This window comes from Novosphingobium olei (assembly GCF_012927405.1).
In the GTDB taxonomy this organism is placed as follows: Bacteria; Pseudomonadota; Alphaproteobacteria; order Sphingomonadales; family Sphingomonadaceae; genus Novosphingobium; species Novosphingobium olei.
The window spans coordinates 1-56,653 of the sequence record NZ_JABBGM010000010.1; the positions used below are offsets into that span (position 1 = coordinate 1).

At 65.9% G+C, this 56,653-nt stretch carries 49 protein-coding genes, 1 tRNA gene and 1 pseudogene (1 of these 51 cut by a window edge); 17 read left to right on the forward strand and 34 right to left on the reverse strand.

Annotated features, from left to right (window positions below; translation table 11 throughout):
- Nucleotides 1–128, forward strand: a pseudogene (locus tag HHL27_RS17385) (IS481 family transposase); the annotation flags it as partial.
- A 391-nt stretch (nt 129–519) separates the two neighbouring features.
- On the opposite strand, the gene HHL27_RS17390 reads toward HHL27_RS17385, so the two are convergent.
- From HHL27_RS17390 to HHL27_RS17400, 3 genes are all read right to left on the reverse strand, one after another.
- Entirely contained in the window at nt 520–1,329 is an 810-nt protein-coding gene (locus tag HHL27_RS17390; protein WP_169494665.1) for a COG4705 family protein, read from the reverse strand.
- A gap of 138 nt (nt 1,330–1,467) precedes the next feature.
- Entirely contained in the window at nt 1,468–1,656 is a 189-nt protein-coding gene (locus tag HHL27_RS17395) for a hypothetical protein (protein WP_169494666.1), read from the reverse strand.
- Nucleotides 1,657–1,982: 326 nt separating this feature from the next.
- Nucleotides 1,983–2,270, reverse strand: a complete 288-nt coding sequence (locus tag HHL27_RS17400) for a hypothetical protein (protein ID WP_169494667.1) — start codon at nt 2,268–2,270, stop codon at nt 1,983–1,985.
- Between the two features lie 890 nt (nt 2,271–3,160).
- Between HHL27_RS17400 and HHL27_RS17405 the strand changes: the two genes are divergently transcribed.
- Nucleotides 3,161–3,340 (forward strand): hypothetical protein, encoded by a 180-nt coding sequence (locus HHL27_RS17405; protein ID WP_169494668.1) that lies wholly within the window; start codon nt 3,161–3,163, stop codon nt 3,338–3,340.
- A 1,713-nt stretch (nt 3,341–5,053) separates the two neighbouring features.
- Here HHL27_RS17405 and HHL27_RS17410 read toward each other — a convergent pair.
- From HHL27_RS17410 to HHL27_RS17430, 5 genes are all read right to left on the reverse strand, one after another.
- A complete protein-coding gene (locus HHL27_RS17410) occupies nt 5,054–5,404 on the reverse strand; it encodes a hypothetical protein (RefSeq protein WP_169494663.1) in 351 nt (116 codons plus the stop codon).
- Between the two features lie 2 nt (nt 5,405–5,406).
- A complete protein-coding gene (locus tag HHL27_RS17415) occupies nt 5,407–6,285 on the reverse strand; it encodes an RNA-binding protein (protein WP_169494669.1) in 879 nt (292 codons plus the stop codon).
- 859 nt (nt 6,286–7,144) lie between these two features.
- Nucleotides 7,145–7,684 (reverse strand): hypothetical protein, encoded by a 540-nt coding sequence (locus tag HHL27_RS17420; RefSeq protein WP_169494670.1) that lies wholly within the window; start codon nt 7,682–7,684, stop codon nt 7,145–7,147.
- Nucleotides 7,685–7,778: 94 nt separating this feature from the next.
- Nucleotides 7,779–8,381, reverse strand: a complete 603-nt coding sequence (locus HHL27_RS17425; protein WP_169494671.1) for an SOS response-associated peptidase — start codon at nt 8,379–8,381, stop codon at nt 7,779–7,781.
- A 31-nt stretch (nt 8,382–8,412) separates the two neighbouring features.
- Entirely contained in the window at nt 8,413–8,649 is a 237-nt protein-coding gene (locus HHL27_RS17430; protein WP_169494672.1) for a hypothetical protein, read from the reverse strand.
- A gap of 387 nt (nt 8,650–9,036) precedes the next feature.
- Here HHL27_RS17430 and HHL27_RS17435 point away from each other — a divergent pair, with 387 nt between their 5' ends.
- Genes HHL27_RS17435 through HHL27_RS17445 form a run of 3 tightly spaced genes read left to right on the forward strand, consistent with a single transcriptional unit; the run spans nt 9,037 to nt 14,854 of the window.
- Entirely contained in the window at nt 9,037–9,447 is a 411-nt protein-coding gene (locus HHL27_RS17435) for a hypothetical protein (RefSeq protein WP_169494673.1), read from the forward strand.
- Nucleotides 9,444–10,415, forward strand: a complete 972-nt coding sequence (locus HHL27_RS17440; protein WP_169494674.1) for a hypothetical protein — start codon at nt 9,444–9,446, stop codon at nt 10,413–10,415. The genes HHL27_RS17435 and HHL27_RS17440 overlap by 4 nt, the downstream gene beginning before the upstream one ends.
- A complete protein-coding gene (locus tag HHL27_RS17445) occupies nt 10,397–14,854 on the forward strand; it encodes a thermonuclease family protein (RefSeq protein WP_240959959.1) in 4,458 nt (1,485 codons plus the stop codon). The genes HHL27_RS17440 and HHL27_RS17445 overlap by 19 nt, the downstream gene beginning before the upstream one ends.
- A 74-nt stretch (nt 14,855–14,928) precedes the next feature.
- Here HHL27_RS17445 and HHL27_RS17450 read toward each other — a convergent pair whose 3' ends face one another.
- The 5 genes from HHL27_RS17450 to HHL27_RS17470 form a co-directional block, all read right to left on the reverse strand.
- On the reverse strand, nt 14,929–15,522 hold the full coding sequence (locus HHL27_RS17450; protein WP_169494676.1) for a hypothetical protein: 594 nt from the start codon (nt 15,520–15,522) through the stop codon (nt 14,929–14,931).
- Nucleotides 15,523–15,690: 168 nt separating this feature from the next.
- Nucleotides 15,691–15,766: transfer RNA gene (locus tag HHL27_RS17455), tRNA-Lys, on the reverse strand.
- A gap of 17 nt (nt 15,767–15,783) precedes the next feature.
- Nucleotides 15,784–16,302 carry a 2-amino-4-hydroxy-6-hydroxymethyldihydropteridine diphosphokinase gene (folK, locus tag HHL27_RS17460; protein ID WP_169494777.1) on the reverse strand — a complete coding sequence of 173 codons (519 nt, stop codon included), beginning with the start codon at nt 16,300–16,302 and terminating at the stop codon, nt 15,784–15,786.
- 2 nt (nt 16,303–16,304) lie between these two features.
- The gene (gene aguB, locus HHL27_RS17465) at nt 16,305–17,156 is read right to left on the reverse strand and encodes an N-carbamoylputrescine amidase (protein ID WP_169494677.1); all 852 of its coding nucleotides are present in this window, start codon (nt 17,154–17,156) and stop codon (nt 16,305–16,307) included.
- A gap of 65 nt (nt 17,157–17,221) precedes the next feature.
- Nucleotides 17,222–18,073: a class I SAM-dependent methyltransferase gene (locus HHL27_RS17470; protein ID WP_169494778.1), complete on the reverse strand. Its 852-nt coding sequence runs from the start codon at nt 18,071–18,073 to the stop codon at nt 17,222–17,224.
- 79 nt (nt 18,074–18,152) lie between these two features.
- Between HHL27_RS17470 and msrA the strand changes: the two genes are divergently transcribed.
- The gene (gene msrA / locus HHL27_RS17475; RefSeq protein WP_169494678.1) at nt 18,153–18,689 is read left to right on the forward strand and encodes a peptide-methionine (S)-S-oxide reductase MsrA; all 537 of its coding nucleotides are present in this window, start codon (nt 18,153–18,155) and stop codon (nt 18,687–18,689) included.
- Nucleotides 18,690–18,745: 56 nt separating this feature from the next.
- Here the strand turns inward: msrA and HHL27_RS17480 are convergent, their stop codons facing one another.
- Complete coding sequence (locus HHL27_RS17480; RefSeq protein ID WP_169494679.1) at nt 18,746–20,014, reverse strand: RsmB/NOP family class I SAM-dependent RNA methyltransferase; 1,269 nt, start codon at nt 20,012–20,014, stop codon at nt 18,746–18,748.
- Nucleotides 20,015–20,121: 107 nt separating this feature from the next.
- On the opposite strand from HHL27_RS17480, the gene HHL27_RS17485 reads away from it, so the two are divergent.
- Complete coding sequence (locus HHL27_RS17485; protein ID WP_338114935.1) at nt 20,122–20,277, forward strand: DUF1674 domain-containing protein; 156 nt, start codon at nt 20,122–20,124, stop codon at nt 20,275–20,277.
- Nucleotides 20,278–20,348: 71 nt separating this feature from the next.
- Here HHL27_RS17485 and HHL27_RS17490 read toward each other — a convergent pair whose 3' ends face one another.
- From HHL27_RS17490 to dksA, 4 genes are all read right to left on the reverse strand, one after another.
- A complete protein-coding gene (locus HHL27_RS17490) occupies nt 20,349–20,786 on the reverse strand; it encodes a DUF4112 domain-containing protein (RefSeq protein ID WP_169494681.1) in 438 nt (145 codons plus the stop codon).
- Between the two features lie 5 nt (nt 20,787–20,791).
- Entirely contained in the window at nt 20,792–22,291 is a 1,500-nt protein-coding gene (locus HHL27_RS17495; protein ID WP_169494682.1) for an ABC transporter substrate-binding protein, read from the reverse strand.
- 105 nt (nt 22,292–22,396) lie between these two features.
- Complete coding sequence (locus HHL27_RS17500; protein ID WP_338114936.1) at nt 22,397–22,777, reverse strand: PilZ domain-containing protein; 381 nt, start codon at nt 22,775–22,777, stop codon at nt 22,397–22,399.
- Nucleotides 22,778–22,926: 149 nt separating this feature from the next.
- Nucleotides 22,927–23,385: an RNA polymerase-binding protein DksA gene (dksA, locus tag HHL27_RS17505; RefSeq protein ID WP_169494683.1), complete on the reverse strand. Its 459-nt coding sequence runs from the start codon at nt 23,383–23,385 to the stop codon at nt 22,927–22,929.
- A 331-nt stretch (nt 23,386–23,716) separates the two neighbouring features.
- On the opposite strand from dksA, the gene HHL27_RS17510 reads away from it, so the two are divergent.
- Complete coding sequence (locus HHL27_RS17510) at nt 23,717–24,067, forward strand: SEL1-like repeat protein (RefSeq protein ID WP_206069677.1); 351 nt, start codon at nt 23,717–23,719, stop codon at nt 24,065–24,067.
- Between the two features lies 1 nt (nt 24,068).
- Here the strand turns inward: HHL27_RS17510 and HHL27_RS17515 are convergent, their stop codons facing one another.
- Both HHL27_RS17515 and HHL27_RS17520 read right to left on the reverse strand, forming a co-directional pair.
- The gene (locus HHL27_RS17515) at nt 24,069–25,001 is read right to left on the reverse strand and encodes a cation diffusion facilitator family transporter (protein WP_169494684.1); all 933 of its coding nucleotides are present in this window, start codon (nt 24,999–25,001) and stop codon (nt 24,069–24,071) included.
- A gap of 34 nt (nt 25,002–25,035) precedes the next feature.
- The gene (locus HHL27_RS17520) at nt 25,036–26,007 is read right to left on the reverse strand and encodes a magnesium and cobalt transport protein CorA (RefSeq protein ID WP_169494685.1); all 972 of its coding nucleotides are present in this window, start codon (nt 26,005–26,007) and stop codon (nt 25,036–25,038) included.
- 101 nt (nt 26,008–26,108) lie between these two features.
- On the opposite strand from HHL27_RS17520, the gene HHL27_RS17525 reads away from it, so the two are divergent.
- The 5 genes from HHL27_RS17525 to HHL27_RS17545 all read left to right on the forward strand — a co-directional run bounded on the left by HHL27_RS17525 (nt 26,109) and on the right by HHL27_RS17545 (nt 30,828).
- Nucleotides 26,109–27,632, forward strand: coding sequence for a flavin-containing monooxygenase (locus HHL27_RS17525; protein ID WP_169494686.1), 1,524 nt, complete (start codon nt 26,109–26,111; stop codon nt 27,630–27,632).
- Between the two features lie 103 nt (nt 27,633–27,735).
- Nucleotides 27,736–28,497: a competence/damage-inducible protein A gene (locus HHL27_RS17530; protein WP_169494687.1), complete on the forward strand. Its 762-nt coding sequence runs from the start codon at nt 27,736–27,738 to the stop codon at nt 28,495–28,497.
- Between the two features lie 11 nt (nt 28,498–28,508).
- Nucleotides 28,509–29,072 carry a hypothetical protein gene (locus HHL27_RS17535; protein ID WP_169494688.1) on the forward strand — a complete coding sequence of 188 codons (564 nt, stop codon included), beginning with the start codon at nt 28,509–28,511 and terminating at the stop codon, nt 29,070–29,072.
- A gap of 4 nt (nt 29,073–29,076) precedes the next feature.
- Entirely contained in the window at nt 29,077–29,862 is a 786-nt protein-coding gene (locus tag HHL27_RS17540; RefSeq protein ID WP_206069678.1) for an enoyl-CoA hydratase, read from the forward strand.
- Nucleotides 29,863–29,877: 15 nt separating this feature from the next.
- On the forward strand, nt 29,878–30,828 hold the full coding sequence (locus tag HHL27_RS17545; protein ID WP_169494689.1) for an NAD-dependent epimerase/dehydratase family protein: 951 nt from the start codon (nt 29,878–29,880) through the stop codon (nt 30,826–30,828).
- Nucleotides 30,829–30,843: 15 nt separating this feature from the next.
- On the opposite strand, the gene HHL27_RS17550 is transcribed toward HHL27_RS17545, so the two are convergent.
- Nucleotides 30,844–32,817, reverse strand: coding sequence for a CocE/NonD family hydrolase (locus HHL27_RS17550; protein WP_169494690.1), 1,974 nt, complete (start codon nt 32,815–32,817; stop codon nt 30,844–30,846).
- A 130-nt stretch (nt 32,818–32,947) separates the two neighbouring features.
- Here HHL27_RS17550 and HHL27_RS17555 point away from each other — a divergent pair, with 130 nt between their 5' ends.
- Nucleotides 32,948–33,499: a lipocalin family protein gene (locus tag HHL27_RS17555; RefSeq protein WP_169494691.1), complete on the forward strand. Its 552-nt coding sequence runs from the start codon at nt 32,948–32,950 to the stop codon at nt 33,497–33,499.
- Between the two features lies 1 nt (nt 33,500).
- Here the strand turns inward: HHL27_RS17555 and HHL27_RS17560 are convergent, their stop codons facing one another.
- The 6 genes from HHL27_RS17560 to HHL27_RS17585 all read right to left on the reverse strand — a co-directional run bounded on the left by HHL27_RS17560 (nt 33,501) and on the right by HHL27_RS17585 (nt 40,761).
- Entirely contained in the window at nt 33,501–33,806 is a 306-nt protein-coding gene (locus HHL27_RS17560) for a hypothetical protein (RefSeq protein ID WP_169494664.1), read from the reverse strand.
- An 876-nt stretch (nt 33,807–34,682) separates the two neighbouring features.
- Nucleotides 34,683–36,080 (reverse strand): TolC family protein, encoded by a 1,398-nt coding sequence (locus tag HHL27_RS17565; protein WP_240959960.1) that lies wholly within the window; start codon nt 36,078–36,080, stop codon nt 34,683–34,685.
- On the reverse strand, nt 36,077–37,180 hold the full coding sequence (locus HHL27_RS17570; RefSeq protein WP_169494692.1) for an efflux RND transporter periplasmic adaptor subunit: 1,104 nt from the start codon (nt 37,178–37,180) through the stop codon (nt 36,077–36,079). The genes HHL27_RS17565 and HHL27_RS17570 overlap by 4 nt, the downstream gene beginning before the upstream one ends.
- A gap of 3 nt (nt 37,181–37,183) precedes the next feature.
- Complete coding sequence (locus tag HHL27_RS17575) at nt 37,184–38,887, reverse strand: ABC transporter transmembrane domain-containing protein (RefSeq protein WP_206069679.1); 1,704 nt, start codon at nt 38,885–38,887, stop codon at nt 37,184–37,186.
- Nucleotides 38,888–38,986: 99 nt separating this feature from the next.
- Nucleotides 38,987–39,898 carry a LysR substrate-binding domain-containing protein gene (locus HHL27_RS17580; protein WP_169494693.1) on the reverse strand — a complete coding sequence of 304 codons (912 nt, stop codon included), beginning with the start codon at nt 39,896–39,898 and terminating at the stop codon, nt 38,987–38,989.
- Nucleotides 39,895–40,761, reverse strand: coding sequence for a LysR substrate-binding domain-containing protein (locus HHL27_RS17585; RefSeq protein ID WP_169494694.1), 867 nt, complete (start codon nt 40,759–40,761; stop codon nt 39,895–39,897). The genes HHL27_RS17580 and HHL27_RS17585 overlap by 4 nt, the downstream gene beginning before the upstream one ends.
- Before the next feature lie 104 nt (nt 40,762–40,865).
- On the opposite strand from HHL27_RS17585, the gene HHL27_RS17590 reads away from it, so the two are divergent.
- Nucleotides 40,866–42,257 carry a proton-conducting transporter transmembrane domain-containing protein gene (locus HHL27_RS17590; RefSeq protein WP_169494695.1) on the forward strand — a complete coding sequence of 464 codons (1,392 nt, stop codon included), beginning with the start codon at nt 40,866–40,868 and terminating at the stop codon, nt 42,255–42,257.
- 29 nt (nt 42,258–42,286) lie between these two features.
- Nucleotides 42,287–44,821, forward strand: coding sequence for a DUF2309 domain-containing protein (locus HHL27_RS17595; protein WP_169494696.1), 2,535 nt, complete (start codon nt 42,287–42,289; stop codon nt 44,819–44,821).
- 54 nt (nt 44,822–44,875) lie between these two features.
- Here the strand turns inward: HHL27_RS17595 and HHL27_RS17600 are convergent, their stop codons facing one another.
- The 3 genes from HHL27_RS17600 to HHL27_RS17610 all read right to left on the reverse strand — a co-directional run bounded on the left by HHL27_RS17600 (nt 44,876) and on the right by HHL27_RS17610 (nt 49,547).
- Nucleotides 44,876–46,171 (reverse strand): spinster family MFS transporter, encoded by a 1,296-nt coding sequence (locus HHL27_RS17600; RefSeq protein WP_169494697.1) that lies wholly within the window; start codon nt 46,169–46,171, stop codon nt 44,876–44,878.
- Complete coding sequence (locus HHL27_RS17605; protein ID WP_169494698.1) at nt 46,171–47,043, reverse strand: alpha/beta fold hydrolase; 873 nt, start codon at nt 47,041–47,043, stop codon at nt 46,171–46,173. The genes HHL27_RS17600 and HHL27_RS17605 overlap by 1 nt, the downstream gene beginning before the upstream one ends.
- Before the next feature lie 140 nt (nt 47,044–47,183).
- Nucleotides 47,184–49,547, reverse strand: a complete 2,364-nt coding sequence (locus HHL27_RS17610; protein WP_169494699.1) for a TonB-dependent receptor — start codon at nt 49,545–49,547, stop codon at nt 47,184–47,186.
- 108 nt (nt 49,548–49,655) lie between these two features.
- Between HHL27_RS17610 and HHL27_RS17615 the strand changes: the two genes are divergently transcribed.
- A complete protein-coding gene (locus tag HHL27_RS17615; protein WP_169494700.1) occupies nt 49,656–50,273 on the forward strand; it encodes a TetR/AcrR family transcriptional regulator in 618 nt (205 codons plus the stop codon).
- Nucleotides 50,274–50,349: 76 nt separating this feature from the next.
- Here HHL27_RS17615 and HHL27_RS17620 read toward each other — a convergent pair whose 3' ends face one another.
- The 4 genes from HHL27_RS17620 to HHL27_RS17635 form a co-directional block, all read right to left on the reverse strand.
- Nucleotides 50,350–52,860, reverse strand: a complete 2,511-nt coding sequence (locus tag HHL27_RS17620) for a TonB-dependent receptor (protein WP_169494701.1) — start codon at nt 52,858–52,860, stop codon at nt 50,350–50,352.
- Between the two features lie 82 nt (nt 52,861–52,942).
- Entirely contained in the window at nt 52,943–54,202 is a 1,260-nt protein-coding gene (locus HHL27_RS17625) for a cytochrome P450 (RefSeq protein WP_169494702.1), read from the reverse strand.
- Nucleotides 54,203–54,446: 244 nt separating this feature from the next.
- Complete coding sequence (locus HHL27_RS17630; RefSeq protein ID WP_169494703.1) at nt 54,447–55,547, reverse strand: acyl-CoA dehydrogenase family protein; 1,101 nt, start codon at nt 55,545–55,547, stop codon at nt 54,447–54,449.
- Nucleotides 55,548–55,682: 135 nt separating this feature from the next.
- On the reverse strand, nt 55,683–56,653 hold the 3' portion of the coding sequence (locus HHL27_RS17635) for a thiolase family protein (RefSeq protein WP_169494704.1). It continues 172 nt past the right edge of the window; the window shows 971 of its 1,143 coding nt (coding positions 173–1,143); its start codon lies beyond the right edge, outside the window; it ends in the stop codon at nt 55,683–55,685.

Here is a 56,653-nt window from a genome sequence, read left to right on the forward strand (position 1 = left end):
ACTTTGCCCGCCGGCTCAAGACACTCAGCGGGCTCACGCCCTACGAATACATCGCAAAAATCTGGACCTCAGAGCCAGAACGCTTCATCGTCAATCCGATCCACCAAATGCCGGGACTGAACACCTAGGAACCAGCGGCGCAGACGCGAGTCTAATTAATATTCCCTGACTGGCGCTGGGCACGTCCCTCTCTGTAACCGAGGGGCGGGCCTTTTCTCTGTCCATACGGCTGTCTCAAAGCAATTCCGTTCAAGGGGACGCTGGCTCATTGATTTACTTTAAATGAATATTTTTAAGCGTCTGCGGCGAGCACCAGTCCGATGGCTGTCTTAGAACCAAGTTATTTGCAATTTGCGCTGCGGCACGAGCCGACAGCGCCGCGCCTCTTCTGCACAGCGATCAAGGCTGCTGGGCTGGAACTAATATAGCACGAGACAGCCTGGAAGGAGGCCTTTGTTCATGCTCGCCGCTAAAGGCTCGACTAGAACGAGACAGGCCTCGGTTAGGATTTCACTACAATCATCGTAGTTTATCTGGACCGACCGGATGCGTCCCCGCCCTTTGCGGCACACCGACGATGAGCAATAGGATCGCGCCCGCAAGAACCGCAGTTGCCAAGGGGCGGCTGAGATCGAGACCACCCTTGGCCAGCGGCTTGTCGAGGAAGTCGCCAACAGTCGCACCCAAGGGGCGGGTAAGGATGAATGCTGCCCAGAACAGCATGACGCGGGAGACTTTGGTCAGCCAGTAAAGTGCAGCGAGAACAGCGAGGGCTGCGCCAAAGAGCAATGCTGCGCCGGAGTAGCCAAGCGAGCCGTCAGCTACCCAATCGCCCAGCGCCGTTCCCAAGGTCTGCGAAAATGTAATCGTGATCCAGTAGAACGTCTCTGCCTGGGCGGTATCGATGCGGTTCACATCCACGGTGCCGAGCGCGCGATACCAACTGAACAGCGAAATCAGTACCAAGCTGAAGAGGAGCAGTGAGCCGCCGGGGTAGCCCAGACCGATAGAACGTGTGGCAAAGTCAGCGAGCGTGGTTCCGGCGGTCGTCGAGGCGATAATGGTTGCCCAGTACAACCAGGGATTGAAGCGTCGGGCGCGAATTTGCAGCCAAACAAGTCCCAGGAGCAGAAGGCCAAATATGGCCGTGCCGACAAGATACCCGTTCACGCCACTGGCTCCGGCGTCCGGAGTGGTTTCACCTAGCCAGCTCATGCTGACCGCATCGCCGCCCGTTTCGCCCAGCGTCGTCGCCAGAATCTTGATCACCCAAAACATGAGCGTCACGGCCGGAACCTTGCTCACGGCATCATCTACCCGAACCCTCATCTAAAATGCTCCTGATTCAGCGAGGTAACAGGGGGATGACAGGTCGAACGAAAGGCAGCAATCGGCTTTTGCTGCTTCACGATGATCTAGGGCAGTCAGAGCCTTGCCGACTACAATGAACCGGCAAGGCTCTGATAATCAGCACTTCTTGAAGCGGCCCTTCGCGTCGCGGCACTGCTTGGCCTTTGCTGGGGCGGCTGCCTTGGCAGCGGCTGGCGGGCACTTAGTGAACTTGCCCTTAGCGTCCTTGCAAGGCGCGGCCTCAGCAGTCATCGGGATTGCGGCGGCGGAAATCGCGAACAGTGCGACGGTCAGCAGCTTCTTCATCGGTCCATCCTCTCAGGCAGAATTGCCGCAGTGAGGATGCGCCTGGCTGAACGATGGGACGGTGAAAGGCGGATTAATTCGGGGAAAGGTTGACGGTCGCCAATGCCGCCAGCCCTGACGCAAAGCGCCGGCCCTTTCAGACCGGCGCCCGGCGCGCGTACGAAACACGTTCTCAGTGAGCCGATGGTCTCATGAACGGGGGTGAGTCGGCAAGGGGGTGTGGCTGTTTCAGCATCCCTGTGGTATTATGATACCGTCATGAAGAACCTACGTCTTCGCATCGTTTTGGCAATTGCGCGTGTACTTCGCGTCCCGATTGCCGTCCATCAGACATTCTTCATGAAAGGGATAATCTTGAAGATGTCCTGATCATCGCATTTTCCAATAATGCGACCAGATTTGAAATCGGGCATACCGAGGATAATTAGGTCGCGATCTGATCGAATTGCCGCCTTCAGCGTGGCGGCAAGATCGCTGATGCCCAATTCGCTTTCAAATGCGTAGAATGACGTTGGCTCATACCACCAGTTGCCCGCTACAGATTTTCTGACCGCAGCAATCAGTTTTTCGTAGGTGACGTTGTAGCCAGCATCCTCATGGATGCGAAAACTCATCCAATACGCCTTCATGTCTCAATCTCCGACTCACTTCACTGGGGAGACGGATCATCGTTCACGAAGCGTTCTTGAGTCGAGTCCGATTACCGGCGTCTATCCACAGACGCTGGAGATGGCCAGCGCACTCTCATTCATGGCGTGTTTGCAATCAATACAATCGCGGTATTTCTGCCCTGCTGCCCCCGCCAACCTCCATGAGGAACCGACCTGCCCACCACTCGCTGTCCTATGGGCACTCAGCGCGAAGGATCTGCCATGCAACGCCTTACTCTACCGGTCGCCATCGCTCTCGCCGTCTCAGCCTGCAACAGCAATGGTGGCGGCGGAACACAGCAGGAAGTACCGGAGAACCAGGGCATGGGCGGAGTTGGTGATGGTGCCCCGGGAGGTAGTCAGTCACCGACAGATGCCGCGAGCAGCCCAACGACGAGTGCCACTGGCGCCGGAGCTACAACGCCAGCTACGGCTCCCTCCTGACGGACGCCCCCCGCGTCGCTACTTCCGCCACTGGCTGCGCTTGACGAGAAGCCGGCAGAACCATTCCGAAATCGCGAACGCGACGACGTAGCCGACAAGCGCGATTCCGAGGACGATTAGGGTGGTCATTCACGCAGAATAGGCCGCACAACTTTCGATTGTCATTATAATTGATATAGTTAGCGCGAATTATCAGGCGCACTGCGCACTAACTCGCCGCGGCTGCCCGCGCGCGCCGGTCGTTCTTGCCGACGCGCATCGCATACACCGCGCCTGCCCCGTGTCACCCCCATCATGTACCCTGTCGCCCTGGTGATGAGGGTCTCTGTTGTCCGAGCAAAAATCCCCGCTCGACGGGAGCGCGCAGCCGACGCTACTCTCGGAGAATACACGCCCCAACAGAGGTGGATATGAGCGAAGAACACTCACGCTGGATCGTCGTGTCATTGGTCTTGCTCGTCGCGATCCCTTTGCAGGTGGTTATTATCAAGGCGCGTTGGGATTACGTGAATGGCTTCGATTGGCTGATGCTTGTCCTCCTAATCGTTTTAGGATGGGCGCATATCGAGGCCCCGACGCCGGATCCATAGCTCGTCAAGCCGCGAGCCAGTCCAATTCTGCGTCGTCCAGCGCCTCGAACGCATCAGGATCCGCGCTTAGATCGACCAAGCGCTTCCCAACCTCTCCAATGTCGCCGTCTCGCGCCGGTCCCCAATGGGCTGCAACGGTTCCTGACGAGCGGCAAGACACGGATCCAGCGGCTCGACACTGACCTGTACAGGCGCACGCTGGCGCGATCGTCAGTCGATGGCTTGGAGGTGGAGGCTTCCAGGGGCTAGCGAGGTGGTGGAGATAACAGCGCTCGTGGCTTCGAAAGTGCAATGGACTTGCCTAAGACTTTGCGTCGGCTTAGGCAGCAACATGCTCTCCCCCTCCAACCCAAGCATGAATAGATTCCGCATGGCCGGCCGAGTGAGCGCGCACCATTCTGCCGGGCAAAGTACACACACTGTCTGTTAGGGAATGTCGTTCAAGCCTTTTTCTCTCGGAGGGGTTGACTACCCTCTCGCACATCTGAGTGCGTTCGATGTGACCGTGCCTGCGAAGGATCCATTGGCCTTTCCAGCTAAGCTGCGCGTAACATTCAGCCACCACGTTTTCAGCGTCAAATGGGATGATCAGCATCACGACGCGGACCACGAGTACGTCGCGAACGGCGAACGGCGGGCGTTTTGCCCTGTCCGGTACGGTTGTTCGATCGATCTTCCGCAGATCGTTCAATATCACGTCGCTGGGAAGGCCTACAAAAGTAGGGACGGCAACGGCCTGTGGCGAGATATGTTTTACGCAGTGGCAGACGGGATTCACTATCCCGTCTTCTTCACTCTGAGCAAGGCACGAAGCATCCCAGGAGTGGATGGCTTGATGCACGTTATAAGCGCTTATCAAAAGCCTGACTTGCCTGCCAAGCACAAGCTCCAGTCGGTAAAATTCGCCCGCCTAGTGCACCAGAGTTGCCCACCAAAATCAAAATAGCCTCCCCGAGGTGGGGAGGCTATGAGTGCGAGACGGCCCTTACGTCCACATTTCGCGGAACCCTTGCGGGCGGTGCACCCCGAATCTCGCTTCGGATGCAGGGAGGTAACTACCGAGCAAGGGTTACGGTTTCAACAAAATATTGAATCGGTCTGCACGGATCGCTTTTGACCGTGCCTATTACGCGTCCATCAAGATCGGACCAACATCGCGTCCACCATAGCAGGCATCAGTGTCTCAATCGGCACCGGCACGCTTGCAGACACGTAATCCGGGTTCTTAGCGCGACGCTGTCCATACTCTCTGATCCATTGCCGCCCACGCTGCCTCCAAGCACGCTGTAAAGGCACCACAGGCAAGAGATAGCACTTGCGGGAGGGTGCAAACGCATAGGCGATGAAATCGCACGCCAGCGGCTTCTGGACCCAACCCGGTGAACGCCTTCCCTCGTCGCTCCACTGCTCAAGCAGAATGTCGGGCCAGTCATTGGTGCGGACTTTCTCGTCCACAGTGTAGGTACGGCCACAGGCAAGGGTCAGGACGCGATCAATTCCGCCTCGCTGGGCCCAACCGTCATCGCGCACGCTGACCGCACTTACGAGACTTGGGAAGGCCCTGCGGTATATGTCCAGCCACCACGGGGCGTCGGCGTAGGCATTCGACAAGGCGAGGCTTGTGGCGAAGTCGTGGACCTTCTCCGGCACAGGAAAACGCCCCGGCGGTGGGACCGGGGCGCTTTCGAGTTGCAGGGGTAGCTGTTGGCCCATTTAGGCGTGATGTCCGCGATAGGGGAGCGGTGGTTGCGTCTGATCCTCGCCATAGATCGGGGTTGGACCAAGTTCGACGCAGTCATCATCACTGAGGAGGCAACCAGACCCAGGGTAGGCGATACCGTGGCGATAGACGATTGCCTGTCCCGTATTAATTTCATCCTCGTCCATCTGGCCAGCCGGGTCGTCGTCCTCCAAGTCCGGATCGCCGTCTATCTCGTCCAGGCGGTCAATCAGTCGCTCGGTGAGGCTTTCAAGTTCATGCCGAGAAAGCATTGGGATTGCCTGCGCCAGCATGGCGAGGGGAAGGCCCGAAGGCCCTCCCAAGGCGTAGATGCGGGTGGCCATGGTCAGGCCTCCCCCACCAGATGCTTTGCTTGTTCCAGAAGCTTTCGCGTACGTTCAAACGAAGGTTGCCCGCCGTCCCGATAGAGGGCGACGAACTTGCGGGTAAAGTCGCGCGGCGTTGCCGGACACCAGTCGTCCAGTTTCCAAACCGCTTCGATGTAATCGTCTTCCGTTGTCTGGCCGTCATTGTGCGCATTGTATGCCGCCAGATACTCGCTCACCGCATCCGAGCCGGAGTAAGACTCGGTTGTAATCTCGTCGATGGCGCGGGGATCTTGTGCCGCCTGCTGCATGGCGCGAATGCTTTTGATCGCGGAAACGATCAGGCTCAGGTGCCAATCGGTGTCTGGCGAGTCCAGAGCGGCGAGATCCGACCGGAAAACGGCCGCGAGCTGGTCGCCGGCGTCAGCCATGTGCGTCAGTGCCAACCACAGTTTGGCCTCGACGCCTGCAAGCGTAGTGGCCGGGACATCGTGGATCGTGTGCTCGGCGGCATCCATCGTGGTGGTTAGTTCGATTTCGAGGCTGTCGGGCAACTGGTGGCCATGCTCAGCAAATGCCTGACGTAGACGACGATCAGTTACGCCGACGACGTTCCAAGCATCGACGATTGCCCTGTCTGGATTGTGGGGGCGGGTGCGGATTACCGGTTCTGGCCGGAGGAGGTCGCGCAGCGCCTTCTTCTGCGTCGAAGTAAGCGCAGCGAGCATGGCGTGTGCCCGCCTCTGGTCCTCTTCGCTGCGACCTGCGACGATGCAGCCGATGATCAATTCGCCATCGGGGTTCATAGTGTAGCCTCCGCCCAATTCTTCAAAGCGAGCGAGCCATTCCCGTGGATTGAAGGCATGCGCCACCGGCGCAATCATGCTATGCGCGTTCATAGTCGTTTCCTTGCTGTTTCAAGGTTGTCGATCAGACCGGGCGGGAGGATTAGGCCCCTCTCGTTCGGTCGTACCCCCACTCTGGGGTGGTTCAATTTGTTTCACTTACGGGCGGTTGCGTCAAGCCACTTTGTGGATTAAATTGCACCAGATGAATGGGACCCAATGCAAAATGGCGAGGGCGGGGCTAGGATGGTCTGCGCACGATCTCGCCGGCCATGCGGCAGTCGGATACATGACTGTCACGCGCTTCGAGGGTGGCAGGGGTGTTTCGCCGGAAAGCTTGGCGAAGATTGAAACCGCTTTCGCGAATGCTGGAGTAAAGGTTGTCGACAAGGGGCAGTGGATCGGCGCGGTTTACGTGCCAAAGAGCTGAACCTTCGCCGCCTGACTTGACCTGCAGCTTCTCGGGCTCAGTATGCGCCATCCTCTTGCGAGGTGACGTACGATGCCAAATGTTCTTTCACAGGGATTCTTTCAGGCTCTGCCAGCACTACTAACGGTGGCTTTCGCGTTTGCCGCGTTCAGAGTCGGGCGGGACTTGGGCAAGAACAACGGGCTGCGCGGCGGTCTCTTATCCCTTATGGGATTATGCTTTGTGATTGCCTTGCTCGCTGCCGGTTCTGTCGGTCAACCAACATGTGAAGACGCCGGAGATGATCCCATAAGAGGCTCGTGTGAGCAGTATGCAGATGACGGCTTCCGGGCGACGAACGAGCAAAGAGAGGCGCGGTTTGTCTATGTCTTCCTGTTCCTATCGGTTCCAGGTCTCATCGGGTTGCGGCGTGGCGATAGTGAACGGTCTGCATAGCGGTGCTACGCGCTTGGGCAGCGACTGTTTATAGCGACAACTTGCCCTCTAGCCCTCCCACGCATCGAGAGCTACGCTGTATGCCTCCTGCTCCTTGGCAACATCGACCTTCAACCGCTTCAGGGTTCGGTCGCGTTCAATCCGCAGACTGTCACGCTTATCGGCCAATTCAGCCATCTGGCGCTCGATCTCGCGGAAAGCGATATCGTAGCTATGCGAAGCGTCATTTAGCCTCTGCCGGGCATTCTCTAGTTTTACCCGGCTCGGCTTTGGTTGGCGTGCCCTCGGCTTAGGGGTATGCGGTTTCGGTATCGCGGAGTTTGGCAGCTCACGCTTTAGCGGCTTGCCCGCTGCGGACAGGTGCTGCGCGGTTGTTCCCCTTGGCACACGGACAACTTCGCCGGGACGCGCAAGAGCCGCCGCCGTCAGCTTTGGATCATGGACCTCTTCAGTCACTTCCCGCTCAAAGAGATCCTTGTCGGTCCCCCATGCAGCCAGCGCAGCCTTACGGCTTGGCGCGGCGACGTAGACGTCTTCAAATCCGGCCGACGTGCGGAATACTTTGAGTGGGCGCTTTGCCATACCCATTCAACGCCCGCCACCCGCTTAGGGTTCAAGATGCCGCGAACAGTACGCTGCGAGAGCCCCGTTTCCTCTGCAATGTTCGCAGCGGTGCAAGTTCTCAACGGGGCCCCGCCCAACGATCCTGCGTTTTCTCCACCAGCAATTCACCTGTCCAAGTCGTGCAAAGTCCAAAGGCATCCTCGGGCTCACCGTGCTGCCATGTTTCCCATGATGCGCGCGGCAATAGGACCGGCATCCGGTCGTGTACGTTGGCCATTTGCTCGCAGCCATTGACCATCACCATGGCGTAGGCGTTCCCCCACTCGGCGGTTGGTCTCCAGACGCCTGCGACGGCGAATGTCTCCTCGCCCGGCATGGCGTACCACGTGCGGGTCATCTTGCCCTTCTCTCCCTCGGCTTCGGCCCAGGCGGTGACCGGGATCAGACAGCGTCTCCGGTTGAAACTGTCCTTCCAGAAGCCAGTATGAAGCTTGTCTTCGCGGGCGTTGGTTACTGCCTTCGGTTTGAGCTTTTGACCCTGCTTGCCAGTTAGCGACAGCGGGAAGCCCCAGGTCATCTGCCTTAGCTGGCCCTCTGCCATGACGAGGCCCGGATAGCCGGGATAGATCTCACTGGCGACGTTCGCACCCTCTTGCAGGATAGCGCCGAATAGCTGGGCCACGGCCTGCGCGTTGGTGGTCATGCGGTAGAGATTACACATGCACTAAAGGTCGAGCGCTCTGCCTTGAGAGTCAACGCCCCGGCTCAGCCTGCGAAGGTAGGGCGGTAACCTGCTTCGAGCCGCACATCGAGCAGCGCATTCGATCCGCCAAATTGCCGATGCGCCGCGATGCGCGCTTGGCGTGCAGCCGATCGGCCAGCTCGCGCGCATCTAGCACGGCGACATGATCGCAGCCCTCACAGACCACTCTCAAGCTGAACCCGTACCGGGCCAGATCATCGACGGTTTCGAGACGCTTGAAGGACATCCTTGTACCGTGAACGAAGAGGGAACGATTCGGCAAGGCTGGGTCCTGTCTATCCCCAGAAAGGGGTATACCCTCGCAGGGCGCTATCGCTTCAAGATCAGTGTCAGGCGGTGAGCAGATGCCTGCCGCTTAGGGGTTGTCGGCGTCCTGAGAAGCGTTGGCAGCCCCGCCCCAAACCTGCAGATTCCTTGACTTTTCCCGCTTAGTGTGTTACCGGAGCAATACACAACGTCGGGAGACAGTCGTGCACAATAAGCTTCAAGACGGCGCTGTCGTTTTCAGGGCTAATGCTGTCCTGATCGCCGCGCTCGCTGACCGCGCCCGCGCCTCTGGCTGCACCGTGTCAGAGTACCTTCGCGCCATGGTTCGCGAGAAGGTCGGCCTTCAGTGACGGGCAATCCGTTTGCCCTGCTCAACGCAGCAGCCCGTGGCAGTTTGGCTGCCCAGCGTGCCCTAGCGCAAATGGCAATTCAGAAGATCGTGGCCGAGCCGCTTGCAGACCCCGAGGCGGTTGTCCGCGAAGGTCTTGTGTTCGCTCGCCTTGCGGCGGCTCAGGGCGATGTGGCCGACGAAGGCCGCGTTATTTCCCTGCTCGCCTTCCACGCCGAACTGCTGACAGGCGAGGAAAGAGCGGTCGTGCTTGGCGAGGGCATGGCCCGCTATTCGCGCCTTGCTGACAGAGGCGATGAACTGCCGGGCTCTCAATTCGAGGACATGGTTGCCGCGACTGAACCGGCCATCGTGTCAGCTGCGGTGCAATTCCAGGAACTGCTCAAAGAGGGTGAGGCGGTAGCATGATTTTCGGTGGTCTCGGCGCTCGTCGCCTCTTGGATGACGCAATCCTCCAGCAGCTTCCCGGCCCGATCGTCGGCTATGGCGGCGGCACGTTCAACATGGACGGGTCCGTTGCCACGCCTGACACGCGCGATCTTTCAGAGGGGCAGCAGTCTGCAGAGCTTCCTGCGACTGAAACGCCTCCCAAGGGCATGTTTGGCCGCCCCTTGCCGATGTCATCGACTCAGGCGACGCGGCCAATCGATCAGGCTCGGAAGCCAACGTTCGATTACGAGGCAACACAAGCCGCGCTGATGCCCCCGCGTAAGGGCAGCAAACTGGTTCAAACGCTGGCGGATATTGCTGGTGTGCTCGGCCCTGCCCTGATGGCTGCAAGTGGCGATGGCGCGGGAGCCAGTGCGGGAATTGCCGCACTCAATGCCCGGCGGCAAGAGGCATCGCGTCGGCAATGGGACACCAATCGGATGCTTGCCGAATGGAAGCACCAGGACTGGGCTCGCCAGAATGCTGCCGACCTTGATGCGTCTCAGCCGTTCACCCTTGGCCGATCTCGCTACCAGTATGATCCGAATAGCGGTGAGACGAGCATGCTTCAGCATGAGCCTGCCGACTTCGAGGATTATGCAGCGGCTATGGGATACGAGCCGGGCTCTCCGCAGTACGTGCAGGCGGCTCAGGACTATATTCTTCGCGGGAATGGCCCCACTGCCGTTGGCCTCGATATGTCGTTGGACAATCACCGCACCAACAACCGCGCGACGCTGGAGAACCTGCGCCAGCAAAATCGACTGAGATATCAGCAGCAGGGCATCGCTGGCCGTGTCCAGGTCAAGAGCGCGCCCACCTATCGAGATACGCATCCGCTGCCGCAACGGGGCGGTGGGCGTTCTGCGGCCTCGGCCCCGACTGCGACCGGGCCAAACGGCCAAAAGGTAATGTGGAATGGTAGCGCATGGGTGCCCGCAACGTGAGCAACCCGCCTGCCCCGCCTCCGGGGTTCACCCTCGACGGTCCACCCCGCCAACGGAACCCTGTTCCTCCCCCGCCTCCGGGTTTTGCAGTGGACTCGCCGCATCCCGTTCAGGCACCCCTCGGTGCCACGGCAGAGCCTCTGCGCGATCGGCTGACCGGGCAAGCAATCGATGGCGACACGTTCGCTCTCGCGTCTGGCCGGCATCTCCGACTGTATGGGGCCGACGCACCAGAGCTGAAGCAACAAGGCTGGAACCGACAGGGGCAACCCTTGCCGATCGGGCAGGACGCGCTAGCCCGTGCAAGCCGTCTGCTCGCCCAGACCACCTCGATTGGCAACGCGCAGGGCGTCTCCTTCGGTCGCCCGGTGGCTTCCGTCGCCGCTGGTGGAGAGGATGTGGGGCAGTCTCTCATTCGCTCTGGCGATGCCTTGGCCGCGCCGCAGTTCATGAGCGCCGATCCTGAACGCCGCTTCGACTACATGCAGGCCGAACGCCTCGCGCGTCAGAACCGTTTGGGCATGCATGGGGTCTTTTCGCAGACGCCTGCGGACTTCCGGCACAATCCGATGCCGTCACCTGATCGTGAAACCATTGCGCGCTTTTGGGATACGCCAACACCTTGGGCTGGCCTCCGACCCGATGCCGAAACGAAGACGCTTGATCTGGTGTATTCCGACGTACCGCTTGAGCAGGTCGCGGACTACGTGAAGCAAAGCGGCGGCATTCTCGATCTGGAGAGCGCAAAGACTGCCCGAGCGTACTTCAAGAAGACGGGTCAGCGTCCGGGCCTCGCTTACGGTGAAGCGCCAAAGATCCTGACAGGCAATGGCGATGGTGCCGTGGGCGCGACGGCACGCGGCTTCGGCAACGGCGTGCTGCCGAACCTTCTGGAGGAAACCGGCGCGATTGCCGATGCGCTCGGTGCTACGCCGGGGCGTGAGAGCGTCTGGAACAGTGACCGCCGCCTTGCAGACATCTGGGCAAACAACGAGGCGCAGAATGAGGCAATCACCGGCTTTGACCGCCAAGAGCATCCCTACGCCACCACAGGGGGCGAAATTGCGGGTGGGCTGGCACTGCCTCTCGGCAAGGTTAACTCTGCTGCCGACCTCGCAAAGTGGGGCGCTGTCTACGGCGGTCTTTCCGGCTTTGGTCGTGAAGGCACTCTTGCCCAACGGCTGACCTCTGGTGTTGTCGGTGCGGGCGAAGGTCTCGCCGCTACGGTGCTGGGCGGGAAGGCTCTGGAAGCTGCTGCGCCCTATATCGCGAAGGGTTGGACCTGGGCGCGGGGCAAGTCAGGTCCTGAGCTTTTTCCGCCTGCGGGTGAGGCGACGGCCCCGATTACTGGCGATGATCTGAAACGGGTGGCAAGTGAGGCTACCCCGTCTGATCAAGTGGCACCTGCTCAGGCTATGGCAACTGAGCCGGGTGCGTCATTGTCGCAGGAGGTGCGTCAGCCGGATTACCTGTTCGCCCCTCGTGCTTCCCGCATGGACGCACCGCTATCTGAAGCGCAGCTGCGCGCCGCCGATATTCAGCCGCGCGATGTCGTGCCGATCCCTTCCAACGAAGTCGGCTCGGTCGAAGAGGCGGCGGCAATGGACAAGGGCCGCTATGCGCCTGCCACGGCTCCGAACGAGCGCGGCGAGCTGACCAAGCAGACGCTGCGCGCATGGAACGGTGCCGAAGTGCCCAAGGCTGGGCCGGTCGATCTGGTGGGCTGGCTGCGCCTCAACGGCGGCCTGCGCGATCAGGGGGGTGAACTGACGCACATGGACCTGACCAACAAGGCGCGATCCGGGATGGATTTCGTGGGGCAGGAAAGCCGCTTCGGCCCGCTGGTGAACAACGAGAGCGGCATGAATTTCGACGATGCCGCACTGCGCGCGTGGGAGGCGGGGTACTTTCCCGACCATGCAGAGCGGCCCGACGTAAACACGTTCCTCGATGCGATGCGCGGCACACAGGAAGGCTGGAACCGTCACTTTCTGCCGGAAGATTTTGCCGAGATTGACCGCTTCAATGCAGCCCGCACGGAGCGGCAGGACCTTGCTCGTCAGCGGTCTGAGGACGGGCAGGTGTGGCGCGACAAGTCAGTCCCGGCTGAAGAGCCACAACCATTTGCCCCTCCTGAGGCTTACGAGGAATGGCCTGCTGGTGGCCCTGACTTCGCGGGCAATATCAACCTCGACAAGCTGGAGAGCCCGCAGGACATTCGTCGCGCGCTTTCCCAGGTCGATAGCCGCGTGGGCGGGTTAGATGCTGCAACCCGTGGCCGGGTGACGCAGGCCGAAACCGAACGCCTAGCCGGTGAGTTGGGCATGACTCCTGAAGCGCTGCTGACACGCCGCAAGGGGCAGGCGCTCAATGCCGAAGAGGCGCTGGCCGCACGGCAGATACTCGCAAAGTCCGGCAACGAGCTGGTCAACGCTGCCAAACGGGTTCAGTCGATGGAGAACCCCGGCGACGATGTGCTTGCCGAGTTTCAGCGCAAGCTTTCTCGGCACGTGGCAATACAGGAACAGGTGTCGGGCATGACGGCGGAAGCCGGTCGCGCGCTCCAGCAGTTCAAAATGCTGGCCGAAAGCCGCAACGTGCGCGGCGATGTGCTCAAGGCGGTGGTCGATCGCTCTGGCGGCGGGAAGCGGCTCCAGGACGCCGCTGAAACGCTTCTGGATGCTGTCGAAGGCGACCCCGGCAAGTTCAACGTCGTGGCCGACAAGCTCAGCAAGCCGCGTTGGATCGATAAGGCGATTGAGCTTCGGTACTTCATGCTCCTGTCGGGCCCGCAGACCCACGTTGCCAACATCGTTTCGAACACCATGACCGCGCTCGGACAATTCCCGGAGCATGCGGCGGCAGCGGCGCTCGGTCTTGGTCGTCGAGCCATCACGGGCAAGGAAGCTGCGGCGGATCGCGTCTACGGCTCCGAGATCGGCTCGCGCGCGTTCGGCTTTCTCGAAGGCATCAAGGAAGGCGGGCAGCAATTCCTGCGCACGCTTCGGACGGGCGAAACGTCGGACTTCGCAGGAAAGATGGAGGCACCGACCCAAGCCGCAATTGGCGGCATGGGTGGCAAGGTAGTGCGTGCGCCGATGCGTGCCCTCTCGGCTGAAGACGAAGTGTTCAAGGCGATGGCACGCCATATGGAAATGGCGGGTCTCGCTGATAGGCAGGCGTCAAAGGAAGGACTGAAGGGCGAAGCGAAGGCGAAGCGAATTGCCGAGCTGCTCTCGAACCCGCCAGACGATATGCTTGAGAGGGCATTCGACTACGCCCGATACATCACGTTCCAACGCCCGCTGTCTGGCATCGCACAGACAATCTCAACGGCAACACAGCGCCATCCTTCGCTCAAGTTCGTGGTGCCGTTCGTCCGAACGCCGACCAACCTGATGAAGTTCGCTGCCGAGCGCTCCCCCCTCGCACCGCTTGTGAAAGAGTGGCGGGCGGATGTCTTGGCCGGTGGCGCTCGCCGGGATCTTGCCATTGCAAAGGCGATGGTCGGGACCGGCTTTGGCATGTGGATGGCCGACCTCGCCCGGCAAGGGATGGTTACCGGGTCGCCTCCAGATGACAAGAACAAGGAACGCCTGCTCCGCGCCGATGGCTGGCAGCCCTACTCGGTGAAGATGGGTGGCCGTTATGTCGCCTACAGTCGTCTTGATCCGTTCTCTTCTACAATCAGCATCGCTGCCGATCTGGCGACGAAGGCAGACGGAATGACGCCGCGCCAGCTTGAGGAATACTCGGGCCTGCTGGTGGCCTCGATCCTGAAGAGCATGGGCGACAAGACGTGGCTGTCGGGCCTGTCGGACTTCTTCCAGATGGCGAACGATCCACAGCGCATGGGAGCGAATTACCTGCGCAATCAGGTGGCGTCGTCCGTGGTGCCTGCTGGCGTCGCACAGGTGGCGCGCACGATCGATCCAGTTCGCCGCGATACCAACTCGCTGGGCGATGAAATTCGCGCTCGGTTGCCGATGGTGTCAAAGGGTCTGCCAGCGGAACGAACGATTTGGGGCGCGCCGATCACAACCGACCGGCTCGGCCCAGATGTGCTTTCGCCGGTTACGACCTCGAACCGTCTCAACGATCCGGTCAATGCGGCTCTCCTGCGTCTAGGCGCCACGGCAACCAACTTTCCGAAGGCACACAACGTCGATGGCAAGCGGGTCCACTATACGCCGCAGGAATACGAGCAGCTTGCGGCGAAGGCGGGACAGGATGCGCATCAGCGCCTGAGCGTGCTTGTCGGCAATGCTGCCTTCGGGGGGATGGCTCCCGAGGCTCAGCGCAAGGCGATCCAGAAGGCAATTGAAGCAGCGCGGAAAGGCGCACGCGGAGAAGCTGTGAAGTCCTTTCCGAAATTGCCTGCGACGGTTTTGCGTCAAGGCGCCGTCCCGCCGCCACCTCCGGGATTTAGGATGGACTAGGCCGCGATCCTTCTGTTCCTCTCGCTCCAATCCGTGTCATCTAATGCCTGTGCAACTCGAAATTCCAGAAGCTTTCACTTGCGCGTTAGAGCAGTGCCGCGCCTCAATATTTCCAACGTGGCGCCTGATTCCTGGATGACATTCCTTAAAACGCCCGGCCACGTGCGCTCATCCCATGGCTCTAATTCTGCTTCAGTTTCGAAGCAGTCCTGAAAAAAAGTTTCTGCATATGCCAGATTTATTTGCAAATGAGTGAGGGAGGCCAACTGCTTAAAGTCCAAAGATCGGCTTCGTTCCAAAGCTTTCTCGATTACCATTCTGCTGCCTCGAGTTTTCCAGCCAAATTCGTTGAGGCTTTTTCTGTACTCGTCCGACCAATTTTCATTTTCTTTTGGAGCACATATGATTGCATGGGAGGCATAACTTGACAGTGCCTCCAAGTCGTCAATAAGGATTTTGATCTCTTGTCGAAGCTCGGCATTCCGGTTGCGATCTGACAACCATACTGAGCCAGCCACGGTGCCTGCTGCGCCGATGAACGCACCTACTAGCGACATAGTTGGCTCGATCGGCATTCCTAATCTGATCAAGATGGCGACGGCAATTCCAACCCCTCCACCCGTAGCTCCCATCAGTGTGCAGAGAATCAGCTCGTCGCGATTTATCATACTCTCGCTCCCAGACAGCCAAACGAGTTTAGAGCGGCGGAACCGCTATCTATCCAAGGACGCGGCCACTTCTAGATAAACACCGTGCTTACTTGGTGCTTACCCAGCACATTCATGGAGGAAATATCCGGACACCTAGGGTGCCGCAAAAACCTGAGATGTCCGCCGTGGTGAGCCCTGCTGGATTCGAACCAGCGACCTACTGATTAAAAGTCAGTTGCTCTACCGACTGAGCTAAGGGCCCGCGCGTGTCTCGCGCCGTCAAGGCGCGCGGCGTCGTGCGGCACTAGGGGCGCGGGACTTGCGGGTCAAGCGGGCGGAGAGGTGTTTAAGGGCAAGACCGGTGGCGGGATCGCGCCAGTCGCGGGCAATGCGGGCGGCGGGCCGCACCACGAAGTCGCGCTCGCGAAAGGCGGGATGCGGGATGGTCAGCGCCTTGTCCGCCCACGCGCCGCCGCTCCACAGCACGATGTCGAGGTCGAGCGTGCGCGCGCTCCAGCGCTGTCCCCGGCGGATGCGGCCGAAATCCCGCTCGATCCGCTGCAGCAGCGCGAGCAGCGCGCGGGGGCCCAGCGTCGCTTCGACCACCGCCGCGCCATTGGCATATTGCCGGCGCGAAGGACCGAGCGGCGCGCTGGCGAGCACCGGCGATGCGGCCACCACCGCGATCCCTGCCTCGCCCAACGCCCCCAGCGCCGCGCGCAGCACGGCACGCGGGGCGCCGTGGCGCGCATGGCGCACGTTCGAGCCGAGCGCGATCAGGTAGCGCTGGCGCTCCAGCGTCAGATATCCTCGGCGAGCCGGCCGTAGAGCTGGGGGCGGCGGTCGCGGAAGAAGCCCATGCCGGCGCGGTGCTTGGCCGCTTCGGCAAGATCGATCGTCGCGACAAGCGTCCCGGTTTCCTCCGCGCCGTATTCGGCCAGGAAATCGCCCCACTGGTTGGCGATGAAGCTGTGACCGTAGAAGCGCTGGTCGTTCTCTTCGGTGCCGATGCGGTTGGCTGCGATCACCGGCATGCAGTTCGAAGCGGCATGGCCCAGCATCGCCCGGCGCCAGATTCGGCTGGTATCGAAGCTCGCGTCATAGGGTTCCGAGCCGATCGCGGTGGGATAGAACAGCAGCTCTGCCCCCATCAGCGCCATGGCGCGCGCGCATTCGGGATACCACTGGTCCCAGCATACGCCCACGCCGATGCGGGTGCCGAACACGTCCCACACCTTGAACCCGGTGTTGCCGGGGCGGAAATAGAACTTCTCCTCGTAGCCCGGCCCGTCGGGGATGTGGCTCTTGCGATAGACGCCCATGACCTCGCCATCCGGGCCGATCATCGCCAGCGTGTTGTAGTAATGGTGGCCGTCACGCTCGAAGAAGCTGGTCGGGATGGCAATGCCCAGCGCCTTGGCGAGCTTGCGCATTTCCTTGACCGAGGGATCCTCGTCGAGCGGATGGGCGAGCGCGAACAGCGCCTCGTCCTCATGCTTGCAGAAATACGGCCCGGCGAACAGCTCGGGCGGCAGCACCACTTGCGCCCCCTTCGCCGCGGCCTGTTCGACCAGCGCGGCGACGGCGGCAATGTTGGTCTGCTCGTCGGCATGGAGCGCGAGCTGGAGGGCGGCGATGGTGATGCTGGTCATGGGCCCGGACCTAATCGCCCGCCGCCGCTAATTCAATCGCGCCCATCAACCCGGCGAGCGGCACATCAGCTCCGCTTGCGGAACAGCAGCGTCATGCGGTCGCTTTCGCCGATGGCCTGCAGCCGCGCCCGGGTCGCATCGTCCTTTGCCCCATCGAGCGAGGGCGGCAGCGTCCACACGCCGTCGGGCCAGTTGGCGGGGTCCTTCGGATTGGCGTTGGCCTCGCTGCGGCCAACAAAGGCAAAGCCGTGCGCTTCCATCACCTTGATCACGTCGGCTTCGCGCAAGTAGCCCTTGCTGCCATCGACGTAGGCATCCGGTGCATCGGCCTTGGCGCGGTGCTGCTCGATCCCGATCATGCCGCCTGGCTTGAGCAGGTCGCGCATCGTCGCAAGCTCGCTGTCGGCGGTCTTCGACCGCAGCAGGTTGTGCATCGCGCGCATCAGCAGGATGCGGTCGAACGTGCCCTTTTCGCCCGCCGGCACCGCGCCCAGCGAGAAGGCGCTGAACCTTTCAGCGGGTTGCGCCGCCCATCCTGCCACCTGCGCCGGGAACTTCGCCACGGCCGCCTGCATGCCCGCCTGCCGCTCTGCACTGGCGCCGCTGGCATCGCCGAACAGCCCCACGAGCTTGCCCTTGGGCGCAAGATAGATGCCGAGCAGGCGCGAATACCAGCCGCCGCCGGGGGCATATTCGCCCACCTTCATCACCGGCCCCACGCGGAAGAAGGCGAGCGTCTTGTCGGGCTTGCGATAGACGTCGCGCGCGGCATCGTCCTTGCGCAGCGGATCGGCCACGGCCGCGGCCAGCGCGGGATCGATCGCCGCGCCGGCCTTCGGCGTGCCATCGGCCAGCGCAGGGGCGGAAAGGCTGCCGGCGGCAACGGCGACAAGCAGGGCAAGGCTCAAACGGCGCATCACGGGGATTCTCCTTGGGGACCGATGACAAGCACGGGATCGATGCCTATCTTCGGGCCAATTCAGGAGAATAAAGCGCATGAGCGAACAAGCAACGGCCGTCCTTGCAGGCGGCTGCTTCTGGTGCACCGAGGCGGTTTTCCGCGACGTGATCGGCGTCAGCAATGTCGAGAGCGGATATATCGGCGGCACCAAGGCCGATCCCACCTACAAGGAAGTCTGTTCGGGCAACACCGGCCATGCCGAGGCGATCCGCGTCACCTACGATCCGGACACGATCAGCTATGCCCAGCTGCTCGACATCTTCTTTGCCACGCACGATCCGACGCAGCTCAACCGCCAGGGCAACGACATTGGCACGCAGTACCGTTCGGCGATCTTCCCGCTGGACGACGAACAGCGCAGCGAGGCGCAGGCCGGGATCGAACGCGCGCAAGCCGAACGCGACGGCACGATCGTGACCACGATCGAAGGCCCCGCCACGTGGTACCCGGCCGAGGACTATCACCAGGAATACTGGGAAGGCGAAGGCCAGCGCAATCCCTACTGCCTGGCGGTGATCCCGCCCAAGCTGATGAAGCTGCGCAAGAGCTTCGCCAACAAGGTCAAGGCCTGATCACATGGGCCTGATCAAAAGGGCCTGAAGCATATCGCCGTGCGCGGGTGGCCGGCTCAGGCAGCCTTTACCCAGCGCGCGGCGAAGAACCCGTCGATCCCGCCTGCCGCTGCGAGCATACCGGGATCGGCGCGGAACCAGCCCTCGGCGGTCGGCGCCAGGCCCTGCGGCAGTTCGTCGGCGCGGATCGGCGCGGGGCGCAGCGCCCTGACCCAGTCGGCCTGGCGCTCGCCTTCGTTCGGCTCCAGCGCGCAGACGGCATAGACCAGCGTGCCACCGGGCTTCAGCGCGCCCGCCGCGCGTTCGAGCAGGTTGCGCTGCAGTTCCTCGAGTCCCGCGAAGTCGGGCTGGCGCAGCAGCACGTCGGGGTGGCGGCGGCAGGTGCCGGTGGCCGAACACGGTGCATCGAGCAGCACCGCATCGTAGATTTCTTCGGGCCGCCACTGCATCGCATCGGCGGTCACGATCTCGACCTCGGCGTCCAGCCCCACGCGCTTGAGGTTGGCGGCCAGCCGTTCGAGCCGGCGCCCCGACTTGTCGAGCGCGGTGACCTTCCAGCCTGCGGCGGCAAGCTGCATCGTCTTGCCCCCCGGCGCGGCGCACAGGTCGAGCACGCGGCGGCCCTCGCCCGCCCCCAGCAGCCGCGCGGGCACGCTGGCGGCCAGGTCCTGCACCCACCACGCACCTTCGGCAAAGCCGTCGATCCCTTCGACCGCGCCGGCGCGCGCCAGCCGGACGTGGCCGGGCGTCAGCGAGGTTCCACCCAGCCGTTCGGTCCATTGCGCGGTCTGCGCCGGATCGCGCAGCGTCAGGTCGAGCGGCGGCGGCACGGCAAGTCCGTCGGCAATCGCCTCGACCCGGTCGGGCCAGGCCTGCTGCCAGCGCGCGGCCACCGCTTCGGGCAGGCTCGGCGCATCGGGAAGGCCTTCCCCGCCCTTGAGCACGGCCGAAAACACCCCGTGCGCCAGCCGGCGAGGGCCGCCCATCAGCAGCGGCAGGCCGGTGGCGATCACCGCGTGCGGCGGCAGGCCCAGCCGCAGCGCCTGCGCCAGCATGATCCGCAGCACGCTGCGCGCCTTGGCATCATCTGGCAGGATCTGGCGGGTGGCGCCATCGATCAGCGCGTCGAGATCGGCCAGCCAGCGCAGCGCTTCCTGCGCGATGGCGGTGGCAAGCGCGCGATCGTCGCCGCGTTCGATGGCGCGCAGGATCGGCGGCGCGCTCTGGTCGAGCGGCTCGCCCCGGCGCAGCACGGCATCGAGCATGCGCAGGGCGGCGCGGCGCGCCTCGACGCCGGGAATGTCTTCGGGGGAGCGAGCGTTCATCGCCCGCCTATCGGCCCCTCTGCCCCAAATGGCAATTGCATCCGCCGGCAAGAGGCACCATCTCGCACGCCATGGACAAGCAAACGCCCCCCGCTGCGACGCCGCGCATGACGCAGCGTCCCGCAGGCTTCGCCAAGCCGGAGCACTGGACCAACGAGCCCGCGCCCACGCCCAAGGCGGTAACGCCGGGCGAGGATCCGGACGGGATCGACCCCACCCGCTTCGGCGACTGGGAAAAGAACGGGATCGCGATCGACTTCTGAGATTGCGGCTGCAGGGCTACCAATGCTTCGCCCTGCCCCGCCCCAGCGTGCCCGACCCCGCCTGCGTCTTCTCAGCCCTCGATCACGCCGCTGGCCGGGTGATGCCGGTCGAGATGCTTGCGGATGATCTTCAGGTTTCGGCTGTTCGAACGGAACAGCACGTCGAACGCATCGCCCACCACCGGCACCGCACCGACGGCGGTATCGAAGGCGACATTCGCGCTCATCTGCCACAGCCGCCAGCGCGGCAGGCCCAGATTGCGCGCTTCCCACACCAGCCAGAAGCCCAGCGCCGCCGTCACCAGATCGCCCACCACCGGGACCAGCCCCGCGATGGCATCGAGCCCGATCGCGCGCTTGAGGCCGGGGACCTGCACGGCACGCTCGAGCACGAACTCCAGCGCCTCGATCCGCGCCCGCACCGAAGCGGGATCGCGGCCAAGGCCGGGCATGTCGGGGAGATAGCGACGCGGGCGTGAGGCAGGCGCCGCGGAAGCGGAAGCGTTCATGCCCCCTATTTGGGAACGGCGGCGAACGGCGGCAAGGGATGCCACCCCCAGGGGTTGAGCGCGAAACCGGTGACTCCGCTGCGCACCAGCGACCAGCGCAGCGGCCGCGCGATGGGGATGAAGCCGTTGGCGGCGGTCATCTCCGCCTCCGCCTCGCCCAGCAGCGCGGCGCGCTGGCGCGGATCGACCGCCTTGCGCGCTTCGTCCAGCCGCGCATCGCCGGTGGGATTGCACGCCGCCTTCTGGATTGCGCAGGTCAGCTGGTTGAGGAACCACGTCGCCCGGCCATAACGCGCGGCGGTATCGACCAGCCGCAAGTCGGCCTTGCCGCCTTCGCCCACGCGCACCAGCCCGATGCCGATCGCGGCGAAATCGGTGGTCAGCCGCGCCAGCACGATCTGCGATCCGGGACCATCGGGCATTGCCACGCGCAGCACCGGCGCGGGATTGCCCGCCGCCTTCCAGCGCGTGACGCGTTCGAGCGCTGCGGCGCGCCTTGCCGCCATGTCCATCGCCACCCAGCGTTCGCCCACCGTGCCCAGATCGCCTTCGACGTCGGGCGAAACGATGCGCGTGGTCGGCTGCCAGCCGCCGACGTTGAATTCGCCCAGCAGCGTCGCCCGGTCGATCGCCAGCGCCAGCGCCTCGCGGTTGGGCGCATCGGCCAGGAACCCGTCGGCGCGGTCGACCATCAGCCCGAACATGCCGATCACCGGATCGATCTGGACGTTGCCCCGCGTCAGCCCGCCGACACCGGCGAGCGGCAGCGTGTCGATCCGCCCGCCCAGCACCGCATCGACATAGCCGTCGTTGAAGCGCTCGACCGCGCGCGCCGCGTCCTCGACCTCGAGATGCAGCGGCCGGCTGCGCGCGGCGAAGTCCTCCTGCGGCGGCAGCCCGCGCCTGGTCGGCGGAATCAGCGCAAGCACCGCGGTCCGGCCGTCGCGCCGCAGTCCCATCGGCCCGCTGCCGCGCTTTTCATACGGCAGGCCAAGCTCTGGCTGGGCGAGCAGGGTCAGCAGGTCGGGCATCGGCGCCACGAGGTCGACCTCGATCACCCGCGCTGCCATCACCCGGACTTCGTCGATCGGGGCAAGGTCCAGCCCCAGCGCCGTGCCGCGCAGCGCGGCGATCGCCTTGCGCAGCGCGGCGGCGGTGGTGTCGGCGGTGATCGGCGATCCGTCGGGCCAGATCCCGTCGCGCAGGCGGAAGATGTAGCTCTGCCCGTCGTCGGTCACGATCCAGCGTTCGGCGATGGCGGGCACCACGCGGCCTTCCGCATCGAAACCGACCAGCCCTTCGACCGTGGCCGCGCGCAGCACTTGCGCGGCGGGCGACAGGCGCACGCCCGATGTCTGGAACGCGCCTTCATCCCCCACCAGTGCCACCGGGAATGGCCCGTGCCGCGCACGCCCGCAGCTGCTGGCAAGCAGCGCCAGCGCGCCGACGAGCGCGCCGGTCAGGCCAAGGCGCAGCGCTGCGGTGGATCGCAGGGAAACGGTCATTGCACCGGTGCTAGGCGGCGCGGACGAATTCCGCAACGCCACGGTTGCCAAGGAGAAGCGCCGAATCGAGCGTGGCGCGCGCCGTGCTGGTCAGATCTTACGCCGTCAGATCTTGCGCAGGCGGGTCTGGTCGATGGCGGGCAGCGGCGGCTTGACGAAGCGCGGGGTGCTGTCGCCCGCTGCGGTCACGGGATCGCGGGCCAGGCGCGGGTTGATCGGTTCGACAAAGGCGATGCCGAAGCGGTTGTCCTGGATCCAGGCGATCGTGCCGCGCACCCAGCCGATGTTGCGCAGCGACACTTCGACTTCGTTGCCGCGTGCCACCTTGATGCTGCCTTCGGCCATCACGCCCCCGGCCGACAGGTTGCGCACGCGCACCTTGTGCTCCCCATCGGTGCCGACCAGGCGCAGGTCGGCCATAAGGAACATGCTGTCTCGCCCGAGCTGGCGATGATCGATATCGTCCATGGCCTGCATCTGTTGCATTTGCGTCACCTGGTTGGAAGCACGGACCGGGTGTTAACCCGAAAATCCGCGCCTTTCACCCGTTTCTGCCGCCAAATCGCGCAGTAATCGCAAATGAACGTGCCTAATGATCGCTTAACAGCCCGCCTGTCTCGTAACGAGACAGAAAGTCACATGTCGCGCGAGATCTTCTCGCGGCGTTCGTGCGCTTCCTGCGCTTCGACGGTCATCGTCGCGATCGGGCGGGCGATCAGGCGGCCCAGGCCGATCGGCTCGCCGGTCACCTCGCAGAAGCCGTATTCGCCCTCGTCGATGCGGCGCATGGCCGAATCGATCTTGGCGATCAGCTTGCGCTGGCGGTCGCGGGTGCGCAGTTCGATGCCCCAGTCGGTCTCGCTCGATGCGCGATCGTTCAGATCGGGTTCGCGCAAGGGGCCATCCTGCAACGCGGTCAGCGTCGTTTCCGATGCCGAGAGGATCGACTTCTTCCACTGCAGCAACAGCCGGCGGAAATAGTCGAGCTGCTGCTCGGACATGTATTCTTCGTCATCGCTCGGCACATAATCGCTTGGCATGGCCCGGCGGGCTTTTGCCAGAACGTCGATCTCGTCACTCAGTACGCCAGCCATTCGGCCCTCCGCATGGCCCGAAACCCATCAGGTTGCGGGCTGAAAAACGACGACCCCGAGACTTCCAGCACCGCAAGCCGACGCGGCGCAAGCTTCTGGTTTGGCCGCGCCTATAAGGGCCACCCCGAATCGCCACAAGTCCTTTAGACACAGCCCAATTGCCTTGCGATGAAGGATCGCCTGCCAGCGTAGAAACACGGTTAGCGATACTCCGCGCCGGACTCCGCAACCGCAATCTTGCCGGCGTTAACGCTTTGTTGACCAAACATGGTGACTTTTGCCCATGCCGGGGCCGTGGGGGCACCCGCTGAAGTTACAGGGTTTGGGGAACATGAACATGAATTCTGTCACCGGCCTTTCGGCCACGCCAGCATCGCCGATCACCGCCATTGCTGCGGGCGACGCGCACGACGATCTCGTCGCCAGCTGCCTTGCCGCCGCGCAAGGCGGGGACATCTCGGCCTATTTCGATCTCGGCGTCGCCTATTCCACCGGCAGCCACGGCGCGCCGTGCGATCTGGTCGAAGCGCACAAGTGGTTCAACCTCGCCGCCGTCGCCGGCCATGACGAAGCCGCGCAGTGCCGCGCCGACGTCGCCGACGAGATGACCGCGCGCGAAATCGCCGAAGCGCAGCGCCGCGCCCGCGAATGGCTGCGCCTGACCGTCCGCCGCGCCGCCTGAGTCACACTCCGGCGGGAAGCGCCGCGCCTGCGGTCGAACTGTCGCGCGGGCGGACATAGACCCGCGCCACGATCGGGAAGCTCTGCGCCACCTCGCGCTCTATCTCCAGCACGATCCGTTCGACATCGCGGGCCAGCATCGCATCCTCGAAATCGGCGCTGATGATCACGGTGACCATCGTCGGCGCGCTGTGCAGGGTCAGCACTTCATGCACCCGCACCACGCCCGCATGCGCCGCCGCCTTGCGCCGGATCGCCTCGACCAGCACGGGATCGGCGCTTTCGCCGATCAGCAGCCCCTTGGCTTCGTACAGCAGCACGATCGCCAGCACGCCCAGCACCAGCCCGATCACCACCGAGGCCAGCCCGTCCCAGAACGGATTGCCCGTGACCAGGCTCAGCGTCAGCCCCAGCGCGGCGGCGACAAGGCCGATCAGCGCACCCGAATTTTCCAGCAGCAGCACCAGCGTCGGCGCGTCCTTGGTCTTGCGGATTTCCGCCCAGATCGATCCCCGGCGCGAAGAATTGAAGTCTTTCAGCGCCGCGATCGTCGACCACCCTTCCAGCGCGAAGGCGATGCCCAGCACGGCGAAGGCGATCAGCGGGTTGGTCGCCGGTTCGGGCTCGATGATGTGCAGCACGCCTTCGTAGACCGAAACGCCCGCGCCCAGCGCGAAGACCAGGATCGCCACGATGAACGACCAGAAGTACAGTTCGCGGCCATAGCCGAACGGATGCGCCGCGTCGGCGGGCTTGGTCGACCGCTTGCGGCCATAGAGCAGCAGCACCTGATTGGTCGAATCGACCAGGCTGTGCACCCCTTCGGTCAGCATCGCCGAAGATCCGGTCACCGCCGCCGCGCCGAACTTGGCCACTGCGATGCCGACATTGGCGCCCAGCGCGATCAGGATTGTCTTGGTGGAACCGCCTGCCATCTGAACTCCTGCCTGAACTCTCGCGGGCCCTGCGTCACAACCATCCGATCCGGCGGAAGCGCACGTAAAGCCCCCCGCAGATCGAGATTATCGCGGCCCAGACCACGAAGTACCCGTAGTGCCACTTGAGTTCCGGGATGTAGTCGAAATTCATGCCATAGATGCCCGCGATGGCCGTCGGCACGGCCAGGATCGCGGCCCAGGCGGCCAGCTGCCGGGTCATTTCGCCCTGCCGGTGCTGCTCGAGCAGGCTGGCCGTCTCGACGATGGCCGCCAGCGTTTCCTTCAGGCCGCGCATCCGCGCCATCACCCGGCGCACGTGGTCGAGCACATCGCGGAACCAGATCCGCGCCGACGGGTCGATCGTCGGCAGGTCGGCCTGCACCAGCCGCTCGACCATTTCCTCCATCGGCCCGATCACCCGCTCGAACCGGCGCAGCTGGCGGCGCAGGCGGAAGATGCGGCGGATCACCGCCTGTTCGGGGAACACGTCGATCGCCGATTCCTCCATCCCCTGCGCTACGTCCTCCAGCCGGTCCATGATCGGCAGGTAGCCATCGGCGATGAAGTCGAGCACCGCGTGCAGGACATAGTCCGCGCCTTCCGCCAGCCGCTCGGCATCGGCTTCCAGCTCGCGCCGCAGTTCGCGGTGCGCGCGCGATGAACCGAACCGCACCGAGATGATGAAGTCCGTGCCCAGGAAGAACGCCGTCTGGCCATAGACGATGCTCTCCCCGTCCTCGCCCAGCGAGGCCGTGCGCGCGACGACGAACAGCTGCTTGCCGTAGATGTCCACCTTGGGCATCTGCCGGGGGTTGAGCGCATCTTCCACCGCCAGCGGGTGCAGCCCGTACTGCCGCCGCACCAGCTCCATTTCCGCCGCATCGGGTTCGCACAGGCCGATCCAGTCGAAGCAGCCCGCCGGGCATTCGCGCCGCTGGCCATCCAGTTCGATGGCGATTTCGTGCGCCTTTCCGGCGGAATAGCGGCGTGCGGCAACGATCATGCCGGCCTGTCTGTCCCGCCGGGCAACAAAACGCAATTCCCCGCTGGAAATTGCCACCAGACGCGCTAACATCGGTGTAAATAACGATCGGGAGAAAGACCATGGGCCTCGAGACGAAGCTCGAAAGCGCGCAACCTGATGTCGACGTCGCCATTGTCGGCGCGGGCATTTCCGGGATCGGCATGGCCGCGCACATGAAGATGCTGTGCCCGGACCGTTCCTATGCGATCTTCGAACGGCGCGATGCCATCGGCGGCACCTGGGACCTGTTCCGCTATCCCGGCGTGCGTTCGGACAGCGACATGCACACGCTGGGCTTCGTGTTCGAACCGTGGCGCCATGAAAAGTCGATCGCCGACGGCCCCTCGATCCTCGAATACCTCAACCGCATCGCCGATGAACGCGGCATCCGCCCGCACATCCGCTTCGGCACCAAGGTCGTCTCGGCCGACTGGGACAGCGCCGCCGGCCTGTGGCAGCTGGTTAGCGAGGACGACAGCGGCGCCCGCACCCGCTCGACCGCGCGCTTCCTCTACCTCGGCTCGGGCTACTACGACTACGACCAGCCCTACGAAGCGGAGATCCCCGGCAAGGCGGACTTTGCCGGCACGATCGTCCACCCGCAGTTCTGGCCGCGCGATCTCGACTATGCGGGCAAGCGCGTCGTCGTGATCGGCTCGGGCGCGACCGCGGTCACCATCGTGCCTGCCATGGCGCAGACCGCGGGCCACGTGACCATGCTCCAGCGCACCCCGACATGGTACGCCTCGCGCCCGGCGCGCGATGCCTTTGCCAACACCTTGCGCAAGTTCCTGCCCGAAAAGGTCGCCTATGCGATCACCCGGTTCAAGAACATCCGCCTGCAGAACTTCTTCTACAACCGCGCCCGCACCCGGCCCGACAAGGTGAAGGACTTCCTGACCCAGCGGCTGAAGGAGATGCTGGGCGACAAGTACGATGCCAAGGCCTTCACCCCGCCCTACAACCCGTGGGAACAGCGGCTGTGCCTGGTGCCCGATGCCGACATGTTCGAAGCGATCAAGGCGGGGCGCGCCGAAGTGGTGACCGACCGCATCGCCAGGATCGACGCCACCGGCATCCAGCTCGAATCGGGCAAGCACCTCGATGCCGACGTCATCGTCACCGCCACGGGCCTGAAGCTCGCGATGGCGGGCAAGATCGCGCTGGCCAGTGATGGCGTGCCGGTCGATCTGTCGGACCACTACTACTACAAGGCGGTGATGTTCTCGAACCTGCCCAACCTCGCGGCGGTGTTCGGCTATCTCAACGCCTCGTGGACGCTGCGCGCGGATCTCAACGCCGAATATGTCTGCAAGCTGCTCAACCGGATGAAGGACACTGGGCGGCAGGTGGCAACGCCGGTGTTGCCGGACGATTCCGGGCTCGAATTCGACGACGTGTTCGATTTTTCCTCGGGCTATCTCCAGCGCGGCAAGCATCTTCAGCCCAAGAGCGCGACCGACATGCGCTGGCGGCTCAGCCAGGACTACGTGCGCGACCGCAAGTTCATGAAGAGCGATCCGGTCGAAGATGGCGTGCTGCAGCTGACGCGGGCAAAGGGCGTACCGGTGGCGGTCGATCCGCTGCAGGTCGCGGCGGAATAGGGGCGCCCCGTCGATCGGCTTGCGGGGCATGTTCGTGACAGCCCCGCAAGCGCCCTCCGGCCCCTCTTGCCAGCGGCGGCCTTTGCGGTAACGGTGCCCGGCGATGACAGACACCGCCCGCATCTGGACCGCCGCGCTGATCGTGATCGGGGACGAAATCCTCTCCGGCCGCACGCAGGACAAGAACATCGCGCAGATCGCCACCTGGCTTGGCGTGCAGGGCATCCGCCTGCGCGAAGTGCGCGTCGTGGCCGACGACATGGACGCGATCGCCGAAGCGGTGAACACCCTGCGCGCGCGCAACGATTACCTGTTCACCACCGGCGGCATCGGCCCCACGCATGACGACATCACCGTCGATGCCATCGCCGCCGCGGTGGGCGTGCCGGTGATCGTTCACCCGCAGGCGCGCGCCATTCTCGAACGCTATTACGAAACGCGCGGCGGCCTCACCGATGCGCGGCTGCGCATGGCACGCGTGCCCGAAGGCGCCGATCTGATCGTCAACCGCATGTCGGGCGCGCCGGGCATCAAGTTCGGCAACATCTACATCATGGCCGGCGTGCCTTCGATCACGGCGGGGATGCTCGATGGCCTGACTGGAACGCTCGAAGGCGGGCTGCCGCTGCTGTCCACCACGGTCGGCTGCTGGGTCGCCGAAAGCGAGATCGCCGAACTGCTGGCGCAGACCGAGCGCGCCTACGACGGCGTGCAGATCGGCAGCTATCCCTTCTTCCGCGAAGGGCGCACGGGCGCGAACTTCGTCATCCGCTCGACCGACCAGGCCCAGCTCGATGCCTGCGCCGCCGCGCTGTCCGATGCGCTGGCCGCCATGGGCCGCGAACCCTTCGCCGGGGGCATCTGAGCGAGCGCGACATGGACCTGCGGCCATCGCTCGCGGTCATTGCCGTCGCCGCCTCCAGCACCGGACTTGCCGGCTGCGCCCCGGCCCAGCTGCACCGCTTCCAGCAGACCCTGCGCGCGCGCGACAGCGCCACCGCGGCGCTCACCGAATGGTGCCGCGCCGAAGGGATCGCCCCGCAAGGCGAAATCCGCGCGCTGGTCGATCGCGCCGCGTTTGAGGAACCCGATGGCGAAACGCGCGCCCTGCTCGGCCTTGCCCCCGGCCAGCGCGTGGGCTTTCGCCACGTGCGCCTTGCCTGCGATGGGGTTGTGCTGTCCGAAGCCAAGAACTGGTACGTGCCCGATGCGCTCACCCCCGAAATGAACCGCATCCTCGAAACCACCGATGCGCCGTTCGGCAAGGTCGTGGCGGGCCTCGGCTTCCACCGCGAACGCCTCTCCGAAAGCGCAGGTGGCTGGCCCGGCTGCCCAAAGGATACCGTCCTTTCGCATCGCGGGCTCTTGCGCCGTGCCGATGGCACCGCCATCAGCCTGGTTATCGAGTGTTATACAAAAGCCAATTTCAAGAAGGGATAGAGGGATGAGCGAACTGGTCACCATCGAAAAGCGCGACGCGGTCGCGATCGTCACGCTCAACCGGCCCGAAGCGATGAACGCGCTGTCCCGCGGCCTTCGCGATGCGCTGGCCAAGGCGATGGACCAGGTCGCCAGCGATGACGATGTTTCGGTCGTGATCCTGACCGGCGCGGGCGAACGCGCCTTCTGCGCCGGGCTCGATCTCAAGGAACTGTCCACCGGCAACGGCCTGTCCGCCGTCGCCCCCACCGGCGATGAACCCGCCGATCCGGTCTACGCCATCGAACATTGCCCCAAGCCGGTGATCGGCGCGATCAACGGGGTTGCCATCACCGGCGGCTTCGAAGTCGCCATCGCCTGCGACGTGCTGATCGCCAGCGACAAGGCGCGCTTTGCCGATACCCACGCCCGCGTCGGCATCCTGCCCGGCTGGGGCCTGTCGCAGAAGCTGCCGCGTTTGATCGGCATCGCCCGCTACAAGGAAATGGCCTTCACCGGCAACTTCATCGACGCGGCAAAGGCGCTCGAATGGGGCCTCGTCAACCGCGTCGTCCCCGCCGCCGACCTGCTCGATACCGCGCTCGCCCTCGCCGCCGAAATGGCCACGATCCCGGCGAAGACGCTGTCTGCGTACAAGGCGCAGATCGATGGCGGCAACGCGCTCGCCTATGGCGAAGGCCGCACCCACGAAAAGAGCGCCAGCCGCGCCTTCTCCGCCTCGCTCACCGCAGAGGACATCGCCGGCCGCGTCGCCGGCGTGCAGGCGCGCGGGCGCACACAGGCTGGGTAAGGGCGCACACCGGCAATGCGCGTTCTCGTCACCGGATCGTCGGGCTGGCTCGGCCGCCACTTTGCCGCGCGGTTGCGGCAGGACGGGCACCGGGTCACCGGGCTCGATCTTGCCGCAGGGCCCGAAACGCAGGTGGTCGGCTCGGTGGCCGATCGCCGCGCGGTCGAACGCGCCTTTGCCTTCGGGGCGGACGCGGTGGTCCACGCCGCCGGTCTGCACCAGCCCGATCTCGTGCGCACGCGGCTGCAGAACTTCGTCGACATCAACGTCTCGGGCACGCTTGCCCTGCTGGAGGCGGCAAAGGCGGCGCAGTGCAGCGCCTTCGTCATGACCTCGACCACCTCGCTGATGATCGACCGCGCCATCCGCGAGGAACGGGGCGATGCCGCCGTCTGGCTCGACGAAAGCCACGCCCCGCTCAACCCGCGCAACATCTACGGCACCACCAAGCTCGCCGCCGAAGGGCTCGTCCGCCTGTTCGCGCAGGAACACGGCCTGCCCGGCGTGGTGCTGCGCACCAGCCGCTTCTTTCCCGAAGACGATGATCGCCCCACCGCGCTGCTCAGCGGCCCCAACATCAAGGCCAACGAATTCCTCAACCGCCGCCTGAGCGTGGAGGATGCGGTCGAAGCCCACCTCGCCGCGCTGTCCCACGCCCAGCAGATCGGCTTCGGCCTGTTCATCGCCTCGGCCCCGCCGCCGTTCACGCGCGACGAAGTGGCCGACCTGAAGCGCGACGCCCGCGCCGTCATCGCCCGTCACTTCCCCGATGCGGCCGAGCTTTACGCAAGGCGCGGCTGGCAGCTGCCGCGCAGCATCGGCCGGGTCTACGATCCCTCGCTTGCCGAAGCGACGATCGGCTGGCGAGCGAAGACCGACTTCGCCGCCGTGCTCGAAGCCTTGCGAACCGACGCACCGCTGCCGTTCGTGCACGATGCGTCGTACGTTTCGCCCAAGGACCGCTAGGACCGCGCCCCGCCGTCAGGGCGCCGGGGTGACCGGCACCACCGGCAGCCATACCGCGCTCGCCCCCTCGCCGCCGCGCTCGATCGAGATCGTCGCCGCCTTGTAGTCTTCCTTCTTCGCCAGGAAGATGTTGGGCACGAACGTCTGCGGATTGCGGTCATAGAGCGGGAACAGCGAAGACTGCACCTGCACCATGATGCGGTGGCCCGGCTGGAACACGTGGTTCACCGTCGGCAGGCGGAAGCGATAGCGCTGCACCTGCCCCGCCGGGATCGCGGTCGGGTTGCTGAAGCTGTCGCGATAGCGCCCGCGGAAGATGTCGAGCGCGATCGGCAGTTCATAGCCGCCCATCTTGGGGTCGGAGGCCACCTCGTCCGGGTAGACGTCGATCACCTTGACCACGAAGTCGCCATCGGTCCCGGTGGTCTTGGCGAACAGGTCCGCGATCGGCGCGCCGCTCACCCGCACCGGTGCGTTGAGCACACCCGTCTGGTAGGTCAGCACGTCGGGGCGGCCATCGGCGTGGCGCTGGTCGCTCACCAGCCAGTCGCCCCAGCGCCCGTCGCCGAAGTTCACCGGGCGCGGCAGGTGCGGCACCGGCTTGGCCGGATCGGAGACATACGAATCCTCGCCCGCCGCCGCCTTGTCGAACGACAGGCCGCCGTTCGCGCCAAGGTAGATCGGCGTCAGGCCCGCCTTGCACCCGCTTTCGCAGGCGAGCGGCCAGTCGGCCAGCTTGTCCCAGTGGTTCTCGCCGGTGTTGTAGATCGCCACCTGCGGCAGGTTCGCGGGCGGCCCGTCCTTGAGGTACTGGTTGAACAGCGGCAGCACCATGTCCTCGCGGAACTGCTGCGCGGTATCGCCATTCCACTGGAACGGCCCCAGCGAGCGGCCATCGCGGTTGACCTGGCTATGCCGCCACGGCCCCATCACCAGGAAGTTGTTGCCGAGCTTGCCCTTGGCCTTCAGCGCCTCCCACGAATGGATCGCGCCATACATGTCCTCCTGGTCCCACAGCCCCTGCTCCCAGATCGTGGGCACGTTCGAAGGGTTCGCCGCCAGCAGCTTGTCGAGCGCCTGCCCCTGCCAGAACCCGTCATAGGCGACGTGCTGGACCATCTTCTTCCACGCCGGCAGCTGGTCGAAGCCCGATTTCTTCGCCCATTCGTTCGCCCCGCCCAGCCGGCGGAATTCCTCGTAGTTGTCGTAGACGCCGGTCGCCGGTTCCTTGCCATCGCCCTTGTAGCCGGTCTGCGATCCGATCCAGCCGATGTTGGCCAGGCGGAACGCGCCATAGTGGAACCAGTCATCGCCCATCCAGCCATCGATCATCGGGCTTTCGGGCGCGGCCACCTTCAGCGCGGGATGCGGATCGAGCAGCGCCATCACCACGGTGAAGCCTTCGTAGCTCGATCCGATCATGCCCACCTTGCCGTTGCTTTCAGGCAGGTTGGCCTTCTTCACCAGCCAGTCGATCGTGTCCCAGGCATCGGTCACGTGGTCGACCTTGGTGGGGTTGAGCGGCCCGCGCACGGGCCGGGTGACGATGTAATCGCCTTCCGAGCCGTACTTGCCGCGGATGTCCTGATACACGCGGATGTAGCCCGCCTTGACGAAGCCTTCGTCCGCCAAGGGCAGGGTCGAAATCATGTTCGGGCTGTCCGCGCGCGATGCCCGCCCCCGCGCGTTGTACGGCGTGCGCGTCAGCACGATCGGCGCATTGGTCGCGCCCTTGGGGATCACGATCACGGTGTAGAGCTTCGTCCCATCGCGCATCGGGATCATCACTTCGCGCTTGATGAAGTCGCGCGCGTCGATCGGCGGGGTGAACTTGGCCGGAATGTCGCCAGCGGGCGCGGCATTGGCTGCGGCGGCGATGTCCTTGGGGCTGGAGACGACCTGCGCGGCCAGCGGGCCGGCGCCGGCAATCGCGGAAACGAATACGGGAGCAACGATCAACGCGGCAAGACGCGCGGATTTCAAACGCATGGACGACCCTTCATCTGGTTACATCGGGAACCATAGAGCGCCCCGTGCGAGAGCGCCAGCGCCCGAAAGCACCGGAACCGCAGGCGATGTTCCCGCATTGGCGGCGGACTGCATAGAAGGAGATCACGTCATGGCCCGAACGGGCAAGCTCGCCGCGCTGGGCGGTATCGCCGTCGTCGCAGGCGCCCTCGCGGCATGGCGGGCAAAGCTGCGCCATCCGGTCGGCAACCCGGCCGTGCCAGACCCTGCACGCAACGTCGACGTCGAACGCTATCTCGGCCGCTGGTACGAAATCGCGCGCTATGAACAGGCCTTCGAAAAGGACTGCGAAGGCGCCACGGCCGATTACGCGCTGCGCGCCGATGGCCGGATCGACGTCGTCAACCGCGCCCGCCGCGCGGACGGCAAGTGGGTCACCACCAAGGGCGTCGCGCGCATCGTCGACAAGGGCACCAACGCCAAGCTCAAGGTGCGCTTCTTCGGCCCGATCACCGGCGATTACTGGATCCTCGATCACGGCAAGGAATATGGCTGGGCCATCGTGGGCGAAGGCTCGGGCCGCTATCTCTGGCTGCTGATGCGCGAACAGGTGCCGGGCGAAGCGAAGGTCGAAAAGCTGATCGAACGCGCCGCCGCGCTCGGCTACGACACCACGCTGCTGCGCCGCACCGCGCAGCCGTGATCTACTGCGCGTTCCTCGGCCGCGCGCGCCGCCGCCGCTTGCGCGCTGGCGCGGCACCATCGGCCGCGGCCGGCGCCACCGCCCATTCGGTCCCCGCTGCGGCATAGGCTTCCAGCTCGCGCCAATGCCGGTCCCACCCGGGCCCGCGCCGCTCGGGCGGCACCTCGGCCTCGACCATCGCCCGCGCGCGTGTCACCGGATTGGCAGGAACGTCATCTTCGGAAGGATCGGACACACGGCACTCCTGCTGGCCGCCGTCGATGCCCCGCACCACGCCGCAGGGCAACCCGTCCCCGTGCGGAAACATGGGGATTTGTCTTCCGCACGAGGCGTGGCCCCAAGAAGAAGAACAGTCCTTCGACAGGCTCAGGACAGACGGCGGTGTGGGAGCGCCCAAAACGTCATCCCAGCGAAGGCTGGGATCGCTGGCGACAGGGCGCCTCCCAACCGTTCCACAAACCGCCAACGATGCCAGCCTGCGCTGGCATGACGTCTGAGGAACGAACACCCCACGCCCCCCAACACCGCCCGCCCTGAGCCTGTCGAAGGGCCGCCCTTGTTCTCCCAGGCGCAACACCAAGACCGCACGCAACACCCACCCCACTCCAACCTTGACAAAACGTACCATATAGGTTATACGCCCCCCCACGGACCGGGAGCGGCATGGCCGGCTTGCTCTTCGCTCCTTCGGGCCAATCTCCACGATGGGAAAGGCCCGACGCGACCGGCGCGGGTCGGCGCTGCGGGAGGCCACTTCCTCGGAAGCGGTCAGCGAGGGCGTTAAGCCCCAAGTCCCTCAGGGCACACCCAACGCCACTGCAACGGACGGGCGGATGTGGTGCGGTGGTTCAACCGCGTGGCAGCGCCTCCCTGAAGTCACAGTGCCCCATGATCCGCCAAAGATCCGCTTCCACGCCGATCGAGGCCGTCCGGGCTGATCCTTCAGGGACTTATCGCTACGGACCGGGCCGCCTTGCGAGCCGCCGCCCGGGTTTCGAGCCCCCGTCCGACTACAGGCTGAGCCGATCCGGGATAGCCAACGCCCCGCCGGCCACTCGCCACAGCGTTCCTCTTGCCCTCCACGCGCACGCGCCACGCATGGCGCCCGCGCCGGTCGCGCAGGTCCGTACCGCTTCCCAACGGCGTTATCGTCCGGGCTCGCCGCCGGATATGGGGGTGTGGGTTACAGTCCCAGCGCCGCGCGATCGGCAACCACCGCCGCCAGTTCGGCCCGCGCTGCCGCTTCGCGCAACCGCGCATCGAGCGTGCGCAGCGCGGCATCGGCGGCGCTTTCCTCGCGCAGGTTTACCAGCAGGAAATCGCTCGCGCCCAGATCGAAGCGGCGGCGTTCGGCTTCGGCCATGCGGCGGGCCAGCTCCGCTTCGTCGCCGGCAAGCCGCACCAGCTGCGCGGCGCCGCGCACCTGCGTCTGCAGGTTGGCTATGTCCACGCCGATCTGGTCTTCCAGCAGCCGCTGGCGGTGCGACAGCGCGTCGCGTTCGGCCTCGACTTCGGCGATGCGCCCGCGCGCGGCGCGCTGTTCGAGCGGCATCGAGAACTTGAGCCCCACCAGCGCCTCGGCCGGACGGCGGGTGGAACTGCCCGCGCCGAAGTCCTTCGACGCTTCGGCCTTGATGTCGAGCCGGGGTCGCAGGTCGTTCTCGGCCAGCGCGGCGCGCGTTTCGATTTGGGCGATGCGCGCGACCAGCGCCTTCAGGTCGGGGCGTTCGGACAAGTGCAGGTCCACGTCGCCCAGCCGCGGGCGCACGCCATCGGGCATCGTGTCGGGCAGGCGGTCGGCGGTGGGCGCCACCCGCTGGCCCAGATCGTCGCGCAGGAACATCGACAACGCGTTGGCGTAAAGCTGCAGTTCCTGTTCGCTGCGCACCACCAGCGCCTGGCGCCGGACGATGTTCTGGCGGTTCTCCACCGCCAGAATCGAAGGCCGCGCCCCCAGCTGCACCTGCCGCTCGATCGAGGCCTGGCGATTGCGCGCAAGGTCGGCCAGCTCGCGATAGAGCTTGAGCCGGAGCCCCGCCCCGACCCACTGCTGGTAGGCATCGATCGCGCGGCGCTGCACGCCGATGGCCACCACCTCGCGCTCGAAGGCGGCAATCTCGATATCGCTTTGCGCCAGCGTCCGCTTGCCCCGGCGTTCGTCGATCAGCCGGTCGCGCAGCAGCGAAAACACCGCGCCCGCGCGCACTTCGCCAAGGCCCAGCGTCACCGACTTGCCGTCATAGACCGGGAAGTCCCCGGCCGACAGGCGGTAGCCGGCATAGACGTTGCCGCCGTTGTTCTGCAGCGGCCGGGTGGCGCGCACATCGGCATAGGTGCCGTCGTAGTAGCCCAGTACGCGGCTCTGCGCGTCGGCCTCGAACACCAGGTCGAAGGCCCCTTGCGCGCCGAGCAGCTTGGCATCGGCCTGCCGTTCGCGGGCGATCGCTTCAAGGATCTGCGGCTGATGCCGCGCCGAAGAGGCCAGCACTTCGCCCAGCGTCAGGGTCGGCGCGGCCAGCGCGGGGCCCGCCACCAGCAGGGCGAGCGCCATGAGAAGGCGACGGAACAGGGCGGCGATCATTTCGCTTCCTCGTCTTCCTTGCCCGCATCGCTCTTCTTTTCCTTCACCTTGTCGGCCAGCCCCTTGCCCGCACCCTTGCGCGGTCCGGTGTCGACCGGGGTGGGGAATTCCAGCGGGAAGTCGTTCAGCTGGCGCCACAGTTCGTAGCCCACGCTGACCGTTTCCATCTGGATCCAGCCGCGCACCTTCGAGCCGAGGCGGACGTAGTTGTCGTCGGGCCAGCGCGGCTTGCCTGGGCTAGGCTCGACCAGCACGCGGAACAGGCCGGTGCCTTGCGCCGAAGGGTCGATCGCCCGCACGCGCCCGTCGAACATGCCTTGCGCCACCGAAGGCCAGCCGCTGAACTGGATGGCGGGCCAGCCTTCGAAGTGCAGCCGCACCGGCTGGCCTGCGCGCACCAGCGCCACGTCGCGGCCATCGACCATCAGTTCGACCACGCGCGGCGAATCCTCGGGCGCCAGCGTCGCCAGCCAGTCGCCTGCGCTGACCAGCGTGGCACCGGCGGCGGTGTTGAGCGACTGGATCCGCCCATCGCGCGGCGCGCGGACCAACTGCGCGGAGGAGCGGTTGAGCGCGATGTCGGCCTTGGCCAGCTTGGCGCGCGCTTCGGCCAGCTTGGCGGCGTGTTCGGCCACCTTGATCTGCGCGGCTTCGTAATCGCGCCGCGCGGCAAGGCCATCGGCGAACAGCTGGCCGGTGCGGCCAACGTCGATCCGCGCGGTCGCCATCGCCTGCTCGCTCGCCGCGATCTGCGCCGCGACCTGCGCGCGTTCGGCGGCGAGGCGGGCGATGAGGTCGGGATCGTTGTCGGCGATGCGGGCGATGGGATCGCCCTTCTTCACCAGCTGCCCATCGACCACGTACCAGCGTTCGACCCGGCCAGGCACCAGCGCGGTGACCTGCTGGACGCGGTCCTGCGGATCGAGCGCGACGACCTGGCCCCGCCCCGGCGCGGTCTGCACCCAGGGCACGAAGATCAGGGCCAGCAGCACGAGCGGCAGGGCAATGCCGATCATCCAGCCGATCGCGACGACCAGCCGCGGCGGACGGATCGCGGCGAGGGTGTGGAAGCGGTCGAAGTTGTCGGGACGGGTCGCCATCGCTCAGCCCTCCCGTCCGGTGTCGCGCGCAGGCGGCAGCACCCGGTCGAGGCTTTCGCCCCGCGCCTGCTCGGTTTCGCCCAGCCACAGCCAGGCATCGCGCGCCAGCCCTTCGGGCCGTGCGGTGAACTGCAGCACGGTGGTGCCATGCGCGCGCAGTTCGGCCAGCACGCGGTCGATGTGCTCTGGCGGCAGCAGGTCGTAAAGCGGCGAGAGCACCAGCACGCGCGGGCGCGCCAGGATCGCGCCGGCGAGTTTCAGCGCCATCGTTTCGCCCACCGAGAGCGGCCAGCCCGAGCTTGACAGCGGCGTGTCCAATCCCGCCGGCAGCGCGCCGACGCGGCGTTCGAGGCCGACCAGCGCCAGCGCTTCGAGGATGGCGGCGCTGCGCCCGGCGGCGGCGAGGCCGAGGTATTCGCGACAGGTCATCTCGACGATGGTGGGGCGATCGAGCACGATCACGTCCGAGCGCAGGTGATACATGTCGAACGTGCCGAGATCGGCGCCGCCGACGGTGACGAAGCCGCGCTCGGGCGCCTGCAGCCGCTTGAGCAGGGTGACGATGCCGCGTTCGACCCCGGGCGCGGCGACCACGCCGACCTGTTCACCGCTGGCGATGCGGAAGTCGAAGCGATGCGCGCCGAGCTGCACCCCGTCGAGCCGGATGTCCCCGTTGCCAAGGCCCGGTGCGTCGGTTTCGGGCGGCACTTCCTGCGGCACGTCCCAGAACAGCGACAGTTCCTCCAGCCCGGCGGCAAGGTCGTAGAACACCTCGAGGTAGGAGCCGAGCTGGGCGATGCCGTAGAACACGCCCGAAAGGATCAGCTCGGCGGCGACGAGCTGGCCGATCGAGAGTTCACCCTGCAGGATCAGCCAGCCGCCCATTGCCAGCAGCCCCGCGCTGGCGGTGGCATAGAGCGCGAGCAGCGCGATGGTCTGGCCGAAGGTGAAGCGGAAATGGCGGCGGTGCGCAGCGACATAGGCGGCGGTGACGTCCTCCGACTTGTCGATCGCGAAGCGCATGTGGCGGCTGGACTTGTAGAAGCCGTTCGAACCGCCGACGCTTTCGAGCCAGTGCGCGGCAGCATGCTTGGCGTGGCTCTTGGCCACCGCGCTCGACAGCGAGCCTGCCAGCCAGATCCGCCAGATCGCGACGACGAGCAGCACCAGCAGCGCGTTGAAGGCGAGGAAGAACGGGTGGTAGAAGCTGGTGACGACCAGCCCGACCAGGCTTTGCAGCACGATGGTGAAGCCGCCGATGACCAGGCTGGTCAGCGCCTTCTGCACGGTGCCGAGGTCGAAGAAGCGGTTGAACAGATCGCCGCGCCGGGCATCGACGAAGAACGGGTTCTGCGCATGGACCGCGCGCAAGGTGATTTCGGCGACCATGCGGGCGAAGAAGCGGCGTTCGAAGCGGGCCATGAGCATCACGCGCAAGGCCATCAGCAGCCCGGCGATGCCCAGCAGCGCGAACAGAAGCAGCGAGAGCGTGAACAGCGGAGCGGGCAGCGCGGTGTTGGCGACCGAGTTGATCAGCAGCTGGACCGAGATTGGGGTTGCCAGCGACAGCAACGAGATCGCCGCGCCATACAGAAGGGCGAGGCGGATGAAACCGCGATCGGGCGCAAGCACGCGCGCGCTCCAACGAGCGTAGTCGCGCATCGTCGGCTGGTGATGCTGTCCGGAATCGGTTGCCGCTACGGCCATCGTGAACTTCGAACCTTCCTTCGCAGTTGCAGCACGAAAAGTGGCAATTCAACAACATAGCTTCAATTGGGCACTGGCTATTATTGCGATAGGTTTAACCTATCGTTCGGCAATGCTCCGCAATGTCTCGGCGAGGAGCAGCAGATCGGCCGACGGCCCCGCCCCACCCCGCCAGACGAGGCCGATGTCGCGATAGGGGCGCCCGCCGACGAAGGGGCGGACGATCACGTCGCCATCATCGCGGATTTCCTGCCGGCAGTAGAGTTCGGGCAGCAGGGCGAGGCCCATGCCCATGCCGGCCATCTGCCGCACCGCATCAAGGCTGGTGCCTTCGTAATCGCGCAACACCTGCGCCCCGCCGCGTTCGGCCAGCGCGGCGACCTGCGTGCTCATGCGGTAGGCCGGCTGCATGGTCAGCAGGCCGCGCCCGGCGAGGTGTTCGGGACGGATCGCGGCGACGCTGCGCAGGGGATCGTCGGCGGCCATCGCCAGAAACATAGGTTCACGAAACAGGCGTTCGACGTGGAATCGCGCATCGTCGACCGGAAGCTGGACCAGCAGCACGTCGTGCAGGCCATCGCCCAATTGTTCGGCCAGCACATCGGGCAGGCCTTCGCGCACGTAGACCTTCAGCCGGGGGTGGGTCTTGTGCAGCCGGGCGACCAGCTGGGGCAGGATATAGGGCCCGAGCGTGGGCGAAACGCCGAGGCGGATCGTGCCGCCGAGTTCGCCATCGCGGTGGCGCAGGGCGAGCGCGGCGAACCCTTCCGCTTCGGCGAGGATGCGCCGGGCGAGCGCCACCGCTTCACGCCCCAGCGGCGTGAGGAAGGCCCGCCCCCCGCGTTCGACCACGCGGCCGCCGAGCTGGTCCTCCACTTGCGCGATGGCCTGGCTGAACGAGGGCTGCGACACGCCGACCTGCCCGGCGGCGCGGGTGAAGCTGCCGCAATCGGCCAGCGCGACGAGGTAGCGCAACTGGCGCAGCGTCGGCTGGGCGGCGGGATCGCTCACGCCCCGCGCTCCAGCGCGGCGATGATGTGCTGGGCCAGGCGATGCGCGGTGTCCGACAGGCCCGGCGCTTCGATCAGCGCGATTTCGGTATCGTAGAGCGGCGGCAATCCGCTTTCCTCCCCCAGCGCGGTCAAGCCTTGCGGCACCATTTCGAACGGCAGCACGGTGATCCCCAGCCCCGCCTTCACCGCCGAGAGCGAACCGGCGAGGCTGGTGGAGGTATAGGCGACGCGCCACGGCTTGCCCATGGCGTCGAGCGCTTCGCTCGCGCGTTTGCGATAGACGCAGGGTTCGGGCGAGACGACGAGCGGGATGCGGGCAAGATCGGCGACCGCCTGCCGATCGCGGCCCACCCAGACGAGCGGTTCGCGCCACACCTTCACGCCGGGCTGGCGCTTCTGTTCGGGCTGGCGCTTGACGAGGGCGAGATCGAAGCCGCCGGCATGGAAGCGTTCGATGAGGTTGAGCGTCAGGTCGCAGGTGACTTCGAGTTCGACCAGCGGGTGCGCTTCGGCAAAGGCGGCGAGCACGGCGGGCAGGTGTGCGGTTGCGAAATCCTCCGGCACGCCGAGGCGGACCTGCCCCGCCACTTCGGGTTCGAACATTTCGGCGACGGTGGCATCGTTCAGCCGCAGGATCTGGCGGGCGGGCCCGATGAGTCGTTCGCCTTCGGGCGTGATGGCCAGGAAGCGGGGGCTGCGATCGAACAGGGTGCGGCCCAGCTGATCCTCCAGCCGTTTCAGCTGCAACGAGATGGCCGATTGCGTGCGGCCCAGTCGCTGCCCGGCGCGGGTGAGGCTGCCGGTATCGGCAATCGTGACAAAACAACGCAGTAGATCGATGTCGAGGTTGCGGAGCGCCATACACAACTCATTATCATTTACGTTTGCAATTTTCAAGATTTCACAAATTCGTTTCACTCATGCTGCAGCTGCTGCCAGTTCCCGCTTCCGCAAGGAGGTGAACGATGGCGACGACATTCGATATGGTGCAGACCGGAGCGGCACAGGCAAAGCGCCCGTTGCGCGTGACGGCCCCGGTGCTGGCGCTTTCGGCCATGGCGCTGGGCCTTGGCGCGACGGCGATTGCCGGACTGCTGCGCGTGACCGCTGCGGGCGTTGCGCTGGGCGGGCTTGCCGCGCTGCTCACCGGACTCGTGCTCGTGTTCGCCCAGCGCCACCTGCGCGCCGACCCGCGCCGCCTGGCCCATGCGCGGCTGGCGACCGGGCTGGCCTTTGCGACCGTGCTGGTCGGCCTGGCCGACAACGTCGTGCTGCTGGCCGCGGGATGGATCGCCGCCGGCCGGCTGATGACCGGCCTTGTCCGCCATGCGGGCGACTGGGCCGAAGCGCGCGCCGCCGCCGCCCGTGCCGGCACCGCCTTCCTGATCGGCGACATCGCGCTGGTGGGGGCGCTGGTCACGCTGGCGATTACGGCCAAGACCGCCTCGATCGCCGCGATCGCGGCCGCCGTGCCCACGCTTTCTCCGCTGGCGCTGACGCTGGCCGCCGCGCTGCTGGTGATCGCGGCTGCCGCACGCTGCGCCACGCCGCCGTTCTCGTCCTGGCTGCTCTCCTCGATTGCCGCGCCGACGCCGGTGTCCGCGCTGATGCACGCAGGCTTCGTCAATGCCGGCGGCTTCCTGGTGATCCACTTCGCCCCGGTGCTGGAAGCGGTGCCGGCGGCGCGCTTTGCCCTGCTGGCCATCGGTGTGACGGGTGCGCTCTATGGCTCGGCGCTGATGCTGGTCCGCGCCGACGTGAAGGGTGCGCTGGCCGCATCGACGGTGGCGCAGATGGGCTTCATGCTGCTGACCTGCGCGCTGGGCGGCTATGCCGCGGCGTTGTGGCACATGGTGGCGCACGGCGCGTTCAAGGCCTGGCTGTTCCTGGGCGCATCGGGCGCGATCCGGCGCAGTGCCGCGGGCGCCGGTGACAAGGCGCTGCCCGCGCCGGTGCCTGCGCTGATCGCGCTGGCGGCGCTGGGCGCAGGCGCGCTGATCATGGAAACCGCCATCGCGCAGACCACGCTGTTGCCGCTGGGCCTTGCCGCGACGGCGCTGCTGGTGGCGCTGGCCATGGCCGCGCGCGGGCTGCGCTTCGAAACCGCGCGGATCACGCTGCTGGCGCTGCCCGCGCTGCTGGTTGCGGTCAATGCCGCCGCGCTTGCGCTGATGGAAGCGGTGCAGGCGAACGCCGCGGTGCCGCTGCTGCCAGCCTGGGCGCAGCTTGCCCTGCTCTCGCTGTTCCTGGCCGGCTGGCTGGTGCAGCAGGATCTTGCCGCCGGACGCCGCCGCCTGCCCGCCGGGCTCCACGCCCGCCTGCTGCATGCCGGCGCGCTGCCCACCCCCGCCAATTGACCCTGCCTCTTCTCGCAAAGGACTGATCGATGGCTACGCTTGCCTTCAACCCGATGCTCGACACCGGCGCCCAGGCCGACCTTGCGGCCCATGTGGACGAGGCCGCCCGGGCCATCGCCCCGCTGTGGCCGCTGGAAAGCGCGATCGCGGTGAACCCGCTGTCGGGCTTCGAACACATGCCCTTCGAAGCGGCGCTGCGCGAAGGGGCCGAGCTGTTCGGCGCGCGCACCACGCTGCCGCTGGCGCAGTGGCGCACGCTGCATGCCGAAGGGCGGATCGACGACATCGCGCTGCGCAAGGCGATCGTGGCGACGCTGGGCGGGCTGGACCCTGCCTTCGCCCTGTTCGGCCCGGACCTCAACGCCTTTGCCCTGCTGCGCGCACGGCTGGTCGACCTGCCGCTGGCCGCCACGCCCGCCCCGGCGCGCCGCCCGCTGACCCCGGCGATCGCCCTGCTCGCCCGCTGGATCGGCTGCTTCCTCGACCGCGCGGCGCCGCCGCTGGCGGGGCGTGAAGACGGCCTCTATCGCTGCCTGCTCGCCGCGCTGCGGGCAGACCCTGCACTGCGCGCGCTGGCGGTGCGCGAACGGCTGCGGGTGCTCGACCTTGCGCCCGAGACACCGCTCGCCACGCTGGGCCTGATCCTCGACCGGCAGGCAATCGCGCCGGCCGCGGCGGCGGATCACGTGCGGCGCCTGTTCGCGCGGCTGCCGGGCTGGGCGGCGCACTTGCGCTGGCGGACGGCCCATGCCGAACCGCACCAGATCGGAGGCGCGCCGGCCGAGATGATCGACCTTGCCGCGCTGATCGCCCTGGTCGGCTTCGTCTGCGGCGAGGACCACAGCGCGCCGGCGGCTCCGGCGGCGGACCACGACGAGGCGGCGGTGGCGCGCGATCTGCTGGCGCACTGGAACCTTGCCGCCGATGCGCCCGCCGGCTGGGACGAACCGGCGCGCCAGAACTTCGCCCGGATCGTCGGCATGGACGAGACCGCGCTGGGCCTCGTCTTCCAGCAGGCGGCCGAGCGCGGGGTCATCGACAGCCTGGGCCACGCGCTGGAGGCGCGCTCTGCCGCGTGTGCCGCGAACGCCGAAACGGCGCGGGCGGCGGCGCAGCTGGTGTTCTGCATCGACGTGCGCTCCGAACCGATGCGCCGCGCGATCGAGGCGGCGGGCAGCGAAGAGGGCGGCTTCGAAACCTATGGCTACGCCGGGTTCTTCGGCCTGCCCATCGCGCTGCAGCCGGTGCTGGGCCCCGCCCCGCGCAAGCAGCTGCCGGTGCTGCTTGCGCCCGCGCACCACGTGGCCGAAGCGCCGCTGCCGGGCCGCGCGAGCGAGGCCGAGGACATGGTGACGCGGCAGGCCTGCGCCCACCGCGCGCAAGGCATGCTCGATGCGACCAAGAGCGGCGCGACCGGGTTCGCCGCCGCCGAAGCGCTGGGCCCGCTGGCGGCGGTGGCGCTGCTGGCGCGGACGCTGGCGCCGCGCCTTGCCGAGCGGCTGGCGCGCGGGGTGCTGGGCCATGCGCACGAAGTGCTGGCGCCGCTGGCCTCGAACGACGACGAAAGCGTCATCCCGCTGGCCGACAAGGTCGGCTATGCGCGCGGCATGTTCAAGCTGACCGGGCTGCCGGCGGCAACCGCGCGGCTGGTGGTGCTGGTCGGCCATGGCGGTTCGACCACCAACAACGCCTTTGCCGCCAGCCTCGACTGCGGGGCCTGCGGCGGGCATCCCGGTGGTCCGAACGCGCGGCTGATGGCGGCGATCCTGAACGATCCGGCGGTGCGGCGCGGCCTTGCCGACGATGGCCTCACCCTGCCCGAGGACACCGTGTTCCTGGCCGCGCAGCACGACACCACGCGCGACGAGATCACCCTGTTCGACCGCGATGCCGTGCCGCAGAGCCACCAGAGCGATCTTGCCGCGCTGGAAGGAACGCTGCGCGCGGCCGGGCGGGCGGCGCTGGATGCGCGCGCGGGCAAGCTGGCGCGGCCGGCAGACGACCTGCTGGCGGGTGCGGCGCACTGGGGCGAAGTGCGGCCCGAATGGGGCCTTTCGGGCAATGCCGCCTTCATCGTGGGGCCGCGCCGGCTGACCGCGCCGCTGGACCTTGATGGCGCGGCGTTCCTCCACAGCTACGACTGGCAGGCGGACAAGGACGGCAGCGCGCTGACCGCGATCCTGACCGCGCCGATGATCGTGGCGCAGTGGATCAACTGCCAGTACCTGTTTTCGACCATCGACAACGCCGTCTATGGCGCGGGCGACAAGGTGACGCAGAACGTGATCGGCGGCTTCGGCGTGGTGCAAGGGAACGGCGGCGACTTGTGCACCGGCCTGCCGCGCCAGTCGCTGTTCCGCGACGATGGCACCCCGTTCCACGTGCCGCGCCGCCTGACCGTGTTCGTCGAGGCGCCCCTGCGCCGGGTGGAGGAGATCGTCTTCGCCCACGACAACCTCGTCCAGCTGGTCGAAAACGGCTGGATCAACCTGGTCGTGATCGATCCCTGGAAGCACCGCGCGCACCACTGGCAGCGCGAACGGTGGGTGCCGCGCGTCTGCTGAGCGGGGGCGCTGCCAGTGTGAAAAGGTGGACGGGCGTGAAAAGGTGGACGGGCCTCAACCCTGGGGCTCGTCCACCCAGTCTTGCCGCAGCGATCGCCCCGCCAGCGCCATCAGCGCCGAAGCCACGACCAGCAGCCCCAGTGCGAACAGCATCGACATGCGCAGCGCCTCTTCCGCGTAGTGCGGCTTCAGCGCCGTCGACAACGCGCCCAGCGCATAGATGCCGCCGCCAAGGCCGATCAGGTTGTTGATCAGCAGGAACAGCGAACTCGCCAGCGAACGGGCGGGCGGTTCGACCAGGTGCTGGATCGCGTTGAGCACCGGCCCCAGCCAGACATAGGCAAAGGCCTGCGGGATCAGGAACAGGAAGAAGGCGATCCACACGTCGTCGTTGAGGATCCCGGCCACGTAGAGCGGCACTGCGGCGATGAACGAGATCGCCGGAACCCAGCCGAACCAGGCGCGGTCACGCTGGCCGAGGCGGTCGGCGACGCGCCCGCCCAGCACCATGCCGCTGACGCTGCCCAGCAGGAGCAGCCCGCCGATGAAGTACGAGGCTTCGATCAGGTCCAGCCCGTAGGAGCGCTGGAGCAGGCTGGGCAGCCAGAAACCGACGCCGTAGCCGAGCATGGAGCTGGCCGTGGCGCCGAACGTCAGCAGCCAGAACGAGGGCTTGGCGAAAACGATGCGCGCGACGGCGCCGAGGCGCGGCGGCGCGGCGATGGCCTGCCCTGCCGGCCGGGGCCGGTCGCGCACCAGCAGGCGGAAGATCGGCGCCAGCAGCACCCCCGCCCCGCCGACGACGAGGAAGGCCACGCGCCAGTCGATCGTCGCGGCGATGTACCCGCCCGCCAGCACGCCGATGGCCGAGCCGAGCGGAATGCCGAGCGCATAGATCGACAGCGCCGAGGCGCGCTTTTCGCTGGGGAAGTAATCGCCGATAAGCGCGTAGGACGGCGCCACGCCGCCCGCTTCGCCCACGCCCACGCCCACGCGCGCGGCGAACAGCTGCCAGAAGCCTTGCGCCATGCCGCAAAGCCCGGTGAACACGCTCCACACCACCAGCGCGCCGGTGATCACCCAAGTGCGGCTGACGCGGTCCGCCACGAGCGCGAGCGGGACGGCGAGCGTGGAATAGAGCAGCGCGAAGGCCATGCCGCCGAGCAGGCCCATGCGCGCATCGTTGATGCCGAGTTCGGCCTGGATCGGCGCCGCCAGGATCGAGAGGATCTGCCGGTCGACGAAGTTGAGGACATAGACCACGAGCAACATCCCAAGGACGAGCGCGGGGCGGGCGGGCAGTGCAGCAGTGGTCGTACTGGCTTGCGGCGGGCTTGCGGGGGCATGCATCAGGTCACGGTTCTCCCAAGGTGGCGCTCGATCGCGTCGAGTGCTTCTTTTTCATCGAGAATTGGAGCGTGACCCACGCGCGGCACTTCGGCAAGCGCGAACGGCCCTGCATGGCGCGCGCGCATTGCCGCGACCGTCTCGCGCGAAAGCAGATCGGACAGCTCGCCGCGCACCACCAGCACCGGCAGCGAATCGAGCGCATCCCACAGCGGCCACAGGTCCGGCGGCACCGTCGCGGGCGCATCGCCGCCGATGCTGCGCGCAATGGCCGGGTCATAGGCGAAGGCCACGCCCTCATCGCCTGCGCGGCACGTCCGCCGCGCAAAGGCCAGCCAGTCCGCGTGATCGTAATCGGGAAAGGCCGCGCGGTTGATCGCGGCACAAGTCCGCGCCGCCGCGTCCCAATCGGCCATCGCGCCCGATGGCCCGACATAGCCCTGGATCCGCGCGATCCCTTCGGCGTCGAGCACCGGCCCCACGTCGTTGAGCACCAACGTGGGAAACCGATCCGGCTGCGCGGCAGCCATCATCATCGCCATCAACCCGCCCATCGACGTGCCGATCAACCCGGCGCGCTTGACGCCAAGCTCGGCCAGCAGCGCCATCATGTCCGCCACATAGACATCGGGGCGATAGTTGTCCGGCTCGGGATCGGGATCGGACAGCCCCCGCCCGCGCTGGTCGGGCACGATCAGGCGATACCGGCGTGCAAGATGCGCCGCCAGTGGTTCGAAATCCGCCGCATTGCGGGTCAGCCCGTGCATCAGCAACAGCGGCATCGCCGCGCCGCCCGACACCGGACCGGGATAGATCCGCGCGGCCAGCCCCAGCCGCCCGCACGCGCTGCGCGTGCGGTGGACGCAATAGTCCATCATCGTCTCCTGTCCTCCCGCAAGACCTCTCCCCTCCCGCAAGCGGGAGGGCCATGCCCTTCTCCCCTCCCGCCCGCGGGAGGGGTTGGGGCGGGCAGGCGGCCGGAGGGAGGGGGAGCCGCCTGCCCTGGGGCAGATCGTCAGAACTTCAGCGTGGCCGTCACGAACACCTGGCGCGGGTTGCCATAGAACGCGGTCAGCGTGCCTTCCTTGCCCAGCGTCGGGATCAGCGAACCGTCGGGCTTCTTCAGGATCTCGCCGGTTTCCGGATTGGCGGCGATGAAGGTGTAGCCGGAAGTCTTGTAATGCTTGTCGAGCAGGTTCTTGCCGTGCACGCCAAGGCTCCAGCGGCCACCCGGCGCGGTATAGACCACGCTGGCATCCCACAGCCCGTAACCCTTCTGGTCGATATAGGGATTGGGCACTTCGAACTGGTAGGTCTTCGAACGATAGGACCACGTGGTCGAAAGCGAAAGGTCGCCCTCGCCCAGCGGCGTCGCATAGGCCAGCGTGGCATTGCCGGTGAACTCGGGCGTGTTCTGCACCTTGCGATACTGGGCCACGTCCGTCGGCCCCTTCCCGGCGATCTGCGTCACGTATTCGCGGTACTTGGCATCGATGTAGCCGAGCGATCCCGACAGGCGCAGCGTGTCGCCCGCGCCGATCAGGTCGCGCCCCAGCCGAGCGTTGGCCTCAAGTTCCAGCCCCTGCAACCGCGCCTTGCCCGCGTTGGTGATGATCCCGCAGAAGGTGGGCACGCCGCCCACGGTGCAGCCCGCCGAGCCGGGGATCTGCACGTCCTTGTAGTCCATGCGGAACGCGGCCACGGCGACGAACAGCGCGCCGTTCCAAAGGTTGCCCTTGTAGCCCACTTCGTAGCTGTCGACCGATTCGGGGCGGAAGCTCAGGTAACGGGCAACCTCGGCGTCGGACCGCACGCCGTCACCATTGGTGTCGGGCGCGTTCAAGCCCACGCCGCGCGGGTCGAACCCGCCGCCCTTGAAGCCCTGGCTGAAACTTGCATAGAGGTTGTGGTCGGGCGTCGGCTTGAAGCTCAGCGAAATGCGCGGGGTGAACTTGGTATAGCTCGCGCGGCCGGTGAAATTGGTGCTGGCCAAGCCGAACGGCACGCCAAGCCCGCCAAACACGGGCGAGCCGCCACCAAGATAGTTCTGCCGCAGGATCTTCGCCTTGCGCTCGTCCCAGGTATAGCGCCCGCCCAGCGTCAGGCTCAGCTGCCTGGTGAAGTCCACGTTCACTTCGCCGAACACCGCCCAGGTGTCGGTATCGACGTTCGCCTCGGTAAAGGCGGTCAGCCCGGGCACCGTGGTGAACAGTCGCACGTCGAACTGCGTGTCGGCCTTGGCGGTCAGGTAATAGCCACCCACGATCGCGTTGATCGCACCGCCATTGTCCCACAGCAGCTGCACTTCCTGGCTTACCTGCTCGTTGTGGTAGAAGGCCGGAACGTCAAGGTCGACCGCAGGCAGCGCGTCGAAGTCGATCGGGGATGCGCTGTCGTCCTTGCGCCAGGCACTGATCGAGCGCAGCGTCAGCGCATCGGTCAGTTCGGCCGTCACGTTCATCGACAGGCCATAGGCTTTGACGTCCTGCTTGGGGTCGTTGAGGCGACCCTCGCTGTCGAACACGTCCTTCAGCACCGGTGCGCCCGAAAGCTGGCCCGGGATCAGGCGGTGCCCGCCGCGCGGGTTGCTTTTGTCGCGGGTATAGTCGCCCGAAATGCGCACGAGCACCGGCTGGCCATAGCCGCCGATCTCCACCGTGCCGCGCCCGGCCCACACGTCCTTGTTGTAGTTGTCGAGGCCGGTCGTCAGGTTCTTGCCGAAGCCCCCGCGCGAAAGCCGCGCCACCGATCCGCCCACGCGGATCAGGTCGGACACCGGCGCCGAAACGGTCAGCACGCCCTCGGCCTGGTCATAGGTGCCATACGTGCCGCGCAGCTTGAGCGAAAAGTCCTGCGGCAGCTGCTTGGTCACGTACTTGACCGCGCCGCCGATGGTATTGCGACCATAGAGCGTGCCCTGCGGCCCGCGCAGAACTTCCACGCGCTCCACCTCGTAGATATCGAGCACGGCGGCCTGCGGGCGATTGAGGTAAACGTCGTCGAGGTAGATGCCCACGCCCTGCTCGAAGCCCGAAACCGGGTCCTGCTGGCCAATGCCGCGAATGAAGGCCGAAAGCGTGGAGTTCGTGCCCCGCGACACTTCCAGCGTCACGTTTGGCGCGCTCTGCGCCACGTCGGTAATGTCGAGCGCGCCGGTCTTGGCCAGCTGGTCGCCGCTCAGCGTCGTGACCGCGATCGGCACGTCGACCAGCCGCTCCTCGCGCCGCCGGGCGGTAACGATGATGCCACCTTCGTCCGCCAGATCGGCGGCGCTGGCGGTGGTCGCCTGCTTGTCCTGCGCCACGGCAGGCGCGGCGCAGATCAGCGAGGCAAGAACGAACGGACACGTTTGAAGCGCACGCAGGCGGGCCTTGGACATCGAAACTCTCCCCTGTGAAAATCCTCGCCGCCACCTTTATTGAATGTTGAACCATGTTTCAACTTCTACCGATTGCCACGTCCATCGATCGTGTCTAGCTGTTGCGTGATGAGCACAGCCGCCCCAGCCCCGCCCGCCGCCGCCGACAAGGTTCCGCGCACCGAGCGCGGCCGCCAGACGCTCCGCAAGCTATTGAATGCGGCGGAAATAGAGTTTGGGGAAAAGGGCTTCCACGAAGCCTCGATCAACGGGATCACCACGCGCGCGGGCACCGCGCTGGGCAGTTTCTACACCTACTTCGATTCGAAGGAGGCGATCTTTCGCGCGCTCGTCGGCGATCTAAGCGCCCGCGTGCGCGAAGCCGCGCGCCAGCGGCAGGAGGAGCCGCGCCCCGCACTGGAACAGGAGAGGGTCGCGCTCACCGGCTTCCTGCGCTTCGCCGCCACGCACAAGGAAATCTACCAGATCATCGACGAGGCCAAGTTCGTCGATCCCGAAAGCTATCGCGAACACTACCGATCGACCGCGCGCCGCATCCTCGACCGGCTCGAAGCCGGCATCGCGCGCGGCGAATTGCGCGACGATCTGGAAGAAGCCCACGCCTGGGCGATCATGGGCATGAACGTGTTTCTGGGCATGCGCTACGCCGTGTGGGACGACGAAGACCCCGACCGCATCGCCGCGGTTGCCGCCGATATCCTCGGGCGCGGCATCGCCAAGGCCTGACAGGAAAGGGGCCGGTTGCAGTAACCGGCCCCCCGTCTGCTGCCGGAGAGGACGGCAGCAGCCATGCGATCACGCGTCAGAACTTGAACGATGCTTCGAGGAACAGCTGCCGGCCCCGGTTCATCGTCAGGACCTTGTCGTCGCCCGCGGGCAGCGAAGCGGTGGCAGCGCTTGCCGGGGTGAGGAAAGGCCTGCCCCCCGCCGTGTTGACCCACAGCTTGTTGGTGAGATTGGTGCCCACCAGCGCCAGCTTCCACCGCCCGCCCGGCGCGCCGATCGAGATCGAGCCATCGAGCGTGACGTATCCGTCCTGCTTGTAATCGTCGTTCGAATCCTGCGCGGCGAGGTAGCTGCTGGTGAAGGTGAAGTTGCCGCTGAGCCCCAGTTCGAGCGCATCGCTGACCGGCGCGGCATAGTCGAAGGCGAAGTTGCCCGCCCAGTGCGGCGCGCGCGGCGCATCGCGGCCCTTCAGATCCTGGCCCAGCCCGCTGAGGAAGGTTTTGGTGAACTTCGCGCGGGTGTAGGCAAGGTTGGCCGACAGCGCGAGCCCTTCGACCGGGGTGCGCCACGACCAGTTGACTTCGGCCCCCTTGGTGGTGACCTCGCCCGCGTTGAGCGTGATGAACTGGATCGCCACCGCGTCGAAGTTCTGCACCTGCAGATCCTTGAACACGTAGTAGAAGGCCGAGGCGTTCAGCGTCATCGTGCGGTTGTCGAGCTGCGACTTGATGCCGATTTCGCCGCCCTTGGCGGTTTCCGACTTGTACTTGAGCGAGGATTCGGCCGCTGCCTTCACCGCCGGATCGCTGCTGTTGAGATTGAGCAGGCCGAGCGTGGGCAATGCGCTGTTGTCGATGCCGCCCGACTTGAAGCCGGTCTTGTACGAGGCATAGACGTTGACGTCGGGGTTGATCTTGTAGCGCAGGCTGACTTCGGGCGAGAAGTTGTCGTCGTCGAAGCGGATCGGTCCGGCGCGGAACCCGCTGGGCACGAAGGCCGCGGCAAGGAAGGCGTGCGTATAGGGCACGTCGATGATCTGGTTGCGCTTTTCCTTGGTGTAGCGCAGGCCGCCCGACAGCTCGAGCTGGTCGGTGATGTCGAAGTTGGCGCTGGCGAAGACCGACCAGGCATCGCCCTTGGTGACGATCCGCTTGCGATAGTCCGAGGTGTAGCCGGTGACGGGATCGGGCGCGATGAACGAGATCGGCAGGATCTGCTGCGCGGTATCGAACACCGAACGGCGATGTTCGTAGAACGCGCCGATCATGAAGTTGAACGGGCCATCCAGCTTGCTGGCAAGGCGCAGTTCCTGCGTGAACTGCTGCGTCTGGTTGAGCGGCGTGCCGGTGCCGACGCCCAGTTGCACGCCCGCGCCGTTCGACGCGGCGAGCGCCGGGGCAATCGCCGAGAGCGGCACGCCCGGGATGAGCGAGAAGGCGGGCCCGAGCCCGGCATAGGAGTAGTTGTCGACATCGAACGCGTTCAGATCGACGTATCCGGTGACCGAGGTGAGCGTGAACTTGTCGCCGAGCTTCAGATCCATGCTGAGGCGGCTGAACCAGAGGTCGCTTTTGGAATAAGGCGCCACGCTGGTGATCGGCGCGCCCGACGTGGGCAGCTTGGCGGCGAGCGCCGGGGCGATGTCCGGGTAGTAGGGCTGGCCGTTGATCTTGCAGTCATAGCCCGCCGGGATCGCCACCGCGCCGCCCAGCAGGTAGACTTCGTCCGCGCGGCCGTTCTTGCCGCAATAGACATCGCCCGGCCCGTTGGCGCCATCGCCGCGCGAATTGTTGTACTGCACCTTCAGATTGGCGCGGAAGGCGTCAGAAGGTTCCCACGCCGCAGTGACGCGGCCGACGAAATCGCGCAGGCCGCGATACTTGCCGTTGGCATAGACCGGCCCCGGCTGCAGCGTGATGTAGCGGGTGGCATCGTTGTACTGCGCGGCAACGCGGATGCCGAGCGTGTCGGTGACCGGGCCCGAGACATAGCCGTTGACGAGGTAGCCGTGCTCCTCGAATTCGTAGCCGGCCTTGCCGCCCATCTGCCAGGTGGAGGTGGGGTTGGCGGACTTGAGCGAAAGCACCCCGGCCGACGCGCTCTTGCCGAAGAACAGCGACTGCGGCCCTTTGAGCACTTCGATCTGCGCGGTGTCGAAGAAGCCCGACTGGACGATGCGCATCGTGCTGATCTGTACGCCATCGAAATCGATCGCCACGGCGGAATCGAACGCCGCCGAAATGTTCGACGAGCCGACGCCGCGCAGCGAGATCTGCCCGCCCGAACCCGAGCCGCCGACCTGCACGTTGAGCGTAGGCACCCGGCTGACCACGTCGGCCACCTTGGTCACGTTGTACTTTTCAAGCGTGGCGCCGCCGAGCGCGGTGACGGTCAGCGGCACTTCCTGAAGGGTTTCGTCCTTCTTGCGCGCGGTGACGATGATCTCCTCCATCGAGGGAGAGGCAGCGTCCGCAGCGGGTGGAGCAGCCTCCTCCGCCATCGCCGGCGCGGCAAGGCCGGCGATGGTCGCCAGCGCCAGCGCGCTTGCGGAAAGTCGCAAGGGGGAACCTGGCCGGGTCGTCTTCATGCTTCCTCTCCCTTCTTGGCGCCGCCTGTCTGCAGGTCGGCGGACGGCATGCGGGTCAGCCCCCCAGGGCCAGGCCTTAGGCTCAGGCCTTGGGGACCGCCCGCACATGAAGCGCGGCGAGCCCGCGCAACAACTTGTTCGGAACATGGGCAAAATCGTTGGCACCGGCGGGCAGCTCGAACCTGTCGCAGCGGGCCAGCAGCCGCTCGAACGCCACCGCCAGTTCCTTGCGCGCCAGCATGTTGCCAACGCACATGTGGATGCCGCGCCCGAAGGCGAGGTGGACGCGCGCGTTCTTGCGTTCGACGTCGAAATGGTCGGGATCGGGGAACACCGCCGGATCGCGGTTGGCTGCGGCGAAGCGCAGCATCAGCATCTCGCCCCTGGTCACCGGCACGCCGCCAAGCTCGGTATCGCGCGTGGCGATGCGCCAAAGCCCGCCGACCGGCGAAAGCAGGCGCAGCATCTCCTCCACCATGTTGGGGATCAGCGCCGGATTGGCGCGCACCTTGGCCAGCTGATCGGGATGGCGGATCAGCAGCAGCAGGCCCCCGGCCAGCGTCGACGTCGTCGTCTCGTTGCCCGCAACCATCAGTTGCTGCAGCACCGACATGATCTCCGCATCGTCGAGCGGGGCTTCGCCTTCGCTGCGCGCGTTGACGATGGCGGACAGCAGATCGTCGGGGCCCCGCTGCCCGCCCCGGCCATCCCTGCGCCGCGCATCGATCTGCGCCTTGGCGAAGTGCTGGTATTCGACGATCAGCCGCGTCGCCTCCACCTCGCGCTCGCGGCTGGCCATGCCGCCAAGGCGATCGGCAAAGGCATCCGACCAGCGCTTTACCAGCGCGACATCGTTCTCCATGCCGATCTGCCCGGCGATCACCGCCACCGGCAGCGGCACGGCGAAATCGTGCACGAACTCCACCGTGCCGCGTTCGAGCATCGTGTCGATCAGGCCGTCGACGATCTGGCGGATCGAGCCTTCGAGCGCGTTCACCCGGGGCATCGAGAAGGCGAGATTGACCAGCTTGCGAAAGCGCGTGTGACGCGGCGGATCGGCCGTCAGCATGGTATCGACCGTGGGCCAGCCTTCGGCCTCGATCGCGGCGATTTCGGGATCGGCCACCTGGTTGCCACGCATCAGCGCGCCGAAATCGCTGGAGAAATCCTGCGGGCGTCCGGCCGCTTCGGACACCAGCGCGTGCGACAGGACCATCTGCACGGTGCCGCCGGCAATCCGCGCCACCGGGCCGCGCGCCAGGGCTTCGCGATACCAGTCGAACGGATCTTCGATCACCGCAGGATCGAAGAACTCCGGCAGCGACGTCGTTGCGTCGATCATTGTCCTCTCCTCCTGACGGAGTGAACCATTTTCTAGCACGTTATGCAATATGTATCGGCAGGCTGGAATTGGCAGCAGGAGCAGTTCAAACGCCCCGCCCGCCCGACCTTAATGCACGGTATTTCAGCGCTTTTTTCTCGCCATACGGTCACGCCGCGCCGACGGAGGGAGACGACTATCGAATTTGGGAGGGCGCGTCAGATCGCCAAGGGCATCTGAAATCTAACGCGCATCCGAACCGGGGTCAGGCGTCGAGGTCCGCCATCCGGGCAAGGTGGTACTGCGCCGTGCCGAACTGCTGCTGCAGCACGAAGGCGCGCTTGAAGTAGTGCGACACGTCGATCTCGTCGGTGGTGCCGATGCCGCCGTGAAGCTGGACGGCGCCTTCGGCGACAAGCCGCAGCGCATCGGCGACATAGGCCTTCGCGGCAGCGACCGAGCGGGTGCGATCCTGCCCGTTGCCACCCGTCGCACCGTCGATCGCCAGCGCGGCCATCACCGCCATCGACCGCGACCGCTCGATCGCCACGGCCGTGTCGGCCATGCGATGTTGCAGCACCTGGAACGTGGCGATGGGCCGCCCGAACTGTTCGCGCTGCTTCGTATAGGCCACCGTCCGGTCGAGCAGCACCGTCATCACGCCGATCGCCTCGGCGCATTGCGCGGCGAGCGCGGCGTCGAGCGCGCGATCGATCGCGGTGCGCGCGCCTGCGCCAATTTGCAGCGCCTTTGCCGGGGTATCGGTGAACGTCACGTCCGCCGCGGGCCGCCCGTCCACCAGCCGGTAATCGCGCCGTTCCAGCCCGTTTGCCGTAGCTTCCACCAGGTACAGGCCAGCCTCGCTCGCCCCGTCGCGCGCCGAAACGATCAGGTGCGAGGCAAAGGGCGCGGCCACCACGGCGGTCTTTTCGCCGTTCAGCGCGCCATCGTGGAAGCGGCAGGCGATGCGGTGCGGATTGCTGCGCGCCGCGCGTTCGAACAGCGCCGGCGCCACGATCAGGCTGCCGTCGATCATCCCGGCGCGCACTTCGTCGACATCGACAACATCGCGCAGCAGCCCACCGGCCAGCACCACGCATTCGAGCCAGGGTTCGAGCGCGTTGGCGCGGCCCATCTCTTCGGCGATGACCATGACATCGACCGCGCCGCCGCCCAGTCCACCGTGTTCCTCGCGCTCGGCGGCGGCGAACAGGCCGAGCTCGCCGGCCAGCATCGTCCACACATCGCGCCGCCAGCCTTCGGCTTCGAGCGCAGCCTTGCGGTCATCAAAAGCATAGAGCCTTGCCAGGGTGCCCGCGAGCGCTTCGCGCAGCAGGACCTGCTCTTCGGACAATTGGAAGTCCACACCCGCTCCCCGGATCGCAATTGCACTTACTTTATGCAACTTGGTATAGAATTCAAGCGAGGTGCACTTCGGGGCGGCCGGCACTGCATCCACAATGCCGGGGATTGCCCGTCAGCCACTTCGTAACGGAGAGGTTCAGCGCTCCAGCACCACGCAGCCCGAAAGGCCGGGCGCGCCATAGACCTGGCTGTAGGCGATCCGCGCGCCTTCGACCTGGCGGCCATTGGCGCGGTCGCGCAATTGCTGCACGTTTTCGTAGACCTGGCGCAGGCCGGAGGCGCCGATCGGCTCGCCACAGGCAAGGCAGCCGCCGTCGGTGTTGACCGGCATGCGCCCGCCCAGCCGCGTTTCGCCATCGGCGATCAGGCGTTCCTGTTCGCCATCGCTGCAGAAGCCGTTTTCGGCCATGTGCATGATCTCGGCCCCGCTTTCGGTATCCTGCAACTGCGCCACGTCGACGTCCTGCGGGCCGATCCCGGCCATTTCCCAGGTGGCGGCCGAAGCCAGTTCGACCGCCGACTTGCCGCGTTCGATCTCCAGCGCAGGGGCGAACACCTCGAAGCTTCCGACCGGGCGCGTGCGGATCGCCGCACCGCGCACCTTGGGGCCCGAAAGGCCCAGTTCGCGTGCCTTCTTCTCGCTGGCGACGATCAGCGCGACGCCGCCTTCGGCGGGCGAGCAGAACATGAACTTGGTCAGCGGATCCGACACCATCGGCGCGTTGAGGATGGTATCGAGATCGACCGGGCTGCGCCGCCACGCGTGGGGCGCATGAACCGCGTTGTCGAACGCCTTTTCGGCGACGAGGCCCAGCGTGCGCTGGCTGATGCCGTGCAGCGCCATGTAGCGGGTGATCTTGTTGGCGAAGAACTGCGTCGTCAGCATCATGCCGGTTTCACCGTACCAGCGCGGCAGGCCCGACGCTTCGGGATCGGCGTTGAACGCGCCGCGCGGATGCTTGTCGAAACCCACGACCACGCCGATGTCGAATTCGCCCGACTTGATCGCGGCATAGCCCGAAAGCAGCGCCGATCCGCCGGTGGCGCAGCCGTTGTTAACGTTGATGAACGGAATGCCGGTCAGGCCCAGGCGCGGCAGCACGGCAT

Bases quoted from the DNA above. Each gene is read 5' to 3' on its own strand.
- HHL27_RS17525 (WP_169494686.1), top strand. From the start codon at position 26,109: ATGGGCCTCGAGACGAAGCTCGAAAGCGCGCAACCTGATGTCGACGTC.
- HHL27_RS17520 (WP_169494685.1), bottom strand. From the start codon at position 26,007: ATGATCGTTGCCGCACGCCGCTATTCCGCCGGAAAGGCGCACGAAATC.
- HHL27_RS17605 (WP_169494698.1), bottom strand. From the start codon at position 47,043: ATGGACTATTGCGTCCACCGCACGCGCAGCGCGTGCGGGCGGCTGGGG.
- HHL27_RS17495 (WP_169494682.1), bottom strand. From the start codon at position 22,291: ATGACCGTTTCCCTGCGATCCACCGCAGCGCTGCGCCTTGGCCTGACC.
- HHL27_RS17610 (WP_169494699.1), bottom strand. From the start codon at position 49,547: ATGTCCAAGGCCCGCCTGCGTGCGCTTCAAACGTGTCCGTTCGTTCTT.
- HHL27_RS17560 (WP_169494664.1), bottom strand. From the start codon at position 33,806: ATGTTTCCGCACGGGGACGGGTTGCCCTGCGGCGTGGTGCGGGGCATC.
- dksA (WP_169494683.1), bottom strand. From the start codon at position 23,385: ATGGCTGGCGTACTGAGTGACGAGATCGACGTTCTGGCAAAAGCCCGC.
- HHL27_RS17425 (WP_169494671.1), bottom strand. From the start codon at position 8,381: ATGTGTAATCTCTACCGCATGACCACCAACGCGCAGGCCGTGGCCCAG.
- HHL27_RS17510 (WP_206069677.1), top strand. From the start codon at position 23,717: ATGAACATGAATTCTGTCACCGGCCTTTCGGCCACGCCAGCATCGCCG.
- HHL27_RS17500 (WP_338114936.1), bottom strand. From the start codon at position 22,777: ATGCAACAGATGCAGGCCATGGACGATATCGATCATCGCCAGCTCGGG.
- HHL27_RS17395 (WP_169494666.1), bottom strand. From the start codon at position 1,656: ATGAAGAAGCTGCTGACCGTCGCACTGTTCGCGATTTCCGCCGCCGCA.
- HHL27_RS17450 (WP_169494676.1), bottom strand. From the start codon at position 15,522: ATGATAAATCGCGACGAGCTGATTCTCTGCACACTGATGGGAGCTACG.
- HHL27_RS17550 (WP_169494690.1), bottom strand. From the start codon at position 32,817: ATGCGTTTGAAATCCGCGCGTCTTGCCGCGTTGATCGTTGCTCCCGTA.
- HHL27_RS17620 (WP_169494701.1), bottom strand. From the start codon at position 52,860: ATGAAGACGACCCGGCCAGGTTCCCCCTTGCGACTTTCCGCAAGCGCG.
- aguB (WP_169494677.1), bottom strand. From the start codon at position 17,156: ATGACCAGCATCACCATCGCCGCCCTCCAGCTCGCGCTCCATGCCGAC.
- HHL27_RS17390 (WP_169494665.1), bottom strand. From the start codon at position 1,329: ATGAGGGTTCGGGTAGATGATGCCGTGAGCAAGGTTCCGGCCGTGACG.
- HHL27_RS17565 (WP_240959960.1), bottom strand. From the start codon at position 36,080: ATGATCGCCGCCCTGTTCCGTCGCCTTCTCATGGCGCTCGCCCTGCTG.
- HHL27_RS17585 (WP_169494694.1), bottom strand. From the start codon at position 40,761: ATGGCGCTCCGCAACCTCGACATCGATCTACTGCGTTGTTTTGTCACG.
- msrA (WP_169494678.1), top strand. From the start codon at position 18,153: ATGAGCGAACAAGCAACGGCCGTCCTTGCAGGCGGCTGCTTCTGGTGC.
- HHL27_RS17430 (WP_169494672.1), bottom strand. From the start codon at position 8,649: ATGTCCTTCAAGCGTCTCGAAACCGTCGATGATCTGGCCCGGTACGGG.
- HHL27_RS17625 (WP_169494702.1), bottom strand. From the start codon at position 54,202: ATGATCGACGCAACGACGTCGCTGCCGGAGTTCTTCGATCCTGCGGTG.
- HHL27_RS17570 (WP_169494692.1), bottom strand. From the start codon at position 37,180: ATGGCGACCCGTCCCGACAACTTCGACCGCTTCCACACCCTCGCCGCG.
- HHL27_RS17485 (WP_338114935.1), top strand. From the start codon at position 20,122: ATGACGCAGCGTCCCGCAGGCTTCGCCAAGCCGGAGCACTGGACCAAC.
- HHL27_RS17440 (WP_169494674.1), top strand. From the start codon at position 9,444: ATGATTTTCGGTGGTCTCGGCGCTCGTCGCCTCTTGGATGACGCAATC.
- HHL27_RS17555 (WP_169494691.1), top strand. From the start codon at position 32,948: ATGGCCCGAACGGGCAAGCTCGCCGCGCTGGGCGGTATCGCCGTCGTC.
- HHL27_RS17445 (WP_240959959.1), top strand. From the start codon at position 10,397: ATGGGTGCCCGCAACGTGAGCAACCCGCCTGCCCCGCCTCCGGGGTTC.
- HHL27_RS17615 (WP_169494700.1), top strand. From the start codon at position 49,656: ATGAGCACAGCCGCCCCAGCCCCGCCCGCCGCCGCCGACAAGGTTCCG.
- HHL27_RS17400 (WP_169494667.1), bottom strand. From the start codon at position 2,270: ATGAGTTTTCGCATCCATGAGGATGCTGGCTACAACGTCACCTACGAA.
- HHL27_RS17480 (WP_169494679.1), bottom strand. From the start codon at position 20,014: ATGAACGCTCGCTCCCCCGAAGACATTCCCGGCGTCGAGGCGCGCCGC.
- HHL27_RS17415 (WP_169494669.1), bottom strand. From the start codon at position 6,285: ATGAACGCGCATAGCATGATTGCGCCGGTGGCGCATGCCTTCAATCCA.
- HHL27_RS17405 (WP_169494668.1), top strand. From the start codon at position 3,161: ATGAGCGAAGAACACTCACGCTGGATCGTCGTGTCATTGGTCTTGCTC.
- HHL27_RS17410 (WP_169494663.1), bottom strand. From the start codon at position 5,404: ATGGCCACCCGCATCTACGCCTTGGGAGGGCCTTCGGGCCTTCCCCTC.
- HHL27_RS17470 (WP_169494778.1), bottom strand. From the start codon at position 18,073: ATGCGCCGTTTGAGCCTTGCCCTGCTTGTCGCCGTTGCCGCCGGCAGC.
- HHL27_RS17540 (WP_206069678.1), top strand. From the start codon at position 29,077: ATGAGCGAACTGGTCACCATCGAAAAGCGCGACGCGGTCGCGATCGTC.
- HHL27_RS17420 (WP_169494670.1), bottom strand. From the start codon at position 7,684: ATGGGTATGGCAAAGCGCCCACTCAAAGTATTCCGCACGTCGGCCGGA.
- HHL27_RS17590 (WP_169494695.1), top strand. From the start codon at position 40,866: ATGGCGACGACATTCGATATGGTGCAGACCGGAGCGGCACAGGCAAAG.
- HHL27_RS17515 (WP_169494684.1), bottom strand. From the start codon at position 25,001: ATGGCAGGCGGTTCCACCAAGACAATCCTGATCGCGCTGGGCGCCAAT.
- HHL27_RS17545 (WP_169494689.1), top strand. From the start codon at position 29,878: ATGCGCGTTCTCGTCACCGGATCGTCGGGCTGGCTCGGCCGCCACTTT.
- HHL27_RS17575 (WP_206069679.1), bottom strand. From the start codon at position 38,887: ATGGCCGTAGCGGCAACCGATTCCGGACAGCATCACCAGCCGACGATG.
- HHL27_RS17600 (WP_169494697.1), bottom strand. From the start codon at position 46,171: ATGCATGCCCCCGCAAGCCCGCCGCAAGCCAGTACGACCACTGCTGCA.
- HHL27_RS17595 (WP_169494696.1), top strand. From the start codon at position 42,287: ATGGCTACGCTTGCCTTCAACCCGATGCTCGACACCGGCGCCCAGGCC.
- HHL27_RS17530 (WP_169494687.1), top strand. From the start codon at position 27,736: ATGACAGACACCGCCCGCATCTGGACCGCCGCGCTGATCGTGATCGGG.
- HHL27_RS17490 (WP_169494681.1), bottom strand. From the start codon at position 20,786: ATGAACGCTTCCGCTTCCGCGGCGCCTGCCTCACGCCCGCGTCGCTAT.
- HHL27_RS17535 (WP_169494688.1), top strand. From the start codon at position 28,509: ATGGACCTGCGGCCATCGCTCGCGGTCATTGCCGTCGCCGCCTCCAGC.